Source organism: Povalibacter sp., from assembly GCF_036735925.1.
Lineage (GTDB): Bacteria > Pseudomonadota > Gammaproteobacteria > Steroidobacterales > Steroidobacteraceae > Steroidobacter.
The window spans coordinates 14,478-70,569 of record NZ_DAINNK010000009.1 but is presented as its reverse complement, the minus strand read 5'-3'; the positions used below and the strand labels follow the sequence as shown (position 1 = coordinate 70,569).

Below are 56,092 nucleotides of genomic sequence, written 5' to 3'. Positions count from 1 at the left end.
CGGCGCGCCGCTTCGGAAATGTTGAACTCGGTGTCGACGAGCGTCTGGTGGATGCGTTCCCACTCCAGGGTCTTGATGGAGGTGGGACGCGCGGTGAGCGCGACATCGGTGTTGCCGCTCGTCATGCCGAAGGCTTTCTCGATGTCGTCGGTGTTGGAAGGCTTGGCGAGATAGTGACAGGCGCCGAGCTTGATCGCCTCCACCGCGGTGGCGATGCTGGCGAAACCGGTCAGCACGACGATGCGCATGTGTTCATCGTGCGCGTGCAGCGTCTGCACGCAGGACAGGCCCGATACGCCATTCAGTTTCAGGTCGACGACGGCGTATTGCGGCGATTCCGACTTCAACAGTTCGGCGAGTTCTTCATGGCTGCTGGCCGTGAGCACGCGATAGTCGCGCCGCTCGAACGAACGCCTGAGCGTGCGCGCGAGCGATTCGTCGTCCTCGACGATCAGCAGCAGTTTCTGTGCGGGCGCTGCGTCGCTCATGCCCGGCCCCGATCGAACGCCAGCGCCGCGAGCGGCAGCTCGATGGTTACCGCAGCGCCGCCCGCTTCGCGATTGCGCGCCGCGACGCTGCCGCCCAGTTTTCGGATGACGTTGACCACGAGAAACAGCCCCAGTCCCGCGCCCTGGCGCGACTTGGTCGAATGATAGGGCTTGCCGACGCTGGCCAGCATCTCTGCCGTGAATCCAGGGCCCGCGTCCGTGACCTCCACGCGCAGCAGATCGCCGCGCCGCTCGGCGCTCAGGCCGATCCACTGCGGCGACACTTCGTTGGCATTCTCCAGCAGGTTGGTGACGACCTGTCGCAGCGCGGGATCGGAGACGACGTTGACGTCCGCGCCGAGATCGCCCGGCTGGTAGTGCAGCGTCTCGTCCTGATGCCGCTCGGTCCACTCCTGCACGATGTCGCGCAGGAACCGGTGCAGCGTCGTGACTTCGGGCGCCTCGCCGCGCGCCTCGCCGGCCGACCGCAGGATGCCGTGGAGAATGGTCTTGCAGCGCTGCACCGCGGCCTGCATCTCCTCCAGCTCTTCCACCATGTCGGGGCGACGCGCGATCTCCGGCATGCGCCGCCAGTCACCGAGAATCACCGACACCGACGCGAGCGGCGTTCCCAGTTCGTGCGCCGCGCCTGAAGCCAGCAAACCCATCCGCACGATGTGATCTTCCTCCGCCGCCTGCTGTTTCAGCTCCGCCAGCCTGGCATCGCGTTCGCGCAGATTGAGATTCATGCGCGTGACGAAGGCGACCAGCAACGCGGCGTCGAGTGCAAAGCACAGGAACATGCCGTACTGGTACAGCTCGTCGTAGCGCGGCGGGATGACGAGCGGCCGGTTGAACCAGGTCAGCATGATGAAACAGATGAAGGTCGCACCGACCAGGATCCAGCTCGACTCCGCATCCAGCAGCACGGCCGCCAGCACGATCTGCACGAGATACAGCGCGATGAACGGATTGCTCGCGCCGCCGCTGAGATACAACTGGGCGCTGAGCGCGATGACGTCCAGCAGCAATGCCGCGAACACCGCGCCGTTGTTGACGGGCTGGTTGCCCCGCAGCCAGCCGATGCTCACCAGGTTGAGCACCACCAGCGCGACGAGCACGAGGAACATCGGCCCCAGCGGCAAGGCGATCCGCAGGCCGAAGTGCACCACGAGGATGGTCAGCACCTGCCCGACGACCGCGATCCAGCGAAGCTGGATCAGCAGCGCGAGGTTCTTGCGAATCGCGGTGTCGTCGTAGCTCGGCGCGATGGCCGGAGATGTTATGTCCATTCCGATTGTCTGGGATGGGTTTGTTGATGATCTGTCGTCAGACGGAGAAGAGATTGGCCGCAAAAAGGCGCAAAAATCACAAGGTCGGAATCGGATTCATGTTTCTGACTTTGAGATCTTTGCGCCTTTTTGCGGCCATTCCTCTTTCATCCAGACCGAGGATTACGCAAACGCCATTCGTGACGAAACACCAGCGCGGCGCCGCCGGCCACCATGAGTGCGAGGGCGAACCACGTCAAGGCGTATTGCATGTGGGTGTTGCGGAAGGAAACGACGGTGAGGCCGCCCACGGGAGCGCCGGGTGCGGAGGAATCGCCGGCTGCTGCGTCGATGAAATATGGCGCGACGTTGGTCAGGTCACGCGCGGCGGCGATGGCGGCCACGTCGCGGGCATACCAGCGGTCGGCCGCGGGATCGTTCTCGCGCAGGAATCCCCTGCCCGTCTCGCTCAGGCGCAAGAGGCCGGTGACTGTCGTCTCGCCTGCGGTCTGCGACGCCGTGCGCGTCTCTGCCGCTCGATACTGCGGCAGGACGAAGCCGCGATTGATCAGCACGGTGTAGCCACCGGTCGTCTGCAGCGGCGTCACTACCCAGAAGCCCGCGCCACGGACGGTGACTGCCTGCACGAGGGTTTCGCGTTCGTGCAGATAGTGGCCCTGCACGCGCACATTGCGATATTCGCTGCTGGCCGCGGTCACGTGCGGCCATTCGTCAGGGCCGGGGGCGGGCACGGGATCGGCATGGATGCGCTCGTCGACCCGGTGGATCAGGTCCTTCTTCCAGGCGAGTCGGTGCAGTTGCCAGACGCCGAGACTCGCGAGGCCCGCGATTGCAGCAATCGCAGCCACGGACACCAGGACGAGCTTGAACGGCGACGCGGGCGCGGAATCCGTCAGAACGGCTCGTTCGGCGACACGCTGGTTTCGTGTCCCGGCATCATGTTGCTGTTGAGGTGGTACATCACCCATAGCGATCCGGCGAGCGTGATGACGACGAGGATCAGCGTAAAGATGAGCGAGACGAGCGTCCAGCCCTCCTCCGACTTCCGGCTCATGTGCAGGAAATAGATCATGTGCACGATCATCTGCACGGCGGCGAACGCCATGATGATGAAGGCGGTGGCCTGCTTGCTCTCCAGCACGCCGCCCATCACCAGCCAGAACGGAATGGCCGTGAGGATCACGGACAGGACGAAGCCCGTGAGATAGCCGCGCAGCGTGGCGTGCGGTGGCGCGGCGGCGTGGTCGTGAGCGCTCATCGCAGCATGCCCATGAGATAGACGAACGTGAAGACGCCGATCCAGATGACGTCGAGGAAGTGCCAGAACAGGCTCAGGCAGGCGAGCCGGCGTTCGTTGGCCCGGGTGAGCCCGTGCCTGCCGAGCTGGATCATCAGCGTGACCAGCCAGATGATGCCGAAGGTGACGTGCAGCCCGTGCGTGCCGACCAGCGTGAAGAACGCCGACAGGAACGCGCTGCGCTGCGGCGTCGCGCCTTCGTGAATCATGTGCGCGAACTCGTAGAGCTCGATGCCGAGGAAGGCCAGGCCAAACAGGCCCGTCACTGCCAGCCACAATTGCGTCGCGCCGATCTGCTTGCGATACGAGGCGAGCATCGCGAAGCCATAGGTGATCGACGACAGCAGCAGCATGGCGGTGTTGACCGCCACCAGCGACAGGTCGAACAGATCCTTCGGCCCCGGCCCCGCCGCGTAGTTGCCGCCCACCACGCCGTAGGTGGCGAACAGCACGGCGAAGATGAGGCAGTCGCTCATCAGGTAGATCCAGAAGCCGAGCAGCGTGCTGCCGCCGGCCTCGTGATCGTGTTCGTGCGCGTCGTGGAAGACGTCGCGCGCCGCGGCCTGTGCGTCGGTCAATGCGTGCGACATGCGATCAGCTCCGCGCCGCCAGCAGTTGCGTGCGCTCGTTCTCGGCACGCACGACTTCATCCAGCGACAGGTGGAATTCCCGGTCGTAGTTGAAGGTGTGCCAGAGGGCGTAGCCGACGATGCCAACGAAGCTGGCGATGGCGAGCCACCACAGGTACCAGACCATCGCGAAACCGAAGATCGTGCACAGCACGGCGAGCACGAAGCCCGCGCCGGTGTTGCGCGGCATGAGGATGGCGCGGAAGCCGGATTGCGGACGCTGGTAGCCGCGCTGCTTCATGTCCCACCAGGCATCACCGTCGTGGATGATGGGCGTGAAGGCGAAGTTGTAGGCCGGCGGCGGCGAGGACGTCGACCATTCCAGTGTGCGGCCATCCCACGGATCGCCGCTGGTGTCGCGCAGCTCGTGACGCCGGCGGATGCTGACGTAGATCTGCACCAGGAACGCGAGAATGCCGAACAGGATCAGCACCGCGCCGAACGCGGCGATCACGAACCAGATCTGCAGCGACGGATCTTCGAAATAGCGCAGGCGGCGCGTCACGCCCATGAGGCCGAGCACGTACAGCGGCATGAAGGCGATGTAGAAGCCGACGACCCAGCACCAGAACGACACCTTGCCCCAGAAGGGATCGAGCCTGAAACCGAACGCCTTCGGGAACCAGTAGACGATGCCGGCGAACAGGCCGAACACCACGCCGCCGATGATGACGTTGTGGAAGTGCGCCACCAGGAACAGGCTGTTGTGCAGCACGAAGTCGGCCGGCGGCACCGCGAGCAGCACGCCCGTCATGCCGCCGATCACGAACGTCAGCATGAACGCGACCGTCCACATCATCGGCAGCTCGAAGCGGATGCGGCCGCGATACATGGTGAACAGCCAGTTGAAGATCTTCGCGCCCGTCGGGATCGAAATGATCATGGTGGTGATACCGAAGAACGAGTTGACGCTGGCGCCCGAGCCCATGGTGAAGAAGTGATGCAGCCAGACGATGTACGACAGGATGGTGATGACCACCGTCGCGTACACCATCGAGCTGTAGCCGAACAGCTTCTTGCCCGAGAACGTGGAGGTGACTTCGGAGAAGATGCCGAAGATGGGCAGGATCAGGATGTAGACCTCCGGATGGCCCCAGATCCAGATGAGATTCACGTACATCATCGGGCTGCCGCCGAAGTCGCTGGTGAAGAAGTTGGTGCCGACGTAACGGTCCAGCGACAGCAGCACCAGCACGGCCGTGAGCACCGGGAAGGCGGCGACGATCAGCACGTTGGTGCACAGCGCCGTCCAGGTGAACACCGGCATTTTCATCAGCGTCATGCCCGGCGCGCGCATCTTGATGATGGTGGCGAGCAGGTTCACGCCGGACAGCAACGTGCCGACGCCCGCTATCTGCAAAGCCCATATGTAATAGTCGACGCCGACGTCCGGACTGTACTGGATGCCCGAGAGCGGCGGATACGCGAGCCAGCCGGTGCGCGCGAACTCGCCGACGAACAGCGAGATCATCACCAGCACCGCGCCCGCGGTGGTCATCCAGAAACTGAAGTTGTTGAGGAACGGGAAGGCGACGTCGCGCGCGCCGATCTGCAGCGGCACGATGTAGTTCATCAGCCCCGTCACCAGCGGCATGGCGACGAAGAAGATCATGATGACGCCGTGCGCGGTGAAGATCTGGTCGTAGTGATGCGCGTTGAGATAGCCCTCGGAGCCGCCGAAGGCCATCGCCTGCTGCAGCCGCATCATGATGGCGTCGGCGAAGCCGCGCAGCAGCATCACGATCCCGAGGATCATGTACATGATGCCGATGCGCTTGTGGTCGATGCTGGTGATCCATTCGGCCCACAAATAGCCCCACAGCTTCTGGCGCGTCACGACGGCGAGCAGCGCCATGCCGCCGATGGCCACGGCGGCAAAAGTCGCGACCAGGATGGGTTCGTGCAGCGGCAGCGAATCGAGGGACAGCCGGCCGAAGATCGGATCGACGAGTGAAGAAGGGTCGAGAGCCATGAACTATCTCGGCACCGTGAGATCGGCGTGCAGATCCGACTGTAGGTCAGGCTTCAGCCTGACTCCGTACAGGCCGGCTGAAGCCGGCCCCACAGCCGGAGTCAGACCCGCGCCACGAAGCGGCGAGCGATCAACGCGGGCGAACGGCGCGGTTTCATCTTCACCGCGCGACACCGGCGCCGTACACATGCCGATCACGTAATCGTGCGCCGCGCCGAACACGGCACGCGGCCGGCTTTCAGTGCTGCGCGCCACGTTGTAGACACCGCCGAGACCGAGCCCGCCCTTCGCGTCGATGGCCATCATGTCGTGCATGCACATCTTCCCCGGCTGCACGCACATGCCGAGAACGGCGTCGAAGAGTTGCGCATCGACCGCGGCGAAATGACGGACGGGTTCCTTTTCCGACGGCTTCTCCAGTTCGAGATACGTCTCGCGGGTCAGCGATGCCTGCGCGGTGCGCGCCGACTCGACCCAGTTCGCGAACTCGCCATCGTCGAGACCGCGCAGCCTGAAGCGCATGCCGGAAAAACCCGCGCCGCTGTAGTTGGCGGAGAAGCCTTCCGACTCGCCGTGCCTGTTGAGCACGGCGTGCAGCTTCGTCTCCATGCCGGGCATCGCGTAGATCATGCCGGCGAGTTCAGGGATGTAGAGCGAGTTCATCACCGACGAAGCCGTGATGCTCAGCGACAGCGGCCGGTCGACCGGCACGGCCAGTTCATTGACGGTGGCGATGCCCTGCTCGGGGTAAATGAACAGCCACTTCCAGTCGAGCGCCACGACCTGCACTTCGAGCGGCTGCGCCTGCTCGGGCACGGCCTTGCCGGCATGGATGCGATCGAGCGGCCGGTACGGATCGAGCAGGTGCGTGCCGAGCCAGGTGATCGCGCCGAGACAGATGATGATGAGCAGCGGCGCCGACCAGATCACGAGTTCGAGGCGCATGGAGTGATGCCAGTCGGGCTCGTAGCGCGCTTCGCGATTGCTCGCGCGATAACGCCACGCGAAAAAGAGGGTGAGCGCCATCACCGGCACGATGATGAGCAGCATCAGCACGGTCGACACCACCAGCAGGTCGCGCTGCTGGGCGGCGATGTCGCCCGAGGGGTTCAGGACCACCATGTCGCAGGCCGCAAGCACTGCGCACAGCGGCAATAGCGCGAGGATGCGCAGCCGGTTCATCATCGATCCACGTTCGATCAAAGGAATGCAACGGCACGATAGACGGGTTGGATGCATCGCAACATTGGGCGATTTGTCCAATGGGCGAACCGCGGGATGGACGCTATACAGTGAGCGGGCTTGTAGCCCCAATGACACCGACCCAAGCCGCGATCTCATTCTTTCTGTAGGTCAGGCTTTAGCCTGACAGTTCTCAGGCCGGCTAAAGCCGGCCCCACAGGAAGAAGCAGCAGCAGGAGTAAGAGAAACGATGTCCGTCGCCCCCTCCGGCGCCCCGACCTCTTCGCTGGAGCGCGATGCCCGGCGCACGAACGAAGCGCATGGCGGCGAGGTGCGGCCCGGCGACATCGCCATCGGCGTCATCATCGGCCGCACGTCGGAATTCTTCGACTTCTTCGTCTACGCCATCACCTCGGTGGTGGTGTTTCCGAAACTGATCTTTCCCTTCGTCGATCCGCTGACCGGCACGCTCTATTCGTTCGCCATCTTCGCGCTGGCCTTCGTCGCACGCCCGGTTGGCACGATGATCTTCACCGCGATCGACCGCACGCTCGGGCGCGGCATGAAACTGACGATCGCGCTGTTCCTGCTCGGCAGTTCGACGGTGGCGATGGGCTTCCTGCCAGGCTACGACAGCATCGGCATCGCTTCCGCGTACCTGCTCGCGGCGTGCCGTATCGGACAGGGCCTGGCGCTCGGCGGCTCCTGGGACGGACTGCCCACGCTGCTGGCGCTGAACGCGCCGCCGAACCGGCGCGGCTACTACGCGATGATCCCGCAGCTCGGCGCGCCGCTGGGACTGATGGTGTCGAGCGCGCTGTTCGCCTACATCATCGCCAAGCTCTCGGCGGCGGACTTCCTCGACTGGGGCTGGCGCTATCCGTTCTTCGTCGCGTTCGCGATCAACGTCGTGGCGCTGTTCGCGCGGCTACGCATCGTGGTGACGCCCGAATACACGCGACTGTTCGAGACCCGCGAACTGCAGCCGACGCCGATCGCCGAAACACTGCGCAAGGTCGGCCCGCACATCGTGATCGGCGCATTCGCACCGCTGGCGAGCTTCGCGCTGTTCCACATGGTCACGGTGTTCCCGCTGTCGTGGGTGTTCCTGTTCACGAACGAAGGACCGGAACGCTTCCTGGTGATCCAGACCGTGGCCTCGGCCTTCGGCGTGATCGCGATCATCGCGTCCGGCCCCATCGCGGATCGCATCGGCCGGCGCACGCTGCTGGCCGGCACGGCCGCGGCCATCGCCGCCTTCAGCGGCTTCGCGCCGCAACTGCTCGCCGCCGGCGAACTCGGCGAGGCAGTGTTCATGTTCTCCGGCTTCGCACTGCTGGGTATTTCATTCGGACAGGCATCGGGTGCGGTGGCGTCGAGTTTCCCGCTCAACTATCGCTATACGGGTTCGTCGCTGACGTCGAGTCTCGCCTGGATGTTCGGCGCCGGCTTCGCGCCGTGGGTGGCGCTGACGCTGTCGAGCCGTTTCGGACTGGGGTTTGCCGGTGCGTATCTGTTGTCCGGCGCGGCGTGCACGCTGATTGCGCTGTATCTGAATCGAAACAGCAGTCGGGCGATCGCGCAGTGATTTCACTCCTGCTGCAGGGGCGGACTGAAGCCGTGCAATCTGTTTCTTCTGTAGGTCAGGCTTCAGCCTGACTCTGAAAAAGGCCGGCTAAAGCCGGCCCCACAGGCAGAGCAAATCCTTGAGTCAATGTCCCCCGTGAAGATTCTTCTCTCCTGAAATCCACTGCGTCGGCGACGCGCCGAACTCGTTCTTGAACCAGCGGGTGAACGAGGTCTGCGTCGAGTAACCCAGCAGCTCCGCCACGTGGCCAAGCGAGTGCTGGCCGCTTTCGACGTAGCGCACCGCCAGTTCCCGGCGCACGGTGTTGATGAGATCCGAGAACGTCACGCCCTGCTCTTCCAGGTGGCGTTGCAGCGTGCGCACGTTCATCGCGAGACTCTGCGCGACCTGCTCGACGGTCGCGCGGCCCATCGGCAGCAGCAGATAGATCGCTTCGTGCACCTCCGCCTCGATCGATCGATCGCGCGCTTTCGGCAGGGTCTGCAGCAACTGTTCCGCGTAGCGCGCCAGCGCCGGATTCGCGGCGGAACAGGGATAGTCCAGGTCTGCGGCATTGCAGACGAAACCGTTGTACTCGCTGTCGAATTCCAGCCTGCATCTGAACAGGCGGCGATGCAGCTGCAGATCCTCCGGCGCCTCGTGCAGGAACAGCACCCGCTCCGGCTTCCAGTGACTCCCCAGCAGCGCACTGCCCGCGCGCGCCAGCACGCCCAGCGCAAGTTCGGTAGCCTGTCGCGAATAGCCGGGCAGATCGGTGACAATTTCCTGGCGAATGATGACGTGCTTGCCGACATTGCTCATGTGCAGGCTGAGCGCCTCGTTGAGCAGGTGCCGGTAGTCGATCAGCGCCAGCAGCACCTCGCGCAGCGTCGGCTGGTGGGTGACGAGCAGTCCGACCGCGCCGAAATCGGCGATCTGGCGCGTCTCCGCCATGCGCAACCCGAACGTCGGGCAGGCGGCGATGCGCGCCGACTCCTCCAGCAACGTCACCGCGGCGCTGACGGGAATCCTGTTGTCGGGATTGGCGAGAAGCGTGCGATTGAGTCCCGCCTCGCCAAGCAGCGTGACCGGATTCAGACCGACCTGCTGGGCCACGTCGAAATAGTTCGTGAGAGCCGCGGCGCGGACCATGCGGGTCATTGGATGTCGTATCGCAGCTTCGGCAAAGGGCGTAAGCCGCAGCGACTCTAGCCGCCGTGTCACGAAATGAAAAGGTCCTGTCATCCCGTGAACAGCACCGTCCTGCAGTCGCCCTCTAGGCTCGGTCTACGGATCTGACGCCGTGGACGATGCAACACGGACGAACGGGTTCGACTTGGCTCGTACACGCGGCATCCACGCCATTCGGGGGTTTTCGATGAAGACATCGTATTCGCTGCTGACGCTCGCCATCGCGACCGCACTGGGCTCGCAGCAGGCACACGCTCAAGCCGCACCGGCCGACACCAGCACTGTCGCGCTCGAAGAAATCCAGGTCATCGCACGCAAGACGTCGGAACCGATCCAGGACGTGCCCATGGCAATCTCCGCCGTCACTGCAGAACAGGTGCAGGCCGCGGGCATCCGCGACGTCGCCGACCTGACCGTGCTGGTGCCCTCGCTGGTCGTGACGACGAACTCGAATCCGTTCAACACCAGCTACCGTATCCGCCGCATCGGCAACGAAGGCAACATTCCGGACTTCGAACCGGATACCGGCCTGTTCATCGACGGCGCGTATCGCTCGCGTTCCGGCCTCGGCCTGGGCGACCTCGCCGACATCGAGCAGATCGAAGTCCTGCGCGGCCCGCAGTCGACGCTCTACGGCCGCAACGTCACGGCCGGCGCCATCAGCGTCCGCACCGCGATGCCGAGCCAGACTTTCGGCGTCATGGGTGAAGTGACCGGCGGCAACGACAACTTCCGGGGCGTGCGCAGCTACGTCACCGGCGGCATCACCGATACGCTTTCCGCGCGCCTCAGCGTGACCGGATCGCAGCGCGACGCGATTGCCAAAAATCTCATCGGCGCCGACAGCGACGATCTGAACCAGTTCGCGGTGCGCGGCCAGTTGCTGTTCGAGCCGGGCGATGCGTGGCAGATCCGCCTGATCGGTTCGCACGTCGAGCGCGACATGAAGCCCGCGCTGGCCGACATGTACTACGGTCCGGCCGTCACGGCGCTGGTCAATGCCACGGCGGCGAATCCCGCCGCACTCGGCGCCGCTGACGGTCCGGGACTGGCGGACGGCGTCATCAACCCGAGCGCGCAGCCGATCCTCGACAACGATCCGCTGAATCGTCGCGTGCAGGCGCTCGCGCCGCTGCAGTTCGAACAGAAGTCCGACGAGGCCATCGCCTCGATCGAGTACGCCGCCGATGCGTTCACGCTGACCTCGCTGACGAGCTACGACGTCTACGACATCACGCAAAGCTGGAACGACGCCGGCCAGACCGGGCTGGATCTGGTGAACTATCGCGACTTCCAGAGCGGTGAAACCTTCAGCCAGGAACTGCGCATCAATTCGCGTTCGGGCGGTCGCCTCACCTGGCTCGCCGGCGTGTACTACTACGACAATCACTTCCAGCGCGGCGATGAGGATCAGCACGAATTCACGCTGGGCCAGGCCATCGACGAACTGGGCGTCGCCGCAGGCATCGCCTCGCCGACGCTGCCGGACGTACCGGTGTTCGGCCTGCCCGGCGACACGGGCGATTTTTACGAGATCTCCGACAGCCGGAGCTACGGCGCCTTCGCGCAGAGCTCGCTGGACGTGACGGATCGTCTCGCATTCACGCTCGGCCTGCGCTATTCGCTCGAAGAAAAGGACGTGTCGCTCACCAACACGCCCTTCACTTCCGCGCCGGGCCCGCTCGCAGGATTGTCGCTGCCCGTGCGTCTGCTGACGCCGGCGGCGGCTTCGTTCGCGCTCAACGACGAATGGAATGCGGTGACGGGGACGTTCAACACCGTGTATCGCTTCACTCCGGACGCGATGGCCTACGCCACGGTCGCCACCGGCTTCAAGGGCGGCGGCTACAACGGCGGCTTCGGCAACACGCCGCTGTCGCGGCGTCCGTTCGATTCGGAAGACGTCATCAGCTATGAAATCGGCGCCAAGACCGAGTGGGCCGGTCGCGTGCGCCTGAACGCGGCGGCCTTCCTCGCCGACTACGACGACTTCCAGTCGGCCTCGTTCATCGGCCTGCAGTTCCTGGTCAACAACGCGGAGAAGGTCCGCGTGCAGGGATTGGAAGCGGACATGACCGCCCGCCTGACCGATGGCCTGACGCTCGACCTGTCGGCGACCTACGCCGAAGCGACCTACGAGCAATACACGCAGGGTTCGTGTTACTCGGGCCGCGCGCCGGATGATGCCGTCACCGGCGGTTGCGATCTTTCCGGCGAGACGCTGCCCTTCGCACCGAAGCTGACGGCGACGGCCGGCCTGACCTGGGAACACGACATCGGTCCGGGCAGCGTGTTCTCGCGTCTGGACGGCAGCTGGGTCGGTGAGCAGAACGTGACTTCGGAACTGGATCCGAATCACGGCATGCAGGACGGCTACGCGATCGCGAATCTACGACTCGGCTGGCGCCAGGGCTCGTGGGAAATCTCGACGTGGGTGCGCAACCTCACGGACGAGACCTACATCACCCAGACGGCGCAGTCGAATCTGTTCGCGTCGCTGCAGGACGGCACGTATCAGAACTATCTCGGCGCGGAACGCTCGTACGGCATCACCGTGCAGGCCAGGTACTGATCCTGCTACAGCGACCGCGGAGAGACTCATGGCGAGAGCAGTTCGTTTCTACGACGTCGGCGGCCCCGAAGTGCTTCGCCTCGAAGAGGTCGAAGTCGGCGAGCCGGGCCCGGGACAGGTACGCATCCGTCACGTGGCCGTCGGACTCAACTTTGCCGATACCTACTTTCGCAGCGGCGTCTATCCCGTACCGCGCCCGAGCGGCATCGGCGTCGAAGCCTCGGGCATCGTCACGGCGATCGGTCCCGGCGTCGGCAACGTCGCGGTCGGCGATCGCGTCACCTACACCGGCTTCATCAACACGCTGGGCGCCTACAGCACGGAGCGGCTGATTCCCGCCGCGCCGCTCATCCGGCTGCCCGAAACGATCGCCTTCGAAACCGCCGCGGCCATGACCATGCGCGGCCTCACCGCCGCGTATCTGCTGCGACGCATTCGCGATCACAAGCCGGGCGACACCGTCCTGCTGCACGCGGCAGCCGGCGGCGTCGGTCTGATCGTGGCGCAATGGGCGAAGCTGCTGGGACTCACCGTCATCGGCACCGTGTCGACCGATGCCAAGGCCGATCTGGCGCGCGCGTACGGCTGCGATCACACCGTGAACTACGCCCGCGAAGACGTGGCGAAGCGGGTGCGCGAACTCACCGACGGCGTCGGCGTCGACGTGGTCTTCGACAGCGTCGGCAAGGACACCTTCATGGCCTCGCTCGACTCTCTCAAACGCCGCGGCCTGCTCGTCAATGTCGGCACCGCCTCGGGAACGATTCCGCCGTTCGATCCGCAACTGCTCGCGATCAAGGGCTCGCTGTTCCTGACGCGACCGGCGCTCGCGGACTACATCGCCGATCCCGCCGAGAAGGCGGCGCTCGCGCAGGAACTGTTCGATCACGTCGGCAGCGGACGCATCCGGATCGAGATCAACCAGCACTATGCGCTGGAGGATGCGGTCGCGGCGCATCGCGATCTGCAGTCGCGCAGGACCACCGGCTCGTCGATCTTCGTCATCTAATCCTCGTCATAGGCGATTCCCATGGAGCTTCCGCGCGGGGATGCCATCCCGGAGAGCGACAGCGACGCGATGCCGGTGTCGCGCAGGTACGCATGGGTCGTCTTCGGCGTGACGTTCTGCCTGCTGCTGTCGGACTACATGTCGCGGCAGGTACTGAACGCGGTGTTTCCGCATCTCAAGACGGAATGGGCCTTGTCCGATGCGCAGCTCGGCACGCTGAGCGGCATCGTCTCGCTGGCGGTCGGCGTGCTGGCGTTCCCGCTGTCGCTGCTGGCCGATCGCTGGGGCCGCATTCGCAGCCTGGTGCTGATGGCGATGCTGTGGAGTCTCGCCACGCTGGGCTGCGCGCTCGCGCGTGACTTCCAGCACCTGTTCGTCGCGCGATTCCTGGTCGGCGTCGGCGAAGCGGCTTACGGCAGCGTCGGCCTGGCCGTCGTGCTCAGCGTCTTTCCGGCGCGCCTGCGGGCGACCATCACTGGCATGTTCCTGGCGGGCGGCATGATCGGCTCGGTGCTGGGTATTTCCGGCGGCGGATTGATCGCGCAGCACTTCGGCTGGCGCGCTGCGTTCGCCGGCATGGCGACGTTCGGCATGCTGCTGACGCTTTGCTATCCGTTCATCGTGAGCGAAAGGCGCATTGCACCGGTTGCTCCCCAACAAGCCAGCCGCAATGCGCGGCCGAAGCTGCGTGAACTGATCGGCAGCCGTTCCGTCATCTGCGCCTACGCCGGCAGCGGCGTGCAGGTCTTCGTCAGCGGCGCCCTGCTCGCGTGGCTGCCCAGCTATCTCAACCGCACGTATGGCATGACGATCGCGCAGGCGGCGCTCGTTGCCGCGATCTTCGTGTTGAGCAGCGCCGCGGGCATGGCGCTGTGCGGCAACCTTTGCGACCGCGTCGGTCGCGACTCGCCGGCCGCGAAACTGTCGCTCGCCATTGCTTACTGCCTGAGCTGTTTCGTGCTGCTGGCCATCGCCTTCCACCTGCCTCCCGGCGTACCGCAACTGATCTTGATCGGGCTCGGCATGTTCGTCGGCGCGGGTACCGTGGGCCCTGCCGGCGCCATGGTTGCCAACCTCACGCCAGCGCCGATCCACGGCACGGCATTCGCCACGCTGTCGCTGGCCAACAATCTGCTGGGCCTCGCGCCCGGGCCGATCGTCGTCGGTGTGCTCGCCGATGCTTACGGTCTGACCGCCGCGCTGCAGTTCGTACCATTCGTCTGCTTGGTGTCGGCGTTCATCTTTGCCTGCGCGCGACGCCGCTACCGCGACGACCTGCAGCAGATCGAGATGCGCGTGCGCGTGGCCTGAATCCGATGACGTCCGCGACGCTGGCGACATTCCAGAACCGCAGCCGCGAGCTGCTGCCGGGACTGACGGTGACCGCCATCGTCGCCGCCGCGGCGACCTTCCTCGCAGAGCACTACTCGGCGCCGCTCATGCTGTTCGCATTGCTGCTCGGCATCGCGATGAATTTCCTGCCGGGCGAGACACGCTGCGCGTCAGGAATCGAATTTTCGGCGCGCGCCGTCCTGCGTGTCGGTGTGGCGCTGCTCGGCATTCGCGTGACGTTTGCACAGATCGCGCAGCTCGGCTGGCAGCCGCCGGTCATCGTGGTGATCTCGCTGATCGTCACGATCCTGGTGTCGACGCTGCTGGCGCGCTGGCTGCGCTTCAATACGCTGTTCGGATTCCTGACCGGCGGCGCTACTGCCATCTGCGGCGCGTCCGCGGCGCTGGCGCTGGCGGCAGCGCTGCCGGCACATCCGGGCAAGGAGAAGGCGACCACCTTCACCGTGATCGGCGTATCGGCGCTGTCGACCCTGGCGATGATCGTCTATCCGCTGCTTGCGCACTGGCTGCACCTGTCGCCGACAGCGGCCGGCGTGTTCATCGGCGGCACCATTCACGACGTCGCGCAGGTCGTCGGCGCCGGTTACAGCATGTCGCAACAGACCGGCGACGTCGCCACCGTCGTCAAGCTGATGCGCGTGGCGATGCTGCTTCCGGTGATCCTTTGCGCCGCGATGATCACGCGCGCACAGATCGGCACGCGCGGCGACCGGCCGCCCCTGCTGCCCTGGTTTGCGGTTGCCTTCGTGATGCTCGCCGCGGTCAACAGCACCGGCTGGATCGGTGCGACGGTCCGCGATGCCTGCAGCGACGTGTCGCGCTGGTGCCTGGCGATTGCCATGAGCGCCATCGGCATGAAAACCCAGCTCAAGGAACTGGCCACCGTCGGGTTGAAGCCGGTGATTCTGATGGTGATCGAGACGGTGGTGCTGGCGGGACTGGTGCTCGGGCTGTCCTGCTGGCTGGGCTGATCGGCCCATCGGCGGCACCGAACGGCGGACGGCACACGGATTTCCTTATCGGCCCGCGGCGTACTGCGTGAATCCGAGCTGGCCCGGCCTGCGATTCGGCGCGAAACCGTTGGCGGCCAGTGTTTCGTCGGCGTCGTTGTAGAACGTGCCGATCCGATAGATCTCGCGCGCCTGCTGCGCATTGGCGACATCGCGACCGACCTCGCGCGAAATGCGCACGAGCTGTTCGATCTGTTCGACGGAGCCCATCTTGCGATCGCGGCGCTGCGTCCAGAGGTTGTCCTCGATCCCGCAGCGCACGTGCAGGCCCATGGCGATCGCCATCATGTTGAGCGGCAGCACGTTCAGCATCGACGTTTCGAGCGTGAGCACGGAACCGTCGGGGCAGGCGCGCACGAAGTTGGCGAGGTTGTAGAGGTTCGGCGCATCGAAGCCGCCGCCGATGGCCACCCACGTCAGGATCAGCGGCACGTTCGCCGCGCCGCGACGCATCATGCGTTCCACCGTCTCGAGCTGCGCAATGTTGGCGAGCTGGAAATGCGTCTGGATGCCCTTCGCGGACAGCCTGCGGATGTGCTCCTCGACCCATTCAGGGCCGGCGGGAATCGTCATCTCGCGATACGCACGGTACAGCGCGGGATCGGCGATCGACGTTCCTGCGAGATCGGCCGGCACCATCTGCTCGACGATGTTCATCTGATTGGTGTTGATCGCGATCGTCACCTGATCCGGCGCCGGCTGCAGTTCCGCCAGCATGTGGCGCGTGTCGTCCGACAGCCACTTGGCCGCTTCGCCGTCGCTTTCCGGCGCGAAGGAAATCGAGCCACCGACCTGCAGGATCAGTTCGGGAACGCGCGCGCGAATGCCGGCGAGCAGTTCGTTGAACTTCGACAGACGCTTCGAACCCTTGCCGTCCAGTTCGCGCACGTGCAGGTGCAGCACTGTCGCGCCGGCGTTGTAGCAGTCGACGGCTTTCTGGATCTGCTGTTCCATCGTCACCGGAATGTCTTCCGGAAAGTCGGCCGGCATCCATTCCGGTCCGTACGGCGCGACCGTGATGACGAGCTTCTGCTGGTTTTCGGGAAAGAGGGAGCCGTCGAGGAAATTCATGCGGAGGTTTCCTTCTGAACCGATTTCAATAGGGCTTGTCGCCGACGATGCCGGCGCGTTCCATCCGGCGATGGCAGGGCGCGTAGTCCATGACCGCGTAGTGCTGCGTGCTGCGGTTGTCCCAGATCGCGACGCTGTTCGGCTGCCAGCGCCAGCGCACCTGGTATTCGGGGACATAGGCCTGACTGATCAGGTAGCGCAGCAGATCGGCCGCGCCTGGATTGGCGTCCTGCCCGTAACGGACGTTGGCCGGCGTGTGATAGTTGGTGAAGTGCGTGGTGAACGCGTTGACGAACAGAATCTTCTCACCCGTCTCCGGATGCGTACGCACGACCGGATGCTCGGCATCGGGATACTGCGCCTTGAGCGCCAGACGCTTCTCGATCGGCATGGCCGCACCGAACGAAGCCTCGATGCTGTGACGCGCACGCAGGTTGGCGATGCGCGCCTTGATCTCGTCCGGAAGGCGTTCGTAGGCAAGCGCCATGTTGGCCCACATCGTGTCGCCGCCGACCGGCGGACACTCCACGCATCGCAGTACGCAGCCCATCGGCGGTTCTTCGCGCCAGGTCGCATCGGTGTGCCAGGCGTTCTCGTAACGATCGACCGGCATCTCCGGGCTCTTGTAGATCAGCACGAGACCGGGATAGTCGGGATGACTCGGCGCGACCGGATGATCCTCGAGCCTGCCGAAGCGCGCAGCGAAGTCGACGTGCTCGCCTCGTGAAATGCGCTGATCGCGCAGGAACAGCACCCGATGACGCAGCAGCGCGGCCTTGATCTCGCCGAACAGATCGGCGTCGTAGGCCGCTTCGGCGAGATTGACGCCGACCAGTTCGGCGCCGAGAGCGCAGGTGAGTGGCTCGATACGCATGGCAGTTCTCTTCCCGACGGCGAAAGGCCTGGCGGCGCAACGGGCGCCTGGCCATCGATTTCGACGTTAGTGGATGCCGTCCAGGACGCGCCTGCCAAAAAGCGACATGCGCTGCGCATTTGGTGACATGGGTGTGCGCGGTCGAGCTATCCCGGATGTGGGATGAGGTCGAATCGAGCGTCCCTTCCTCCGCGCAGCGGAAGGGGTCTGTAGGTCAGGCTTCAGCCTGACTCTGAAAAAAAGCCGGCGTCACCGCAAGAGAAGCCCCCACCCTAACCCTCCCCCGCTGCGCGGAGGAGGGGATCGGAAGAGGCCGCCTGCCGGTTCCACGGCATGTGTCGCAGCAGCGTCGCCAGACCGCAGAAGCCAGTCGCGCCCGCGAAGACCAGACCCGCACCGACGAACGCCGATAGCGCGTAGAACCACGACGACACGGTCGCGCCGAGCGCAACACCGAGCACGACGGCGCTGCCCGCCGCGAGTTGCACCTGACGCATCAGCTCGAGCGGCTGGCTGCGATCGGCGATCACCGGCAGGCCCGCTTTCTTCCAGGCATCGAGCCCGCCTTCGAGCAGATAGGCCTCGCACGGGACCGACTGCGACAGACGGTCCGCGTTGACGGCAGTACGCGCCCCGGAGCGGCAGTGAAAAATGACCTGCGATGCATCGCCGATGTCGCAACCAGCGTGCGGCAGCGAAGACACAGGCTTCGACCGCGCCTGTGAGATGCGCTCGCGCGCATGTTCGTCGGGTTCGCGGATGTCCACGAGCACGGCGCCGGCGTCGATCAGCTTTTTCGCTTCCGCGGCAGTGATGGAACGAAGTGACATGACGGCCTCCTAGGAACAGTAGATGTCCTTGAGCAGCGCGACGATCTTTTCCAGGTTGGGATCGGCGATGCGATAGAAAACGGACTGCGCCTCGCGACGGCTTTCCACCATCCCTTCCTCGCGCATGCGGGCGAGATGCTGCGAGGTCGCGGACGGGCTCAACTCCACCGCCTCCGCCAGTTCGCCGGCGCTTGCCTCGCCGCTGCCGATCAGCGTGCACAGGATCAGCAGGCGCCGGTCGTTGCCGAGCGAGCGCAGCAGGGCGGCGGCCTGGTCGGCGCTGGCCTTCATCTTCGTCAGATCGCGCTTGGTCAGGGGCATGACAGTCCTTATTTCAGTTGACGCTAAATTTAGCAATTACTAAAATAAAGTCAAGCAGAGAACCTGAACGAGGACAAAGCCATGAATACCGCCGTCATCCAGGCCTTCTTCGACGAGCCGACCCATACCGTCACCTACCTGGTGGCCGATCCGGCGACCGGCGACGCCGTCATCATCGATCCGGTGCTGGACTACGATCACCGCTCCGGCCGTGCCGGCGTCGAGTCCGCCGACAGGGTGCTCGCCGCCGCGAAATCGGCGGGCCTGCGAGTCACGTGGATCCTGGAAACCCACGCGCACGCCGACCATCTGTCCGCCGCGCCGTATCTCAAACAGCAGACCGGCGCGACCACGGGCATCGGCGAACACATCCGCGACGTGCAGCGCATCTTCCGGCCCGTGTTCAACCTGACCGACGTCTCGGGCGACGGCAGCGAGTTCGATCGCCTGTTCCGCGATGGCGAGCGGTTCTCCCTGGGATCGCTGGAAGTCGAAGTGCTGCACACGCCGGGACACACGCCGGCCTGCGTCTCCTACCGGATCGGCGATGCGGTGTTCGTCGGCGACACGCTCTTCATGCCCGACTACGGCACGGCGCGGGCGGATTTTCCGGGCGGCGATGCGGGGACGCTGTACCGCTCGATCCAGAAGCTGCTGGCGCTGCCGCCGCAGACGCGGCTGTTCATGTGCCACGACTACAAGCCGGCCGGACGCGATCACTACTCGTGGGAGACGACGGTGGGAGAAGAACGCGCGCGCAACGTCCACGTCGGCAGCAACATCTCCGAACAGGAATTCGTGGCGATGCGTCGCGCCCGCGACGCCTCGCTCGCCGCGCCGACGCTGTTGCTGCCATCGATCCAGGTCAACGTGCGCGCCGGCCGGCTGCCGGCCGCCGAATCCAACGGCGTGCGTTACCTCAAGATCCCAATGCGGCTGACCGGAGCGGCCGAACCGCCGGCAAAGTGAGCGACTGTTTGCTTACAATCCGGCCCCGATGTCGCTCCGCGCTCTACAACCGTGATCGCCTCCTGGCTGCCTACGCCGACTCACTACCTGCTGGTGAGCGCGATTGCGGTGCTCGTCTACATCCTGACCACCCGCGGCCAGCACCAGCGGCGCGCACCGACCTCGGCGATTGCCTGGGTGCTCGGACTCGCGCTCGTGCCTTATCTGATGCTGCCGCTCTACCTGCTGTTCGGGCAGCGCAAGCTGCGTCCCGTCGCCACGCCGCGCACCGGTGATGTGGAGGCAGGACATCACTGGGCGGCCGAACTGATCGAGTGCTTCGGACTCGCGCCGCCGTCACTGGCCGAAGTACGCCTGCATCGCGATGGACTGGAAGCCCGCGCGGCGCTGTGGGAAATCATCGATGCGGCGCAGTCGCGTCTCGATGTCTGCACCTTCCTGATCGGCAACGATCCGATCGGCGCCGAAGCGATCGAACGCCTGACGAAGCGCGCACGCGCCGGCGTACGCGTGCGTCTGCTGCTCGACGGATTCGGGGCCGTGTTCGTCCCGCGCCGGTTCATGCGCAGGCTGCGCGAGGCGGGGGTCGAAGTGGCGGTGTTCCGGCCGTTCCTGAGCCTGCGGCGCCTCGGCCCGAGAAACCTGCGCAATCATCGCAAGTTCGTGATCGCCGACGACCGCTGGCTGTGGAGCGGCGGCCGCAATCTCGCCGCCGAATACTTCATCGACTGGAAGGGCGTGCCGGCCTGGCTCGACCTGTCGTTCGACCTGCGAGGTGCAATCGCCGCGGAAGCTGCGCGGCAGTTCGATCTCGACTGGACGGTCACCACGCGCGGCCAGGCGAATGGCACGCACGCCCCGCAATCCACGAGCGTGTCGCAGGGTTCACTCGTGCAATTCCTGCCGAGCGGTCCCGATCAGGCGGAAGACACCGCGCAGTCGCTGCTGGTCGATGCCTGCTATCGCGCGCGCCGGCGCATCCTCGCCGTAACGCCCTACTTCGTTCCCGACGACAGCCTGCGTGTCGCGCTGCGGCTGGCCGCGCGTCGCGGCGTACGTGTCACCATCGTGCTGCCCGATGAATCGAACCACCGCCTCGCCGATTTCGTCCGCTCGCGCGCCATGCGCGATCTCGCCGTGGCCGGCGTCGAATTCCGCCTGCTGCCCGTGATGATTCACGCGAAGGCGCTGGTCGTCGATGAGACGCTGGCGATGAGCGGCTCGATCAACCTCGATCTGCGCAGCCTGCTGCTGAATCACGAAGCGTCGGTCGTGTTCTACGGCGCGCACGACATCGCCTGGTTCGCGCAGTGGATCGAGCAACAGGTGACGCAGGGAGCAGCGTACGAAGCGAAGCCGCCCGGCCTGATGAGGGATATCGCAGAAGGACTGCTGCTGACGGTGGCGTTTCAGCTCTGACGCCGCATTGAGCCGCCAGCGATCAGGGTGAAGGCCGATTGTGCGTCCCCTCCTCCGCGCAGCGGGGGCCTGTAGGTCAGGCTTTAGCCTGACTTCCGGAAGAGGCCGGCTGTGACCGAAGGAAATCCCGCGGGAAAGCCGGCCCCACAGTAGGAGAACAGACCCGACACATGCATCAGCGCAGGCGTTGCCATTGCCGCAGTCGCTGGCCATGATGCACCCACTGCACCTGAGCCGGGGGATGTATGCGCTTGCTTTGGACGATGACGACTGCTGCGTTCGCGATGCTGTGTGGCCTGTCGGCGAGCGCCGCGACCTGGACCGAGGGCCAGCACTATTTCCGGGTGCAGCCGGCGCAACTCACGCTCGCGGGCCCCGGCAAGGTGGAAGTCGCCGAAGCCTTTTCGTACGGCTGCCCGGCCTGCAACCAGTTCCTGCCCATCATGGAGGAGATCGAGAAACAGCTGCCGTCGCAGGCGCAGGTCGTCCTCGTGCATGCCTCCTTCAACACGGCCGAACAGTGGCCGATGTTCCAGCGCGCGTTCTATACGGCACAGCAACTCGGGCTGGTCGCAAAGACGCATGAGTCCATGTTCACGGCCATCTGGGGCGGCGGTCCGCTGGCCGTGGTCGACGGTTCGGGTCGCATCAAAAAGCCTGCCCCGACCATCGAAGACGCTGCCCGGTGGTATGCACAGAAAACCGGCGTCGATGCGCAGAAATTCGTCGAGACCTCGAAGTCGTTCGCGGTGGACAGCAACATCCGGCGCGCGGAAGCCTGGATGAAAGCCTGTCGCGTCGATTCGACGCCGACCCTCGTCATCAACGGCAAATACCGGCTGACGGTCCGTTCGGCGGGCGGCGTGCAACAGACGATCGAGCTGATCGACTGGCTGGTAGCGCGGGAGCTGGCGGCCACGACGGCGGCGCGTTGATTCTTTTCTTCCTGTGGGGCCGGCTTTAGCCGGCCTCTTCGGAGTCAGGCTGAAGCCTGACCTACAGAAATCCCGCTTGCCCCGGACCGCGCACCGGTGGTATCAATCCCGCCCCTTTCCATGCAACCCCGAGGGAGGCATCGATGAACATCGCATCGCATATGCGCCTTCCCACGCCGGCGAGTTTCCACTGAGCCCCGGCTGGGGCTGACTCGTACCGGCTTCCTTCGCTGGAAGCATTCCCGAGGTTTGCATTGGAGCGGCACGCATCACGTGCCGGACTGTCATGACGATATCCCGCGCAGAGGGCGCTCAAGTCCTCCGCAAAGTTCTTTCCTTCACGTTCGGTCTGTGGGGCCGGCGCCGTGCGCTGGTCGCCGGCATCGCGCTGTCCATGTCGCTCGCGACCCTGACTGAAGTCTTCGTGCCCGTGTATGCGGGACGATTGATCGATGCCGTCACCAGCGGCGCGACCGACGCTGCGCTGTCCGCGTTCCTGACGATGGTCGTGCTCGGGCTGATGCTGGTCCTGCTGCGTCACCTGGCATGGTGGGGCGTCGTGCCGCTGACGCTGGGCCTGATGACTTCGGTGGCGCGCGACACGTTCCATCGCGTGCAGCGCCTGTCGACCGACTGGCATGCCAACAGCTTCGCCGGTTCGATCGTGCGCAAGATCACGCGCGGCATGTGGGCGCTCGATACGCTCGACGACGTATTGCTGCTGTATCTGCTGCCGTCGGCTGTGGTGCTGATCGGCACGGTCGTGCTGCTCGGCGCGCACTGGCCGTTGATGGGCGTCGTCATGGCGATCGGCTCGGCGGCGTACGTGACGTTCAGCATCGTGGTGGCGACGCGGATCATCGCGCCGGCGTCGCGCCTGTCGAATGCGCAGGACACGAAGATCGGCGGCGTGCTGGCCGATGCGCTCAGTTCCAACGCCGTGGTCAAGGCATTCGGTGCGGAGCAGCGCGAGGATGCGCGGCTGGCGCGCGTCGTCGACAAATGGCGGCGACGTACTTCGCGGACCTGGATGCGCCATACCTGGAGCGGCAGCACGCAGCTCGCGCTGCTGTGGGCGATCCGCACATCCATCACGGGCGTGGCGCTGTGGCTGTGGTCGCAGGGCAAGGCCACGCCGGGCGAGATCACGTACGTCCTCACCACCTACTTCGTCGTGCACGGCTACCTGCGCGAGATCGGACAGCATGTCCATCAGCTGCAGCGTTCCGTGAACGAGATGGAAGAGATGGTGCGCCTGTATGACGAACCGCTGGGCGTCGCCGATGCGCCGGGCGCTGCGCCGCTGCGCATCACGAACGGTGAAGTGCGCTTCGAGCACGTCACCTTCAGCTATGCGGGACATCATCAGCCGCTGTATCGCGACCTGAACGTGCGCATCGCCGGCGGGCAGCGCATCGGGCTGGTGGGACATTCGGGCTCCGGCAAGACGACGTTCGTCAAGCTGATCCAGCGGCTCTACGACGTGAAGTCGGGCCACGTGCTGATCGACGGACAGGACGTTGCCCACGCGACTCAGGAATCGCTGCGCTCGCAGATCGCGATCGTGCCGCAGGAGCCGATCCTGTTTCATCGCAGCCTGGCGGAGAACATCGCGTATGCGAAGCCCGACGCCACGCAGGCACAGATCGAACGTGCGGCGCGGCTCGCCAACGCGCACGACTTCATCGCGCGACTGCCGCGCGGTTATCAGACGCTGGTCGGCGAGCGCGGCATCAAGCTGTCGGGCGGCGAACGCCAGCGCGTCGCACTGGCGCGCGCCTTCCTCGCCGACGCGCCGATCCTGATCCTGGACGAAGCGACGTCGAGCCTGGATTCGGAATCGGAGGCGTTGATCCAGGAAGCGATGGAACGACTGATGAGGGGACGCACGTCGATCATCATCGCGCACCGGCTGTCCACCGTGCGCGCGGTGGACCGGATCCTGGTGTTCGAGCAGGGCCGCATCATCGAGGACGGCAATCACGAGACGCTGCTGCGCCAGTCGCACGGTCACTATCGCCGGTTGTTCGAGCGACAGTCGGGCGCGTTCGTGGCGCCGGCGGAGATGATCGACTAGCGCAATTCCTCCCTGTGGGGCCGGCTTCAGCCGGCCTCTTCTGTAGGTCAGGCTTTAGCCTGACTTCTCAAGAAGGCCGGCTGAAGCCGGCCCCACAGGAAGAGCGGTGTCCGCTCGCACCGCGCTGGTGTAGCCTCGATGCATGACTGCCGCTGCGGCCGAGCCGGTTTCCATCGCGGTGGGCGAATCGCTCACCGTCAGCGGGCTGTACCTGCGACCGACACAGGCAACAGCGTGCTACGTGCTCAGCCACGGCGCTGGCGCCGGGATGACTCATGCCTCCATGGCAACGCTCGCGAACGGACTCGCCGATCTCGGCGTCGCGACATTGCGTTACCAGTTTCCCTACATGGAGCGCGGTTCGAAGCGACCCGATCCGCCGCCGCTGTGCCACGCGACCGTGCGCGCCGCCGTATCGATGGCCGCGCAGGTTGCGGGCGATCTGCCGCTGATCGCGGGCGGCCGGTCGTTCGGCGGCCGCATGACATCGCAGGCCCAGGCATTGGCGCCGCTGCCCGGTGTCCGCGGTCTTGCCTTCCTCGCCTTCCCGCTGCATCCCGCCGGCAAACCTTCGATCGAACGCGCAGCCCATCTGGCTGACGTGCGCATCCCGATGCTCTTCCTGCAGGGAACGCGCGACGAACTCGCGACGCTCGATCTGCTGCAACCGGTAGTCACCGGCCTCGGCACGCGCGCCACGCTGAAACTCCTGGCGGATGCGGATCATTCCTTTCACGTACCGGCACGCAGCGGCCGCAAGGACGCCGACGTACGCGACGAAGCGCTGCGCACGCTGGTCGCGTGGACGCAGCATCTGCAGCAATGAGCGACACCCGCAAACTCCGGATCGTCGCGACCGTCGTGGCCTCGTTCACGCTCCTGATCGCCGCCGTGCTGACGCTGCTCGTCAAACACGTCATCACGTTTCAGATGGCGCTGCTGATGCTCATCGCCCTGTTCGGCCTCTACTTCGGCTTCGGTGTCCTCATCGCCGTGTGGCGGTTCATCGGGAAGCTCGAGTAAGAATGTTTCACACGGAGATCACGGAGAAGAGAATTTCCACGGGGAAGGAAGGGGAACACGGGGGACACGGGGAAGAAGAACTTTTCCGTTCCGAACCCCGTGCTCCCCGTGTTCCCCTTCCTCCCCCGTGGAAATTCTTCTTCCGACCTCCGTGGACTCCGTGATCTCCGTGTGAAACATTCTTCCTCTTCATGAAACGTCCGCTGGAAAAATACGCCGCGAAGCGCAAGTTCACGCGCACGCCGGAGCCGGGGCCGAAGCTCGTGGAGCGCAGCGGGCCGCTGCTGTTCATCGTGCAGAAGCACGCGGCGCGACGCCTGCACTACGACTTCCGGCTCGAACTCGATGGCGTGCTCAAATCCTGGGCCGTGCCGAAGGGTCCGTCGCTGCAGGTCGGCGAGAAGCGGCTGGCGGTCGAAGTGGAAGATCATCCGTTCGATTACGCCTCGTTCGAGGGCGTGATCCCGGAGAAGCAGTACGGCGCGGGCAATGTCATCGTCTGGGACTGCGGCGTCTATTCGCCGGACGAGGGTGGCAGGTATTCGTTCGGCGATCGCGAGGAAGCGGAAGAACGGCTGCGACGCGAACTCGCGAACGGCAAGCTGAGTTTCTTTCTGCGCGGCGAGAAGCTGAAGGGATCGTTCGCGCTGGTCCGCACCTCCACGGACAAGCAGTGGCTGCTCATCAAGCACAAGGATCGCTTCGCCGGCGTCGACACGCTGCTGGCGCAGAACACCTCGGTGCTTTCCGGCGTCACGCTGGATGAAATCGCCGACGTCGATCGGCAGCGTCTCTCAGCGAGATTGCTTGCACCCGCGGGGCCCGCCGAAGCGCTGCCGCAGCAACTCGAACCGATGCTGGCGGAATCGGGCGACGATCCGCAGACGCAGGCCGACTGGATGTACGAACCCAAGCTCGATGGCTATCGCGTGCTGGCCTACATCGACGAGGGCAATGTCTTTCTGCAGTCGCGCCGCGGCATCGATCTCACGCCGCTGTTTCCGGAAGTCGTCGAAGAACTGCAGCAGCAGCACGTCGATACCATGCTGCTGGACGGCGAGATCGTCGCGCTCGACGACGACGGCAAGCCCTCCTTCAACGCGCTGCAGAATCGTGCACAGCGCAAGGGCGCGAAGGAACTCGGCGCTGCGCGGCGCGACAATCCCGTCATTTTCCTGTGCTTCGACCTGCTGCACTTCGCCGGCATGAATCTGCGCGGCGCGACCTACCTGGAACGTCGCCGTTATCTGACGCAATGCCTGCTGCCGTCGGCACACGTGCAGCTCGTGCATGCATCGCATGATGCCGAGCAACTGTTCTCAGCGTCGCTGGCCAGCGGCTTCGAAGGCATCGTCGCGAAGCGGTGCGACAGCGTGTATCAACCGGGCAAGCGTTCCGCCGCCTGGGTGAAGTACAAGTCGAGACGCACCGGCGAGTTCGTCGTGGGCGGCTATACCCAGGGACGTCGCGGCCGCGGCAAGCTGGGGGCGCTGGTGCTCGGTTACTACAAGGGCCGGCAACTGCGCTACGTGGCTCACTCCGGCTCCGGCCTGACGGACGCGTCCATCAAGCAGATTCTCGCGTACGCGAGCACGCTCGAAACGAAGACCTCGCCGTTCGCGGAGAAGCCGCCGCTCAATGCACCGGCCACGTGGTTGAAGCCCGAGCTGGTGGCAGAAATCCAGTTCGATGCATGGACGCCGGACGGGCACCTGCGCAGCCCGATCTTCCTGCGCCTGCGCAATGACATCGAACCGAAGGCAGTCCGCACCGGGCCGGACAGGAAGGCCGGCGGCGCCAAGCCGAAGAAGACACCGACGAACGACATCGAGTCGGTGCTCGAACAGCTGGACAACAAGGCGCAGCAGCTCGAGCTCGTCGTCGGCGATGCGAAGATCCGCCTGACCAATCTCGATCGCGAATACTGGCCGGCCGACAAGGCCGCGAAATTTCCTGCCATCACCAAGCGCGAGCATCTGCGCTATCTCGCGCGCGTGGCGCCCTTCATGATTCCGCACCTGCGCGACCGGCCGCTCACCCTGATCCGCATGCCCGAAGGCATCGGCGGCGAGCGTTTCTTCCAGAAGCATTGGGAGCAGGAACGGCCGGCGTTCGTGGAGACCGTCTCGGTGTTTTCCGAGCATCGCGAAGGCAAGCATGAATACGTGATGGGCAACAATCTGCCGACGCTGCTGTGGCTCGGCCAGGTCGGCACGCTCGAATTCCACGTCTGGCATTCGCGCGCGAAAGTCGCCGCGGATTCGAAGAGCAAGAGCACCGACTACGACAGTTCCATCGAGTCGATGGAAGCCTCGGTGCTGAACTATCCCGACTACCTGGTCTTCGACATCGATCCGTACATCTATTCCGGCAAGGAAGCGAAGGGCGCCGAGCCGGAGCTCAACAAGAAAGGCTTTGCCGTCGGCAAACGCGTGGCCTTCTGGATCAACGACCTGCTCAAGGAAATGTCGCTCACGGCGCGGGTGAAGACGTCCGGCAAGACGGGCCTGCACGTGTTCGTGCCGATCGAGCGCAGCCTGACCTTCGACGAGGCCCGCCACCTCTGCGAGCTGGTCGGCCGTCACGTCATGCAGGCCCATCCGAAGGAAGTGACCCTGGAATGGGCCGTGGTGAAACGGACCGGCAAGATCTTCATCGACTACAACATGAATGTCCGGGGCAAGACCCTGAACGTGGCCTATTCCCCCCGCGGGGTGCCGGGGGCCCCGGTCTCCATGCCCCTGACCTGGGAGGAGCTGGAAGCCGCCGAACCCGGGCACTTCACCATGCGAAACGTGCTCGAGCGCTTGGAAAAGACCGGCGACCGGTGGCATGATGTTCTTTCGATAAAACAGAATCTTGCGAAAGTCTTCGGAAGTAACGGTCGAAAATAACTCGGTAAGCAGGTCGGAATAGTGGCTGCCGGAACGTCCTTGAGGCGCGAGGCATTCCCACTCGGCAGACGGCAAACAAGAGGCAGCCATGGCCGCACGTTCTATCGGTTCCCTGACGATTTCCTTCGGACTCGTCGCCATTCCGGTGAAGCTTTACTCGGCCACGCAGTCGAGCAATGCCATCTCCTTCAATCTGCTGCATGCGACGTGTGGCTCGCGCCTCAAGCAGCAGTACATCTGCCAGAAGGAAGGCGTGATCGTCGATCGCGGCGAGATGGTGAAGGGTTACGAATTCGCCAAGGACCAGTACGTCCGCTTCACGCCGGAAGAGATCAAGCAGCTCGAGGAAGTCGGCACGCACTCCGTCGACATCTCCGAGTTCGTGCCCATCGAAGCGATCGATCCCGTCTACTTCGACAAGACCTACTACCTCGCACCGGACAAGGGCGCAGCCAAGCCCTATGCCCTGCTGGTCGAAGCACTCAAGGAATCGAAGCGCTGTGCCGTCGCGCACTGGGCTTCGCGCGGAAAATCCCACATCGTGGCGCTGCGGCCGGTGGGCGATGTGCTGACGATGCAGCAGCTGTACTTCGCGTCCGATGTCCGGCCCGCTACCGAGATGGACGTCGCCAAGATCGATGTGAAACCGCAGGAGCTGAAACTCGCCCGCCAGCTCATCGACCAGCAATCGGCAACCTCGTTCGACCCGACCGCCTACACCGATGACGTGCGCGTACGCATCGAAGCTGCCATCCAGAAGAAAGTCGAAGGCCAGGAAATTTCCGTGTCCGAAGCGCAGCCCGAAACCGGCGGCAAGGTCATCGATCTCATGGATGCCCTGCGCGCCAGCCTGGAAAAGAGCGACACCGCGAAAGCCAGCGTCTCGAAGCTCGGCCCGCGCAAGGCGGCCAAGCGCGTCGAACAGCCGGCGAAGGTGGCCCGGAAAGCGGGCAAGAGGTAGCTAGAGCTTCTTACTGTGGGGCCGGCTTCAGCCGGCCATTTTCGGAGTCAGGCTGAAGCCTGACCTACAGAAAGAAACAGATCGCCTGGATCCGATGCAGACCTACAGCGCCGCCGACATCGAACGAATCCTGCGCCTCTCGCGCAGTACGTTGCGCGGGCTGATCAAGAACGGCTTCGTCAAGCCGGAACGGGGACCGAAGCGCGAACTGCGCTTCTCCTTTCAGGATCTCATCGTGCTGCGGGCCGCGCGGTCGCTGCTCGAAGCGAAAGTCCCCGTACGTCGTATCAATCGCTCGCTGCAGGATCTGCGGCGCCACCTGCCCGAAGAAGCACCGCTCTCCGGTCTCAGCATCAGCGCGATCGGCGACGAAGTGGTGGTGCGCGACGGCAGGAATCATTTCCATGCCGACAGCGGCCAGTATGTGCTGGGCTTCGACGTCAGCGTCGAGAACGGCGTCGTGCGCGTCGTCGAGCGCAAGGAGGAAGCCGCCGATTCCGAAGCGCAGGATGTCGATGACTGGTTCGATCGGGCACTCGAACTCGAAACGAGCAATCCGCAGGAAGCGCGCGCCGCCTATGAGCGCGTGGTCGCAGCCGAACCCGATCACTGCGCCGCGTGGATCAACCTCGGTCGGCTGCTCCACGAGCAGCATCAGACCGGCGAAGCCGAGATCATTTATCGGCGCGCGATGGAACAGTGCGGACCGGATCCTGTTCTCATGTTCAACCTCGGCGTGCTGATGGAAGACCTGGACCGGCCCGCCGCCGCGGTCGAGGCCTATCAGGCGGCAATCACCGAAGACCCGACGCTGGCCGACGGCCATTTCAACCTCGCCCGCCTGTACGAAGCGATGGGCAAGGCACAGCACGCCATCCGTCACCTCGGCCAGTACCGTCGTCTCGTCTCTGCAGAGTAGGAGGAAGAAGAATTTCCACGGGGGACACGGGGAACACGGGGCTCGGAACAGAAAGAAATCTTCTTGTCCCCGTGTTCCCCGTGTCCCCCGTGGAAACTTTCTTCTCTTTGTCTTGAACTCCGTGTTCTCCGTGAACTCCGTGTGAAACTTCTCCCTCCGAGGACGTCATGGCGCTCTGGGTCGGCACCTCCGGTTACAACTACGACGAATGGAAGGGCGGCTTCTATCCGCAGAAGATCGCCGGCGACCAGATGCTGCCGTACTACGCGCAGCGGCTGACGACGGTCGAGATCAACTACACCTACTACCGGATGCCGAATGCGAAGACGCTGCAGGGGTGGAACGACGCCACACCGGCCCGCTTCAAACTGACGCTGAAGGCGCCGAAGCGGATCACGCACGAAGCGAAGCTGCACGATTGCGCGGACTCGGTGAAATATTTCGTCGAGACGGCCGCCAGGCTCGGACCGAAGCTCGGCGCCCTGCTCTTCCAGCTGCCGCCGAGCCTGCGCCAGAACCTGCCGTTGCTCGATGCCTTCCTGGAAACCCTGCCGGAAGGCACGTGCGGCGCCTTCGAGTTCCGTCACGGCTCATGGCTGAACGAAGAAGTCTATGCGCGGCTGCGGGCGCGCAACCTCGCCCTGTGCGTCGCCGACAGCGTGACGATGACCACGCCGCTCGTCCTGACGGCCGACTATGCATATTTCCGCCTGCGCGACGAAGGCTATTCTCCGGACGATATCGCGGGCTGGGCGGCGCGTATTCGCGACGCCACGGCCGGATGCAAAGAGGTCTACGTCTACTTCAAGCACGAAGAGGCCGGCCTCGGACCGCAGTTCGCGAAAGCATTTCTGGATGCACTCGACGGTGAATGACCTGCGACCGGCTTCTTTCTGTAGGTCAGGCTTCAGCCTGACTCCTTAAAAGGCCGGCTAAAGCCGGCCCCACAGGCAGAGCAGATCCTTGAGTCAGTGCCATTCGGCTACAGCCGGCCCCACAGGATCAATCGCCGTACGCATCCACTCCCAGCTCCCTCAGAATCGCCACACGCAACTCCTGCGCCTCCGGACTCGCCAGCTTGCGCGGATGCGGGAACGGCACATCGAAGCTCGCCTGGATCCGGGTCGGCCGCGGCGACAGGACCATGATGCGATCGGCGAGGTGGATCGCCTCCTCCACATCATGGGTGATGAGCATCACCGTGTGACGCTCCTGAGCGAGGATGCGCAGCAACTCGTTGCGCATGCGCAGGCTCATGAGCGCATCCAGCGCCGAGAAGGGCTCGTCCATGTAGAGCACTTCCGGCCGGACGGCCAGTGCGCGCGCGATCTCGGCACGCTTCAGCATGCCGCCCGACAATTCATGCGGGTAACTCTTCTCGAAGCCCGTCAGCCCGACGATCGCCGCGTAGTGATCCGCGATCTCCACCTTCTTCGCCGGCGAGTGACCGTTGAGACCGAACATCAGGTTCTCCTGCACGGTGAGCCACGGGAACACCGAGCCGTGCTGCGAGATCAGGATGCCCTTCGCGTTGGGTTTGTTGCGCGGCTTGCCGTCGATGATCACCGCGCCCTGATCCGGCTGGATGAAGCCGGCGATGATGTTCATCAGCGTCGACTTGCCGCAGCCCGATGGTCCGACGATGGCGACGAACTCGCCGTCGCGCACGGAAAAGCTCACGTCATCGACGACGTTGAGCGCACTGCCGTCCTTGACGAAACTCTTGCGCAGATCGCGCACTTCGATCTTGATGGGATGCACTGGCCGCTCTCTCTCGTTCCTGCCATTCACGATCCGCCATTCGCTATCCGCTTCAATGGACATAGCGCCACCGCACCAGCTTCAACCCTTCGAGCATCCGCATGCTCCCGTCGAGCATCAGCCCGATGAGACCGATGATGATCATGCCGGCGATCACGAGGTCGTAACGGTTACCGGCGTTACGCGAATCCATGATCATGTAGCCGAGTCCCGAGCGCAGCGCGATCATCTCGGCCGCCACCACGACGAGCCACGCCACGCCAAGGCCGATGCGCATGCCGACGATGATCTGCGGCAGCACGGCCGGTATGACGACCTGCGTGAACAGCGTGTAGCGCGACACGCCGAAATTCTCCGCGGCCCTGAGATAGCGCTTCTCGATCGTGTGCACGCCGACGACGGTCTGCACGATCATCGGAAAGACCGACGAGATGAAGATGAGATAGATGGGCGATGCGTTGCCGACGCCAAACCAGAGAATGGCAATCGGGATCCAGGCGATCGGCGAGATCGGGCGCAGGATCTGGAACAGCGGATTCAGCGTGTCATACGCCCCGCGCACCCACCCCATCCAGAGTCCGAGCGGAATGGCCACGATGACAGCCAGAAAAAAGCCGGCGCCGACGCGCATGAGCGACGCACCGATGTGCATCCACAATGTTCCGTCCTCGATCAGCTCGGCCGTGCCCGTCACCACCTTCCAGGGCGACGGGAAGATCATGCTCTTCGTGACGACGACGCTGATCCACCACGCGCCGATAAGCAGCGCGACGATGGCGAGTGCCGGTAGTGATTGCTTTACCCGTTCCATACCTGTTCTTGTTCTCTCACGCTTTCAACTTCGACCATTGCTCGCGCACACGCCAGGCGATGCGTCTCCACGGCGTCGACGGTTCCGGATAGACGATGACCGTCATCTGCCCGCTCGCGTGCGCCGTGCATGCGAACTGGTACTCCGAAGCCACTTCGAACGGCAGCCGGAAACTCTGTCCCGGCATCATCAGTGCCGGGCCAAACGTCTGCGGCACATCGTCGAGATTCCTGAGCAGCAGCACGTCGTTCACACCGAGCGTCAACCGGATCTCGTTCGGCAGGATGTCCACCAGATCGCCGGCCATGCGCCGCGCCCACGTTCCCTGCGGAATCTCGAACACTTCCTCGCGCGACGCAGGTTTGTCGATCGGAGCGAACCCCGCCCAGCCCAGAATCGCCAGTAGCCCGACTGCGAACGCTCCGCCGATCGCTGCACCGGCACGAGACTTCATTCGCTCAGCAGGACCCGGAGGTCGTGCACGTAATCATCCGGCGTGTGCCCGTAGGGCATGAGCGCACGCAGCGCGCCCTTGCGGTCGATCAGGTACACGTAGGACGAATGCGCGACCATGTAGTTGTTGCCGAACACCTTCTTCTCTGCCTGGATGCCGTAGTCCTTGCGCACGGCTGCCATCTGATCGACCGTACCGGTGCCGCCCACGAACGTCGGATCGAAGGTGCCGAGGTACTGCTTCATGCGCGCGGCGGTATCGCGTTCCGGATCGACGGTCAGGTAGATGACCTGTGCGTCAGAAGCCGCCGCGCCGAGTTTCTTGCGCGCCGCCGCCAGCACCGACAGCGTCGTGGGACAGACATCGGGACAGGACGTGAAGCCGAATCCCAGCAGGACGACCCGGCCGCGATAGTCGCTGAGCTTCAGCGGCGCACCGCCCGAGCCTTGCAGCGAGAAGTCCGGTGCCACCCGCGGCGGATCGAACACGCCTGCCTTGAGCGCCGGGGCCGCCGCCCCCGCGGAAGCCGAGAGCGTCGCCAGCCCGATCGCGCACAACAGTCCCAGGACCGCCCGCCTGCCCTTGGGGTGCTGGAAATTTCTTCGTGTCGTAGTGGGCCGGCTCGTCATGATGCGTCTACATTTCCCCAGCGTGCTTATAGAGCGCGCCGTCCGCCAGCGGCAATCGGCAGCCCATTGATTCTCGCTATCGGCAGACCGGCGTGGAGTTATGGACGAAGCGCCCGATCAGAGATGGATCGTCGCGGCCTGCGCCACGCGCGCGAAACTCTCGTCCATGTATTTTTCGTAGGCGATGGGATGCTTGATCGTTCCTGCCTCGATCGACAGCTGCATCAGCTCCTCAAACTCCGAGCGGATCATTCGCAGGTCGCCGTACGTCACGCGATCGGTGGGATTCTCCATGACGAAGCGGATGATGTTCGGGTCCTGATTGAAGTAATCGCGGCCCGCGGCGATTTCGACCGCCTTGTTGCGATGATCCTGTTTCTGATCGAGCCATACCCCGGCGCCGAGGATCTGATTGACCAGGTCCTGGACCATCGGCCGGTTCTCCGCGATCAGTTCCTCGCGCACCGTGAGCACGCAGCAGATGTACTTCGGCCATTCATCGCGCGTCATGCGCAGCGGTCGTGCATAACCCGCGCTTTGCGCAGCCGCGCCGAACGGCTCGCCCGTGCAATAGGCATCGACTGCATTCGCATACAACGCCGCCGGCATGTCGGGCGGCGGCATCTCGACGATCTGCAGCTGGTCGACCGTCATGTTCTCTTCGGCCAGCATCTTGCGCAGGAAGAGGAGATCCACGGCAAACCGGCTCGGAATGGCGATGCGCTTGCCGGTGAGCTGCTTGAAGCTCTGAATCGTGGAGTCCGTGCGTACCATGATCACCGCGCCCGAGCGATGGCCGAGCGACACGATCTTCACGGGAATGCCCTTGTCGGCGAGATCCATGACCAGCGGCGCGAGCATGTAGGCCGCCTGGATGCGGCCCGCCATCAGCGATTCCTTGATCTCCGGCCAGCCGCTGTACTTGCTGTAGACGAAGTCATAGCGCGGCGCGTCCGGCGCTGACTTGGCATTGCTGGCCGCCTTGGCGACGCAGGCCACGGGCAACGTGAGGTTGCAGGTGACGGGCAGGCCGCCGACGACGAGTGAATTCGGGTTGCGTTCGGCGCAGGACATGAGGCCCGCCGGCAACGACGCCGCCATGAGGCCCTGGATGAATTGCCGTCGATGCAGGAATGCGGTGGTCACTGCTTCTCCCGAGCGTGATGCCCGTTGAAGCGGACAGACCTTTGCCGGTCGCTTACCGGCCTGGCGTGCTCGATGGCGGCATTCTAGCGGAGGAATGGTGCCCGGCCACTCCGCCGACGATCATGCATTGCAACAGATCCCTGTCGGGATCCGGCTCAGCCGCGTTTCGCGTCCAGTGCTTTGAGCGCACTCTTCGGGGCCACGAGACGCCAGGCGCGCTCCAGCTGATCGGCGAAGTCGCCGCTCGTGATGCCCTTGAGGAGCACCTTGGTCCATCCCTGCTCGGCCCACTGGTCGACGGTGAACGTGTACGGGTCCATCGACAGCAGCTGATGCTGGTCGTCGGAGGACAGCTTGAGGATGGCGATCGATTCCACGGGCCACAGGACGGCGAACGTGTGCTCGCCCACGCGAAAGCCGCGATGACCCCAGTGATCGTGCTCGTTGGTTTCCGGCAGGGCCATCGCCATCCGGATTACTTCGTCGGTCCTGACCAAGATCCACCCCTTCTGTTCAATGCGCGAAAGTCTATAGCAGGCCGGGACCCCGGAATCGTGACGCCTGCCGCATTCGTGCAGCCGGATCGGCCGGGCGCAGGCACTGACCCCGCGGATTTCCCTGTCAGACCGGTCTGGCCGGCTGAAGCCGGCCCCACAGAAAAGCGCGCCTGGAGCCGCTCTCGTCAGCCGCTGCAACTAGAATCGCATCGTGAAACCGCGATCCTTCAACCAGCCACAGCAGCCGCGCGAACCTGCCGGCAAGCGGGAAATCCTCGTCCCCGCATCGGTGCGGATCGCACGGGAGAAGATCGCCGCCCGGCTCGAAGCGGCACGCGCGAAGGCCGTGGCGCGCGCGAAGTTGCGGGCTGCGCGCGAGGAACGGGAGATCGCCCGGGCCGCGCTGAAGATCGCCCGGATGCTCGATCGCAAGGCCGCAGAGAAGGAACGTGAAGCGGCCCGGCTGGATCGGCAGGCACAACGCGTGGCCTTCCAGCTCGCGCGACGCGACCGTCTCGAGGAACAGCGGCTATCGCGTCGCGCCCGCGTCACCGAACTGAAGGCGAAGCGCAGGCAACGCAAGCGAGCGGCGCCCAGGAGTCCGAAATGAGAAGCCGCTATCGCCGATAGCAGCAGACAGGCGCCACGGGCAGTTCATAGCGATCGTGGAGCCGCACCCAATCGGTGAGATCGAAAGCGGGGCCTGTCTCGTTGCGTCCCTTCGGCGTCAGATCGAGATAGCTGTAGGCGCCGACCAGCAGTTCGGTGCCGCGACCGTAGGCAGAGTAAGTGCGATAGATGACGCCGTCGCTGTCGCGCAGGAATACGCTGATGCCGGGCATCTCCTCGCTCGCCAGATACTGATCCTCGAAGTTGTAGAACACCGGTCCGTCAGTCAGCTCCTGCGGCTGGAACGACACGCTGAAATCCCGGTTGAAATCGCTGCCGTAGGACGAGACCCAGTGAAACTTCCAGCCCATGCGGCGCCGAAAGGCATCCAGCTTCGGCCACGGCGCGCGTGCAACGGCCGCGAAGGCGACATCGTGATGCTGCAGATGGACGAAGGCGGCATCGACATGATCCGCCTGGAACGAACAGCCGACGCAGCCTTCTTCCCACTCCGGCGCAAACATGAAGTGCTGCACCACGAGCTGGCTGCAGTTGCCGAACAGATCCACCAGCGTCTGCCTGCCTTGCGCGCCGAAGAACGAATATGCCTTGATCACTGCCATCCACGGCAATTCCCGCCGCTGTCGCCGCAGATCGTCGAGCTGCCGCCGCAGATCGTTCTCCCGCAACAGATGCCGCCTGCGCGCGGCAAGCCACTCGGCTTCGCTGACGACGGGGTGATTCATGGCTCGGTCCTCACGATGACGCACATCCCGAGGACGGATGGCGTCGCGCGAAGTCGACACGGCCGGAGATTTCACACGGAGTGACGATCAAGGAAACTCTCTGTGGGGCCGGCTTCAGCCGGCCTCTTCAAGTGCAAAGGCCGGCTGAAGCCGGCCCCACAGAAAGAGGGATCTCAGCTTCGATGCGGATGCACACGACGCAGGGCACGCTGCTCTTCGGGTTCGCCGCTGTCGATGAGCTGGTCGAGGTGCTTGCGGATGTGGCTGGCTTCGGCGGCCGTGTTGGCGAGGGACAGGGCGCGGTCGAAGGCGAGGCGTGCGTCGTCGCGGCGATCGAGCTGCAGCAACAGGGCGCCGCGGGCACCGTGGAAATGAAAATAACCGGCAAGTGCCTCGGCCAGCGGCTCGATCATGGCGAGCGCGGCAGCCGGACCGCTGACTTTCGAGACCGCCACGGCGCGATTGAGCGTGACCACCGGCGAAGGCTGCACTGTTTCAAGCACGGCATAGAGCTGGTCGATCTCGCTCCAGTCGGTGTCGTCGAACTTGTCCGCCTGGGTGTGCACGGCCGCGATCGCGGCCTGCAGCTGATAGGGACCGACCCTGCGCATGCGCAGCGCCGCCTCGACCAGCGCGAGGCCTTCGCGAATCATGTCGCGATTCCACAGGCGCCGATCCTGGGCTTCGAGCAGCACGATCTCGCCCGCCGTGTCGAGCCGCGCCGGCGCGCGGGCGTGCTGCAACAGCAGCAGCGCAGCCAGGCCCATGATCTCGCTCTCGCCCGGAAACAGCTGCAGCAACAGGCGCGCGAGACGGATCGCCTCTTCGCACAATGGCGCGCGCAGATGTACATCGCCGCCGCTGGCCGCATAGCCTTCGTTGAAAAGCAGATAGACCATCGCCGCCACGGTCGCGAGTCGCTCCGACCGCTGCTCGGCGCCGGGCGTTTCGAACGGCACGTCGGCCACGCCGACGCGGCGCTTGGCGCGCGTGATGCGCTGTTCCATCGCCGACTCGGTGACCAGGAAGGCGCGTGCGATCTCGCGTACGGACAAACCGCAGACGATGCGCAGCGCCAGCGGAATCTGCTGGGTCGGCGGCAGCTCCGGATGGCAGCAGATGAACAGCAGCCGCAGCACATCGTCGCGATACCGGGAATTGTCGAGCTTCTCGGCGAGCGGCGTTTCGGTGTCGTCCGTGTCGGAGATCACGTCGTCCGGCGGCAGTTCCTGCAGGCGGCTGTTGCGACGGACTTCATCGAGCGCGACGTTGCGCGCGACCAGGATGAGCCAGGCCACCGGATCGTTCGGCGCGCCGTTCACCGGCCAGCGCTTCAGCGCCCGCAGGCAGGCTTCCTGGAAGGCTTCCTCGGCCGTATCGAGATCGCGGAAATACCGCAGCAGCGCCGCAATCGCCTGCGGGCGTGCATTGGTGAGCGCGGTGTCGATCCAGCCGGGATCGCTCATGCCGAAGGGCCGGGGAAGAAATTGCGCACCGGACGGATCTCCATGCAGCCCGGCGCCTCGACAAATTGACGCGCGATCTCCGCGGCTTCCTCGGCGCTGTCGCAGTCGACGATGTAGAAGCCGAGCAGTTGCTCCTTCGTTTCGGCGAACGGACCGTCGAAGGTCGCCTTGATGTTGCCCGAGCGGACAGTCGTCGCCGTCGTCGTGGGCTGCAGCCGCGCGACGGGACCCATCTTGCCGCGCGCCGCGAGATCCTGGATCACCTTCTGGTGCCGGGCCATCACTTCGTCGTCCTGTTCCTGGGTCCAGCGGCCGACCTCGGCCTCCTGGTTGTAGCAGAAGATCGCGTACTGCATGGAAAACCCTCGCTGGCTGATCGGGGCTGGAGTATGCCGCATGTTCCGAACAGCCCGGGCGGGCGCGCCATTACTGTGGACGTTCGCGCTGTGTACGCGATTCTTCTGCAACGGGCAGAGCAGGCGGCGCTGGACGCTGTTGCTCGCGCCTGCGTAATTTCCGCGCGACGAATACCGTCAGACCGCCGGCAGACGTCGTACCGGCAACCGCCCACGCGGCGGCGGCGAGACAGGCTGGGCACATGTCGGGTCCTCCGAGGATGTTTCCTCTAGGACGGAGGAGTCGTGGGCGAGCCGACATTTCGTCCGGCGGTGGGAGCCTCTTACTGTGGGGCCGGCTTCAGCCGGCCTCTTTTCAGAAGTCAGGCTAAAGCCTGACCTACAGAACCCCCATCCTGTCCTTCCCCCCGCTACGCGGAGGAAGGGACGCTCATGCGAACCTCATGTGATTCGTTGAAGCGTTATCCTGCCCGTCATGAACACCGCTCCCGACTTCGCCATCCTCGGCGCCGGCGCCATCGGTTCCATCCTCGGTGCACACCTCGCGCGCGCCGGTCACTCGGTCGTCATGCTGGTGCGCGAGCGTCGCGCGCAGCAACTTCGCTCCAGCGGCCTGCGGATCCGCGGACTGGCCGAATTCGACATCGATGTGCCCGTGCTGACCGATGCTTCGCAGCTCAGGCAGATCGGCACCCTGATCGTCGCCATGAAAACCATGGGCACGGCCGAAGCATTGCAGCCGCTGCGCGCAGCACAGATCGATGCCACCTTCTCGATCCAGAACGGCGTCTTCAAGAACGATCACCTGATCGCCGCGTTCGGACGCGAACACGTGCTCGGCTCGCTCGCCGACACCAGCGGCGAACTGCTGCCGTCGGGCGAAGTGCTGTTCACTCGCAACATCAATTTGCTGGTCGGCGAACTGGACGGCCACCTGAGCGAGCGGGCTCAATCGATCGCCTCGACCATCGACCGCGCGGGCGTCCGCTCCACCGCCGTGGACGACATGCTCGGCCGCGAATGGTCGAAGTTCGTCGCCTGGACCGGCTTCATGACGCTGGCCGTCGCGACCCGCGCCGTGACCTGGAAATACCTGGTGGATCCCGACATCGCCATCCTGCTGGCGCGCACGGTTCGCGAAATGGGCGTCCTCGCCCGCGCCGAAGGCATCGCGCTCAACGACCAGGCGATGCTGCCCGTGGCATCGATGTGCCGCGGCAGCGAACAGGAAGCGATAGAGGTCGTACTGCGCGCCGGCGAATCGTTCCGCACGAAGGCGCCCGACCATCGCATGTCCGCGCTGCAGGATTTCAGTTCGGGCCGGCCGCTTGAGATCGAAGATACGGTGGGAGAAGCGTTGCGCGTCGCCGCGCGTCATGGACTTGCGATGCCGGTGCAGGAATCGCTTTACCGGCTGGTCCGCGGACTCGAACGGCTCGGAGCCTAAGAATATTTCACACGGAGTTCACGGAGAACACGGAGGCAGAAGAGACAGAGAATGGCCGCAAAAGGCGCAAAAAGCGCAAGGTGGGAAAAGAGCATTCTTGTTTTGCGCCTTTTGCGCTTTTTGCGGCTATTTTTCTTCGATCTCCGTGTGCTCCGTGAACTCCGTGTGAAACCTTCTCAGCTCTTCTGCAGAGAACGCCGGCGCTGCCGGGCGAATTCGACCAGCGACGCCGACAACACCGCGCCGAGAATGGCGAGCGTGGTATGCGGTGCGAACACGAGCGCGATACCCGTCAGCGCGAACAACGCGAGTGCGAGGCAGAAGCCGGCGATCTTTGGCGCCAGATGACGCAGCGCGCCAAGCGCGTCGTCGAGTTCGTCGATCCAGAGCAGTAGAAATTCCATGCGGATGCCTCGGTGGTCGGCAACGACTGTACGCGGCCGGTTGCGGGGTCGGTGTGAGCGGACTCACAGCCGCCCGCTACGACCAACGGGCAGGCGAGTGACCGTCGTCACAAAGTCGACCTTGAACCTGGATTACCCTGTCCCGTAGGCTGAGGGTTGAACGCCGGCCTGCGGCAAGCAGTTTCGAATGCAAAAAATCGTCGTATTGAATCCGAAAGGTGGTTCCGGCAAAACCACGATCGCGACCAATCTGGCGAGCTATTTTGCTGTTTCCGGCCTACGGCCGACCCTGATGGATCTCGACGCGCAGGGATCGAGCACGCGCTGGCTGAGCAAGCGCGCCAAGGGACTGCAGGCCATCCACGGCATCGCGGGCTACGAACGCAATTCGCGCGTCACGCGCAGTTTCGCGACGCGGTTGCCGCTCGACACCGAACGGCTCGTCGTCGACACGCCCGCGGCGCTCGAGCCGCAGAACCTTCCGGACATCACGCGCAACGCCACCGCGATCCTGGTGCCGGTGCTACCGTCGGACATCGACATCCACGCCGCCGCGAAATGCATTTCCGATCTGCTGCTGATCGCCAAGGTGAAGCGCGAGGAACAGCGCATCGCCGTCATCGCCAATCGCGTCAAGAAAAATACGCTGATGTACAAATCGCTGATGCGGTTTCTGGAGACGCTGCAGATTCCGGTCGTGACCACGCTGCGCGATTCGCAGAACTACATCCGCGCCGCCGAATCCGGCACGGGCCTGTTCGAAATGAAACCGTACCTGGTGCGCGAGGATCTGGATCAGTGGCTGCCGCTGCTGGGCTGGCTGGCGCAGCGTACGCCGCTGACGTTGCAGGCGGGCGTACCGGCGATGACGTCGGTATTGCGGGCCAGTGCGATCGCACCGACGCCCGATGCCGTGCCCGGCGCGACGACGCCGGCGGCGGCTTCCCTTCCGGAATGATCTTCTCCCTGTAGGTCAGGCTTCAGCCTGACTCCTCAGAAGGCCGGCTAAAGCCGGCCCCACAGCAAGAGAGAAAGAACAAGAGTCCCAATCTCTACTTCTTGTCCTTGTCCCAGCCGTGGCGAACCTTGTCGCTCCAGCTCTTGTAGTTGCTCCAGCTGTTCAGCGAACGCGTGATGGCGGCATGACGCGAGTTGCTCGGCTGCGAGCGCTGCAGCCAGGCGCGCTGCGTGTCGCGGCCTGGATTGCCGACACGAACCGCCGCACTGCCCGCCTCGCCGACCCAGGCCCGATGCCTTCCGGTCGCTGACAGCTCATCGCTGTTGTGCTCTGACATATCGTGCCTCCTGTTGGGAAGGCACGTTAATGAGTCCACTGCAGCGCACGTGAGGAACTGGATCACAGCGACCCTGCGCATGGCGCGAGACTGCGACAGTTCTCTCAGAGAACGCGCGGATCGCACGCACCATTTAACCGGCGATTATTCGTTATTGAGCGAAGAGAGAAGAAGCATTTCCACGGGGGACACGGGGAGCACGGGGACAAGAAGAGATTTTTCTGTTCCGCCCCGTGTCCCCCGTGTCCCCCTTCCTCCCCGTGGAAATTCTTCTTCTCTCTTCAGGAAGGCTCGGCAAGCAACGCCGCAAAGGCGGGTTTGATCTCGTCGAGGATCTCGTGAATCGCCGAGGGCACGAGGCTGCTGTAGACATCGAGCAGCACGATGGCGTTGACGATGGCGTCCTGCCGGCTCGCCGCGCGCAGGCGCTGCGCCATGCCGCGGTTCACGGCGTGCATGCCGTGATACACGCTGTCGAGGTTGTCGAGCGAGAGGTCGGCCGTGCCGCCAGCGCGCGCCTTGAAATGCTGGGCGACGAGATACATCGCGGCGACGCGATAGGCGGTTTCGGATTCGTTGGAAAATGGCAGATGGAAGCGAGCCATCGGCCGGAAGTTGGCCGTGCGCGGGCAGCCGCTGGAGGCCATGATGAGTCCCATCAGCGAGGCCAGCGCCTGCTGTGCCGAGAGCGTGGCGACCACGGCGCGCTCTTCGCTTTCCACCGTGACGCGCACCGTGTCGTACGACACCAGATCGGAGAAGCCATCGATGACGCTCGCCAGGTGCACGGCGGCGGGGCAATGCGTCGTCTTTTCCTTGTCGAGCGGACAGCCCGCACACTGGTGAAACGGCAGCTCCGTCCAGGCGGGCGGATTCGGATCGGTGGACGGCGGCAGCTGCGCCGTGTCGCGATCGAGCTTGAGATCGAAGACGCGTTCGCGGGAATCCGGCAGGGCGAATCGGTACGTCGTTTTCAGATGACTCATGCGACCAGCCGGTAACAGGGCCGGTATTCGCCGGCGATTTTCATGCGTTTCTGCGCGACGAACGCGGCCAGCAGTTCGTCCAGCAACGTCATGACCTCCCTGTCGCCGTGCAGTTCGAACGGGCCGTGCGCCTCGATGGCCTGCACACCCTGCTCCTTCACGTTGCCCGCGACGATGCCGGAAAAGGCGCGACGCAGGTTGGCCGCCAGCACGTGCGGCGGCAGGTCGCGACGCAGTTCGAGCTTCGCCATCGCCTCGTGGGTCGGTTCGAAGGGCCGCTGAAAATCGGGCTGGATGCTGAGCAGCCAGTTGTAGTTGTAGGCGTCGCGATGCGAGCGGCGGAACTCGCGCACCGCGTCGACGCCGCGCGCCACTTCGCGGGCGGCCTGGGCAGGATCGCCGGTGACGATCTTGTAGCGCTTCTGCGCGGCAGGGCCGAGCGTCGCGCCGATGAAGCGGTCGATCTGCGCGAAGTACGCTGCGGACTCGGCCGGCCCGGTGAAGATCACGGGCAGCGGCTGATCGGCATTGGCCGGATCGAGCAGGAGGCCGAGCAGGTAGAGGATCTCCTCCGCCGTGCCGGCGCCGCCCGGGAAGACGATGATGGCGTGCGCGATGCGGACGAAGGCTTCGAGACGCTTCTCGATGTCCGGCATGATCACGAGCTGGTTCACGATCGGATTCGGCGGCTCGGCGGCGATGATGCCGGGCTCGGTGAGACCGATGTAGCGACCGTCGCGGATGCGCTGCTTGGCATGGCCGATGGTGGCGCCCTTCATCGGGCCCTTCATCGCGCCCGGGCCGCAACCCGTGCACACGCTCAGCGCGCGCAGGCCCAGTTCGTAGCCGACCTTCTTGGTGTAGTCGTATTCGTGCGAACCGATGGAATGCCCGCCCCAGCACACGACGAGGTCGGGACGTCCCTTGTAGTCGAGCACGCGCGCGTTGCGCAGGATGTGATAGACCGCGTTGGTGATCGACACCGGATCGTTCAGGTCGAAGCGGTTGTTGCCGAGGATGGCGTCGTGGATGTAGACCAGATCGCGCAGTGCGGCGAACAGGTGTTCCTTGATGCCGCGGATCATCTGGCCGTCGACGAAGGCGCTCGACGGCGCGTTCTTCACTTCGAGCTTGATGCCCCAGGCCTGCCGGCCGAGGCGGATGTCGAAATCCTCGTAGCGGTCGAAAATGTCGCGGATGTCGTCGGTGTGCAGGCCGGACGAAAGCACCGCGAGTGCGCAGCGCCGGAACAGCTGGTAGACGCCGCCGTGCCCCGCACTCAGCAGCTGCGCGACTTCGCGCTGCGACAGATTCTCCAGGCTGCCGGTCGGCGAGACGCGCGCATCGACCAGCGATTCGGCCTCGGCATGCGAGAGCGAAATGGTGGCGCCCTGATCGCCTGCTGCCGTCACGGCTGGATCTCGATGGGCGTGTCCGGCGGCGTCATCAGCCAGATTTCCACCATGTCCGAATTGGAGACGGCGATGCAGCCCTCGGTCCAGTCGACGTTGGCGTAGTAATCGCGCGGCTTGCGCGGCGTGTTCGGCTGGCCGTGAATCATGATGGCGCCGCCGGGACGCTGGCCCTGACGGCGCGCGCGTGCGACGTCCTGATCGTTCGGATAGGACACCTGGATCGACAGGAAATACTCGCTGTTGGGATTGCGGCGTGTCAGCAGGTACTTGCCCTCGGGCGTGCGGAAATCACCTTCGAACTGCTTGTGCCCTTCCGGACGCAGTCCGAGCGCGATCTTGTAGGTACGCAGCACCTTGTCGTTGCGCAGCAGCTGCAGCGTGCGCTTCGACTTGTTGACGACGACGTAGTCCGCCAGCGGCAGACCGGATTCGACGCTGGAGCCCGCGATGGCCGACGACGACAGCGGACCGTCGGCGCGAACGCTGAAAGCGAGCAGTGTCAGCAGACACAGCAGACTCGAAGAAAACACCCGATCGATCGACGGCATTCGGTTCAGCCCGGTTCGCAACATTTCGATGGCTCGCGAGTATAGCTCGCTTATGTTCACCCACCCGCGGCAAGCCGCCGGGCAAGTCGCCATCTTGCGAGGGAATTCACGAAAAGCCGTGACCGGCATCACCGGGCTGCAAGATTGCTCTTGCTGTGGGGCCGGCTTTAGCCGGCCTTCTCTCATTGAGGCGTCAGGCTAAAGCCTGACCTACAGCCTGACCTACAGCCTGACCTGCAGCCAGACCCGCAGCTAATCCTGCGCCTCAAGATGCACCGCAACGCAGCCCTCGCGCGCCGATCCGGTCTCGGGCACGAGCCGGTAGCGTCGTCCGGCGGAGACATCGACATCGAGCGAGAAGCGGCTGGTCGAGCCGGTTTCGCGAACGATGCAGTCCACCAGCAACTGATGGCTGCCGGGATCCACGTCGACGCCGCTCTGGGAAACACTCAGCGCGCGCCCGTCGACCTGGCGCAGCAGCGCCGACACCGGCGCGCCCGCGGTGAAGCGCAGGTCGCCGCTGATGTGGGCGACCTCGTCGCGCGCGAGCTTCGGGCCGTCGTAGGCCTGCTGGGTCATGCAGCCGGCGAGACCGAGCAGTGCCGCCACCATTACTACTGTCCGCACCTTGCCATTCCTCGGAGATCGGATTTCACACGGAGAGCACGGAGGACACGGAGGTCAAGGCAAAGAAGAAGAGGAGTTTCCACGGGGGGAAGAAAGGGAACACGGGGAGCACGGGGTCTCGGAACAGAAATTTTCTTTCCCCGTGTTCCCCGTGTTCCCATTCCTCCCCCGTGGAAATTCTTCCTTCTTGATCTCTGCTCCGTGGTCTCCGTGATCTCCGTGTGAAACATTCTTCTAATCCGACCCGCCCGCAGCACCGCCGTTCACCGGCGCGACCGTCGGGATGACGAGTTTGGTTCCCGGGCGCACCGCGCCGAGGTCAACGTCGGGGTTGTACTGACGCAGCAGCCAGATCGGAATGTTGTAGCGCTGCTGGGCCAGCACCCAGATCGATTCGCCGCTCTTCACGGTGTGACTGACGTCGCCGCTGATGCGGAATTCGGTGAAGAAGGCTTCCTGCAGCTGGCGGTGATACGCGGTGCGGCGCGCCTCGAACTGGTCGGGCGTGACTTTCGAGAAATCCATTTTCAGCTTGCGGCCGATGACGACCGGCGTCGCCGCCGTCATGCGATTGAGCTTGCGCACCTGGCTGCCGCGGACTTCGAGCCACTCGGCGTAGTGGCCGATGGTCTCGGCGGCCTGCACGCGAATGGTGTTGCCGTCATGAACCGAGTAATCGGCGGGATCGGCCGATGAGGCCGCCTGGGCGCCGGGCAGCAAGGTGGGCCCGATTTCTTCCGCTTCCTTCTCCGAGGCAGGTTCGACCGCTTCGGCGACCGCCGCGACTTCGGCCGTCGGCGCGGGCGTGACGGTATCGACCGGCACGCTGGCTTCCACCGGCGGCGCGACACGCGCCGACGCGACCAGCGCGAGCACCTGGCCCTCATAGACGAAGTTGCGATTGCGGATGTCGTTCATGTCCATGAGCGCCTGCTCGGTCAGGCCATGCCGGGAGGCGATGCGCGACAACGTATCGCCGCGCTTCACCACGTACTTTTCGCTGCCGACCACGCCGGTCGGCACTGCCTCGCGCTTCGGCGGCTCCTTCTCCGCCTGAGCGACCGCGGCGGTGGGCGGCGCGGCGCCGGGCTTCACGGGCAGGGTCAGGACCTGACCGATCCGGATCTGGTACGGACGGCGCAGGCCGTTCATCTCCGCGAGCTGGTTCATGCTGACGCCATAGCGGCTCGCGATGACCGAGAGCGTCTCGCCCTTGCCCACCTTGTGATGCGTGTCGGCCACCTGCGCGTCGAAGCTCGCCGCATTCGACAGGCGCGCGACGACGGCATTCATGTCGACGCTCGCCGGGATACGGAAATCGAAACCGCGCGGCACGTGGCGCGAACCGTTCCACACCGACGGCAGCAGCGAAGGATTCAGCTTGCGCAGCAGGTCGCGATCGACCTGCAGCGCCGCGGCGAGTTGCGTCGCGGGCACGTAGTTCGCGAGCGACAGGGTCTGGCTGTTGTCGACCGGATCGAGCTTGATCGGACCGAAGAACCTGGCCGGATCGGCATCGATCTCGAGCGCCGCGAGGAAGGCGACATAGAAATTACGCGAGGCGAAGCCGAACGAGCGGCTGCTGTAGTTGCGTACGATCGTGGTGATGTCGCTCGTGCCCATCTGTTCCTTGGCGCGACGCATGCCCGCCGTGCCGTGGTTGTAGGCGGTCAGGGCCAGCGGCCAGCTGTCGAGCACGATGTAGTTCTGTTCCAGGAATTTTCCTGCGGCTTCGGTCGCGACGTAGGGATCGAGGCGCTCATCCACGACGCTGTCGATGCGCATGAAGCGCCGGCCCGTGGCGCGCATGAACTGCCACATGCCCGCGGCGCCCACCTTCGAATAGGCATACGTGTTGAAGGACGATTCGACGTGCGGCAGCGCCGCCAGCTCCGTCGGCAGACCCATCTTCGCGAAGGTCTTTTCGATGTGGGGTTTGTAGGCACCGGAGCGGATCACGCCTTCGAGGAAGCGGTCGGCCTGCCCGAGCTGGAAACGCACTTCCTCGGAAGCCTGCTCGAAGCGGCTGCGCCGCGTGCCTTTCGGCCACAGGTCATGGACGCGCTGCTCTTCCGCGCTCAGGTCGGTGGCGCCGGCGGCGAGACGGTCGAGAATGCGGCTGTACTTGCGCTTGATGTCGTCGATGCGGTTCGAGCGTTCCTTCGGCGACAGGTCGGCAGGCAGCCGGATCTTTTCGTAGACGACGTCGAGGCGGACCGGATCGTGGATGAGTCCGCCGTCGGTGCCGACCTCGGTGTAGATGCGCCGCCAGAACGCGATGTCGCGTTCGAGTTCGGCGGGACGCGGAAAGCCATCGCTCGCCAGCACGTGAGTCGTGGCGAATGCGAGGACGAGAAGGAGCAGCAGGCGATGGAACATGGGGGAAGACTATCAACCGCAGTTCGTATCGTCGAACGATGCTTCTGCCTGTGGGGCCGGCCTCTGTCTGTAGGTCAGGCTTCAGCCTGACTTCTCAGAGGCCGGCTGAAGCCGGCCCCACAGGCAGAGGCAGAGGCAGAGGCAGAAAAAAATCGGGGCGCTTGCGCGCCCCGATTTCCGGTCCGTCATCCGACCTGCGTCACAGGTTGCGGATCATCGCGTCCGCAAACTCCGAGCACTTCACTTCCTTCGCACCCTCCATCAGGCGGGCGAAGTCGTAAGTGACCGTCTTCTGGCCGATGGTCTTGTCCATGGAGCTGATGATGGCGTCGGCCGCTTCGGTCCAGCCCATGTAGCGCAGCATCATTTCGCCCGACAGGATCACCGAACCCGGGTTCACCTTGTCGAGGTTGGCGTACTTCGGCGCGGTGCCGTGAGTGGCTTCGAACACGGCATGACCCGTGACGTAGTTGATGTTGCCGCCCGGCGCGATGCCGATGCCGCCGACCTGCGCGGCCAGTGCGTCCGACAGGTAGTCGCCGTTGAGGTTCATGGTCGCAATGACATCGAACTCTTCGGGACGCGTCAGCACCTGCTGCAGCGTGATGTCGGCAATCGCATCCTTGATGATGACCTTGCCGGCCTTCTTCGCCGCATCCTGTTCTTCGTTCGCGGCCTTCTCGCCCTTCTCTGCCTTGGTGCGTTCCCACTGATCCCAGGTGTAGACCTGGTCCGCGAACTCCTTCTCGGCCAGCGCGTAGGCCCAGTTACGGAAGGCACCTTCCGTGAACTTCATGATGTTGCCCTTGTGCACGATCGTCACGCTCTTGCGCTTGTTGATCAGCGCGTACTCGACGGTTGCGCGGAACAGGCGCTCGGTGCCTTCCTGCGAGACGGCCTTGATGCCGATGCCCGAGCTGTTCGGGAAGCGGATCTTGGCGTACTGCTTCGGGAACGCGGCCTTGAAGGCTTCGAGGAACTTCTGGTTGTCCGGCGTGCCGGCTTCGAATTCGATGCCGGCGTAAATGTCTTCGGTGTTCTCGCGGAAGATCACCATGTCGACCTTGTCCGGCGACTTCACCGGCGAAGGCACACCCTTGAACCAGCGCACCGGGCGCAGGCAGACGTAGAGATCGAGCATCTGGCGCAGCGCGACGTTCAGCGAACGGATGCCGCCGCCGATCGGCGTGGTCAGCGGACCCTTGATGGAGACGAGGTAGTCGCGGCAGGCCTGCACGGTTTCATCCGGCAGCCAGGTGTTGAAGAGATCGTTGGACTTCTGGCCCGCATAGACCTCCATCCACTGGATCTTGCGCTTGCCGCCGTACGCCTTGGCCACGGCCGCATCGAGCACGCGAACCGACGCGCGCCAGATGTCCGGACCGGTGCCGTCGCCTTCGATGAATGGGACGATCGGCTGATCGGGAACGCTGAGTTTGCCGTTCTGGATGGTGATCTTCTGGCCCTGGGCGGGCACGTTGAGCTTGACCGCTGTCGACATCGACGGAACTCCGATGGATCTTGGGGGAAAGGCTGAATCGCGGGGGATTTGGAGGCGCGGAATGATAGCAGAAGGCTACCGGCGACAGGCTGCAGGCGACTGTCAGAGTCCGCATCTGACTTGTTGCCTGTTGCCTGTTGCCTGTCGCCTGTCGCCCGTAGCCTTGGTTCAGAACCCCACCCTCGCCCGCACCCCGTCCACCGTGTTTTCCAGCTTCATTTCCCAGCGATATCGCTCGCAGATGCGCCGCACCAGATAGAGGCCCATGCCATGGCCGCCGGGATGGGTGGTGAAACGGCGTGCGGGTTGCGAGAGGTCGGCGGACGGCAGGGAACCGGCATTCGAGACGCTGAGTTCGCGGCCGCTCAGGCGGCAGAGCACGTCGTCCGCGGTGCCGTGCTGCAGGGCATTGCGCACGATATTGCCGATCAGCATGGCCACCATGCTCTCGGGCGCGGCGACGCGCACGGCTTCGCGCCGGTCGATGTCGACGCGGATCTTCTTGTCCGGCGTCACGCTGCGCAGGTCTTCGACGACGCGCGTCAGCAGTTGCTGGATTTCGCAGCCGGCGTCGCCATCGCGCGCGATGCGTTCCTCGCGCGACAGGGTCAGCAGTGCGTCGGTGAATTCGGTCATCTCGCGCACCGCGCGCTGGATGCGACCCAGCGCATTCGCCGCGGCGGGACGATCCGCCATCTGTGCCTCGAGCAGTTCGACGGCGCCGCGAATCACCGCGAGCGGCGTGCGCAGCTCGTGACTCGCGGTCGACGTGAACGACTGCTCGCGTTCGACGAAGCCGTCGAGCCGTTCCATGTACGTGTCGATGGAGCGCGCGATGGGCTCGAGTTCGTTGCCGGCGAACTCTGCGCCCATGCGCACGTGCCGCTGTCCCGGGTCGATGGCGGTGAGACGGTCGGCCAGCGCATTGATGGGCTTGACCAGCCGGCCGGAAATGCCGAACGCCGCCCAGCCCGCGACCGCGACGATGCCGACGACGCCGAGGGCGATGATGAGGATGGCGATCAGCTCCTGGCGCGCATGCGTGGTCACGTCGTACGTGATGTACAGACGCCCGAAATCGCCGTCGCGCACCAGCACATCGAGCACACGCCCTTCGGAACGCACGCGATGCATCTCGCCCGGCCGCAACGTTGCGATCCGCCGCGGCAGTTCGGCGAAGTCGCTGGAGCGATAGATGCTCAGGCGCGCCGAACGCAGCGGCTCCGCGCCGCGATCGACGCGCATGCGCTGTTCGTAGTGCGCGAGTTCCTCGGAGAGCAGGTCGTAGGTGACGTTGCGCTTCAGGCGTTCGTCGGCGAGCACGGCCCACGCCGCGAGCACGACGCCCGCGATGGCGACGAGCGCGATCATCGTGCCGGCGATGCGACCGCGCAGGCTGAGCTGCGCGAGCCGCTCGTTCAGCTCACGGACGAAGCGGATCCGGCGAAAGTCGATAGCCCGTGCCATGAATCGTGTGCAGCAGTTTGACGGAGAAGTTCTTGTCGATCGCGGTGCGCAGCGCATGCATGTGGGCGCGCAGGAAATCGCCCTCCGGCGCGCGATCGCCCCACAGTTCGTGCTCGAGTTCGGCGCGGGTGACGACGCGGCCGGCATGCTGCATGAGCACGGCGAGAATGCGCCGGGTCGTGGGATTGAGCTTGATGCGCTCGCCGGCGCGCTCGGCCTCGAGCGTATTGAGATCGAATTTCAGATCGCCCACCGTCAATACCCGCGGCGTGTCCGGCGGACTGGCGCGACGCACCAGCGCCTTGAGCCGCGCGTCGAGTTCGATCAGGGAAAACGGCTTGATCAGGTAGTCGTCGGCGCCGGCCTCGAAGCCTTCGACCTTGTCCTCGAGCAGATCCTTGGCGGTGAGCATGAGGATCGGCACGCGCGTATGGCCGGCCGAACGCAGGTTGCGACACACGGTCAGCCCGTCCATGCCGGGCAGCATCAGATCCAGCACGATGACGTCGTACTGCTCGTTCATGGCGAGTTCGAGCCCGATGCGCCCGTCGGTCGCATGCGCCACCGCATCGCCGCGCGCACCGAAGTATTCGGCAACGTTGGCGGCAATGTCCTTGTGGTCTTCGATCAGCAGGATCTGCATGGTCGGGCCTGGCAGTAGGTCGCAGCCATTCTAGGCCATGCCTTCTTGCTGTAGGTCAGGCTTTAGCCTGACTCCTCAAGAGAAGGCCGGCTGAAGCCGGCCCTACAGGGGAGTCCCCACAGGAAAATCAAAGAACAGGGAACGAAGTCACGAAACAGTCACCTGCCTGTCAACCGGATGCAGCACGGCATCCCCAAGATGTGCGGTAACTGTAGCGAGGTGACCGACATGGCCTCCGCAAGAACCGCAGCATTGTTCCGGCGCGTCGATGCGATCGAATACGGCTGGTGCCTGAAGCTGAATCGCGGCTGCAGCCGGCGGCGCATCCGCGAACTGTTCGCCGCCGTGAGCCGGCTGGGCGACGGGGTGCTCTGGTACACGCTGGTCCTGTCGCTGCCGTTCATCTACGGCCAGTCGGCGCTGCTGCCGGTGCTGCGCATGGCGATCGTCGGATTCACCGGACTCGCGCTCTACAAGTTCCTCAAGTCGCGGCTGGTGCGCGAACGGCCCTACATCTCGCTGGCCGGCATCGTGCCGGGCACGAAGGCGCTGGATCGCTACAGCTTTCCTTCCGGTCACACGCTGCACGCCGTGAGTTTCACGGTCCTGATCACGGCCAGCTATCCGGAACTCGGCCTGCTGTGCATTCCGTTTGCCGCGCTGGTGGCGATGTCGCGCGTCGTCCTCGGATTGCACTATCCGAGCGATGTCGCGGCGGGCGGCGTGATCGGCGCAGTACTCGCGCTGGCGAGCATGGTCCTGATGCCGCTCTGAGAGGGGCCACGAAAGTGGCAGAAGTGACGGAAGTCACGTAGGTCAGAAAACCACCCGCGTCACCCTCGCGACGTTCCTCGTCACCTTCGTGACTTTCGTCACTTTCCCCTACACTCCTCGGCGCAGTCCCTGCGCACCGGAGTGTCGTCATGTGCCGCAACATCAAGACCCTGTTCAACTTCGAACCGCCCGCGACGCCGGATGAAATCCGCGCCGCCTCGCTGCAGTTCGTCAGAAAGCTGAGCGGATTCACCCGCCCCTCGAAACTCAACGAAGCGGCGTTCGATCGGGCGATCGACGAGGTCGCGGCGGCGGCGCAGACGCTGATCTCGTCGCTGGTCACGACAGCGCAGCCGCGCGACCGCGAACTGGAAGCGGAACGTGCGAAGGCCCGTTCGGCGATGCGCTTTCCGCCATTGCGGCAGAACTGACCTCGTCATCACCCGCTCGAATCGCAGGAGAGGATCATGCCCGCGGTTAGCCTCTATTCCACGCTGGCCAAGAAGGCTGCGCGCTTCACCGGCAAGCCGGCCACGTTTCTGCTGGCGATGCTGATCGTCGTCATCTGGGCCGTCACCGGGCCACTGTTCGGGTTCAGCGATACCTGGCAGCTGGTGATCAACACCGGTACGACGATCGTCACGTTCCTGATGGTGTTCCTGATCCAGAACACCCAGAACCGCGACACCGAAGCGATGCAGGTGAAGCTCGACGAACTGATTCGCGCCACGAAGGGCGCGCACAACGCGCTGCTCGACCTGGAGGAACTGGACGAGCAGGCACTGCGCGATTTCAAGCAGCGCTACGAAGCGCTGGCGACCGCCGCGCGCGTGGCGCTGGAGAAAGGCACTCTCGATACCGACACGCCGGAAACCTGATGTCCTCTGCAAACAGACTCTGGAAAATTGCTGCGGTGCTGCTGGTCTGCATCGGACTGGATCAGCTCACCAAGGCGATCGCCAAGGCGACTCTGCCGCGCGAAGACGCGTGGTCCTACCTCGGCGATACCGTGCGCCTGCAACTCGCCCACAACTACGGCGCCTTCCTGAGTCTCGGCGATTCGTTGCCGCCCGGCTGGCGACAGGCATTGCTGTCCGCGGGCGTCGGCATCGTGCTGCTCGGCCTGCTGGTCTATCTGCTGTGGTGGAAGAACGTGAATCCGCGCAACCTCGTGCCGCTGTCGCTGATCCTTGCCGGCGGCGCGGGCAACCTGATCGATCGCGTCGCCTACGGCGGCTACGTGGTCGACTTCCTGAATCTCGGCATTGGCACGCTGCGCACCGGCGTATTCAACGTGGCGGACGTTGCGATCATGGCCGGTGTCGTGTGGTTGCTGCTGACCGACTTCCTGGTCAAGCCGGGAAAACAGGAGACCGCTTGAAGATCGTCACCTGCACGCTCGATGCTCACGGCGCCGCGATCCTCGACATCTTCAACGACGCGATCCTCAACACGACCGCGCTGTACGACTACAAGCCGCGCACGGCGCAGAGCATGACGGAATGGTTCGAGGTCAAACGCGCCGGCGATTTTCCGGTGATCGGCGCGGTGAACGACGACGGCGTGCTGCTCGGATTCGCGAGCTACGGAAAATTCCGGCCCCACGCTGCCTACAAATACTCGGTGGAACACTCGATCTACATCCACCACAAGCATCGCGGCAAGGGACTGGCGCCGCTGCTCATGCAGCAACTCATCGATGCCGCCCGACAGCAGAACTATCACCTGATGGTGGGCGGCATCGACGCCACCAACACCACCAGCATCCGACTGCATGAGAAGCTCGGATTCACGCACGCGGGCACGATCAGCCAGGCCGGCTTCAAGTTCGGACGCTGGCTGGATCTCGCCTTCTATCAGCTGATTCTGGAAACACCGGCGCAGCCGGCGGACGGCTGATCCTCACCAATGAACCCGCAGCCCCAGCGCGCCGTTGACGCCTTCGCCGAGCGTGTTGCGGTCCCAGTATTTCTCGTCGAACAGATTGTTGATGCTGCCGGCGATCACGGTACGCCTCCCGCCCAGCTCCGTCTGATACTGGAAGCCCGCGCTGACGATCGTGCGGTCCGGGATCGGGAACTTCGCGCAGCGGCGAAACACTAATGCCCGGCACCGAATATTCCAGGTCGGTGCGTCGCGGGGACGACCTCGCGGCTGCAGTCACTCCAGGGGACGACCCCGCAACTGCGGTGTCATCATGTCCTCACAGCTTCCCTGGCTCCTGTTATTGCTGGCCGGCCTTTTCGAAATCGCATGGGCCGTCGGGCTCAAGTACACCGAAGGTTTCACTCGCCTGTGGCCGAGCCTCGGTACGGGCGCCGCGCTCCTCATCAGCATCACGCTGCTGGCCGTGTCGTTGAAATCACTGCCGGTGGGCACGGCCTATGCCGTGTGGGTGGGCATCGGCGCCGTCGGCACCGCGATCGTCGGCATCGTCGTGTTCGGCGAATCCGCCAGCACGACGCGGCTGCTGAGCCTGCTGCTGATCGTCATGGGTGTTGCAGGTCTCAAATTGAGCACGTCGCCGCTCTGACGCGGACGGGGGATTCTTGTGGGTCAGGCTGTAGGTCAGGCTTCAGCCTGACTCCTTAAAAGAAGGCCGGCTAAAGCCGGCCCCACAGTAAGAGGCCCACCCTGACCCTCCTCCGCTGTCTCAAGGACACGCAGCCACGCGCGTGAAAGCAAGGTCCTCATAGTCGTAGCTGAAGTCCGCATCCGGATCCACCTTGCTCAGCGTGAGCGACGCGCCGGCGAAATGCAGCCAGGGCTCCACGTCGACGCTCTCCTCATCCCAGTCCACCAGCACGCGTTCGCCGACCTGCATGAGACGCCCGTGCAGTTGCGTCGATCTGGCCGAAGCGAACCGCACCTCCTCGCCTGCGGCACAGACCGTCACCTCGCCGAACCAGGGGTCGCGATAGACGCCAAGCTGCTGCGTCATGTTCCGTGCGAGCGCGAGCCGTCGCGACGAAGTATCCGGCGCACGCTTCTCCGCCGGCTTCCCTGCCCGCTCCGCTTCGATCGCCTGCGCATACCAGGACGCCGGTTTCGCGTTGTCGGGTGCGGTGAAATGTTTTGCCAGCGCGGAATTCAGCACGGCGCGCGCGTCGGCGCCGTCACCGTTGATCATGAACACGAAGCCGCCATTCTTCTCCGGAAACAGATTCACGGCGGAGAACATGCCCGCGAGCGTGCCGGTGTGCGCGACGCGCCAGACGCCGTCGACGTCGGAGAGCCGCCAGCCGTAGCCGTACGCATTGAAGCGGCTGCCGTCCCAGTCGCGCTGACGCTTCGAGATCGGCATCGGCGTATGCGCGCTCCACAGTGCAGTGCGCTGCGCCTGCGACAGCCACGGTTTGCCGTCGCGTGACTTCAGGTCGGGATCGAGCCACAGCTGCATCCAGGCGAGCATGTCGTTCAGGCTGCAGCGAATGCCGCCGGCCGCGGCGGAGGGAATGACGGGAACGATCTTCTCGTCCGCACGAATCACGACATTGCCGTCGTACTGACGCATGTGCGGCTGCGCGACGTTGCCGACCGACTCCCGATCGAACCCGCCGACCCGGCAACGTGTCATGCCGAGCGGCGCGAAGAGTTCGCGCTGCACGAGTGTTTCGTAGCTTGCACCGCCCGCCGCCGCAGCCACCTCGCCGGCGACGACGTACATCAGATTGTCGTAGTCGTAGCGCGAGCGGAAGCTGTGCAGCGGCTTCAGATGCGCGAGCGCCGCGATGATGTCGGCGCGCGTGAACAGCGTCGGCTCGGGCCAGAACATGAGATCGCCTGCGCCTTCGCGCAGCCCGCTGTTGTGGATCAGGAGATCGCGTACCTGGAGGTTCTGCGTCACCCACGGGTCGTACATGCGGAACTGCGGCAGATGCTTCGTGACGGGATCGTTCCAGTCGAGCTTGCCGGCATCGACCAGGCGCGCGAGCACGCCCGTCGTCATCGCCTTGCCGTTGGAAGCGATCTTGAACAGCGTGTCGGCGTCGACCTTCTCGCCTGAACCCGCGACGACTTCGCCGATCGTGCGCGTGTAGACGACCTCGCCGTCTTCGATCACGCCGATGGCGAGGCCGGGCAGGCGATAGCGCTGCACGACGTCGTCGACGAGGGCGTCGAACGATGCCGCAGATTGCGCCGGTGTCTGGGCGCAGGAGACGACACCGAACAGCAGGGAACAGAAAGCGATGCGAACGAAGGAATGGCGCATGCGTGCAACAGCCATCGGGAGACTCGATCGAGACTACCTCGCCCGTGCACGTCCGTGTACGCG

General features: G+C 64.6%; 57 protein-coding genes (1 of these 57 running past the window's edge). 24 read left to right on the top strand and 33 right to left on the bottom strand.

Going from position 1 to position 56,092, the window contains the following annotated elements; translation table 11 throughout:
- The 7 genes from V7D81_RS05005 to cyoA form a co-directional block, all read right to left on the bottom strand.
- A protein-coding gene (locus V7D81_RS05005) for a response regulator transcription factor (RefSeq protein WP_324314954.1) crosses the window boundary here: on the bottom strand, nt 1-488 show its 5' portion. The gene continues 58 nt to the left of window position 1, outside the view; the window shows 488 of its 546 coding nt (coding positions 1-488); it begins with the start codon at nt 486-488; the stop codon falls past the left edge of the window.
- Nucleotides 485-1,780, bottom strand: a complete 1,296-nt coding sequence (locus tag V7D81_RS05000) for an ATP-binding protein (protein ID WP_324314952.1) — start codon at nt 1,778-1,780, stop codon at nt 485-487. Before V7D81_RS05000 ends, V7D81_RS05005 begins: the two co-directional genes overlap by 4 nt.
- A 146-nt stretch (nt 1,781-1,926) precedes the next feature.
- Nucleotides 1,927-2,748: an SURF1 family protein gene (locus V7D81_RS04995; protein WP_442958332.1), complete on the bottom strand. Its 822-nt coding sequence runs from the start codon at nt 2,746-2,748 to the stop codon at nt 1,927-1,929.
- Nucleotides 2,673-3,038, bottom strand: coding sequence for a cytochrome o ubiquinol oxidase subunit IV (gene cyoD, locus V7D81_RS04990; protein WP_324314949.1), 366 nt, complete (start codon nt 3,036-3,038; stop codon nt 2,673-2,675). The genes V7D81_RS04995 and cyoD overlap by 76 nt, the downstream gene beginning before the upstream one ends.
- Complete coding sequence (cyoC, locus tag V7D81_RS04985; protein WP_324314947.1) at nt 3,035-3,667, bottom strand: cytochrome o ubiquinol oxidase subunit III; 633 nt, start codon at nt 3,665-3,667, stop codon at nt 3,035-3,037. The genes cyoD and cyoC overlap by 4 nt, the downstream gene beginning before the upstream one ends.
- 4 nt (nt 3,668-3,671) lie before the next feature.
- Nucleotides 3,672-5,678: a cytochrome o ubiquinol oxidase subunit I gene (gene cyoB, locus V7D81_RS04980; RefSeq protein WP_324314946.1), complete on the bottom strand. Its 2,007-nt coding sequence runs from the start codon at nt 5,676-5,678 to the stop codon at nt 3,672-3,674.
- 3 nt (nt 5,679-5,681) lie between these two features.
- Nucleotides 5,682-6,860, bottom strand: coding sequence for a ubiquinol oxidase subunit II (gene cyoA / locus V7D81_RS04975; protein ID WP_324314944.1), 1,179 nt, complete (start codon nt 6,858-6,860; stop codon nt 5,682-5,684).
- A 250-nt stretch (nt 6,861-7,110) separates the two neighbouring features.
- Here cyoA and V7D81_RS04970 point away from each other — a divergent pair, with 250 nt between their 5' ends.
- Nucleotides 7,111-8,448, top strand: a complete 1,338-nt coding sequence (locus tag V7D81_RS04970; protein WP_324314943.1) for an MFS transporter — start codon at nt 7,111-7,113, stop codon at nt 8,446-8,448.
- A gap of 123 nt (nt 8,449-8,571) precedes the next feature.
- Here the strand turns inward: V7D81_RS04970 and V7D81_RS04965 are convergent, their stop codons facing one another.
- Nucleotides 8,572-9,588, bottom strand: coding sequence for an AraC family transcriptional regulator (locus V7D81_RS04965; protein WP_324314941.1), 1,017 nt, complete (start codon nt 9,586-9,588; stop codon nt 8,572-8,574).
- Between the two features lie 217 nt (nt 9,589-9,805).
- On the opposite strand from V7D81_RS04965, the gene V7D81_RS04960 reads away from it, so the two are divergent.
- From V7D81_RS04960 to V7D81_RS04945, 4 genes are read left to right on the top strand one after another with little or no spacing between them, the layout of a single operon-like run.
- Nucleotides 9,806-12,190 carry a TonB-dependent receptor gene (locus tag V7D81_RS04960; protein WP_324314939.1) on the top strand — a complete coding sequence of 795 codons (2,385 nt, stop codon included), beginning with the start codon at nt 9,806-9,808 and terminating at the stop codon, nt 12,188-12,190.
- A gap of 28 nt (nt 12,191-12,218) precedes the next feature.
- The gene (locus V7D81_RS04955; RefSeq protein WP_324314937.1) at nt 12,219-13,199 is read left to right on the top strand and encodes a quinone oxidoreductase family protein; all 981 of its coding nucleotides are present in this window, start codon (nt 12,219-12,221) and stop codon (nt 13,197-13,199) included.
- 21 nt (nt 13,200-13,220) lie between these two features.
- Nucleotides 13,221-14,510, top strand: a complete 1,290-nt coding sequence (locus tag V7D81_RS04950) for an MFS transporter (protein WP_324314934.1) — start codon at nt 13,221-13,223, stop codon at nt 14,508-14,510.
- A gap of 5 nt (nt 14,511-14,515) precedes the next feature.
- Nucleotides 14,516-15,523, top strand: coding sequence for a YeiH family protein (locus tag V7D81_RS04945; protein ID WP_324314932.1), 1,008 nt, complete (start codon nt 14,516-14,518; stop codon nt 15,521-15,523).
- Between the two features lie 45 nt (nt 15,524-15,568).
- On the opposite strand, the gene V7D81_RS04940 is transcribed toward V7D81_RS04945, so the two are convergent.
- The 4 genes from V7D81_RS04940 to V7D81_RS04925 form a co-directional block, all read right to left on the bottom strand.
- Nucleotides 15,569-16,633, bottom strand: coding sequence for a 3-keto-5-aminohexanoate cleavage protein (locus tag V7D81_RS04940; protein ID WP_324314931.1), 1,065 nt, complete (start codon nt 16,631-16,633; stop codon nt 15,569-15,571).
- Nucleotides 16,634-16,658: 25 nt separating this feature from the next.
- A complete protein-coding gene (locus V7D81_RS04935; protein ID WP_324314930.1) occupies nt 16,659-17,507 on the bottom strand; it encodes a TauD/TfdA dioxygenase family protein in 849 nt (282 codons plus the stop codon).
- A gap of 272 nt (nt 17,508-17,779) precedes the next feature.
- A complete protein-coding gene (locus V7D81_RS04930) occupies nt 17,780-18,337 on the bottom strand; it encodes a rhodanese family protein (RefSeq protein ID WP_324314929.1) in 558 nt (185 codons plus the stop codon).
- A 9-nt stretch (nt 18,338-18,346) separates the two neighbouring features.
- Entirely contained in the window at nt 18,347-18,658 is a 312-nt protein-coding gene (locus tag V7D81_RS04925) for an ArsR/SmtB family transcription factor (protein WP_324314928.1), read from the bottom strand.
- Nucleotides 18,659-18,739: 81 nt separating this feature from the next.
- Between V7D81_RS04925 and V7D81_RS04920 the strand changes: the two genes are divergently transcribed.
- From V7D81_RS04920 to V7D81_RS04875, 10 genes are all read left to right on the top strand, one after another.
- Nucleotides 18,740-19,627, top strand: a complete 888-nt coding sequence (locus V7D81_RS04920; RefSeq protein ID WP_324314926.1) for an MBL fold metallo-hydrolase — start codon at nt 18,740-18,742, stop codon at nt 19,625-19,627.
- A gap of 51 nt (nt 19,628-19,678) precedes the next feature.
- On the top strand, nt 19,679-21,046 hold the full coding sequence (locus V7D81_RS04915) for a phospholipase D-like domain-containing protein (protein WP_324314925.1): 1,368 nt from the start codon (nt 19,679-19,681) through the stop codon (nt 21,044-21,046).
- 245 nt (nt 21,047-21,291) lie between these two features.
- The gene (locus V7D81_RS04910; protein ID WP_324314924.1) at nt 21,292-21,981 is read left to right on the top strand and encodes a thiol:disulfide interchange protein DsbA/DsbL; all 690 of its coding nucleotides are present in this window, start codon (nt 21,292-21,294) and stop codon (nt 21,979-21,981) included.
- A 286-nt stretch (nt 21,982-22,267) separates the two neighbouring features.
- Nucleotides 22,268-24,058 carry an ABC transporter ATP-binding protein gene (locus tag V7D81_RS04905; protein ID WP_324314922.1) on the top strand — a complete coding sequence of 597 codons (1,791 nt, stop codon included), beginning with the start codon at nt 22,268-22,270 and terminating at the stop codon, nt 24,056-24,058.
- Nucleotides 24,059-24,200: 142 nt separating this feature from the next.
- A complete protein-coding gene (locus V7D81_RS04900) occupies nt 24,201-24,884 on the top strand; it encodes an alpha/beta hydrolase family protein (protein ID WP_324314920.1) in 684 nt (227 codons plus the stop codon).
- The gene (locus V7D81_RS04895; protein WP_324314918.1) at nt 24,881-25,081 is read left to right on the top strand and encodes a hypothetical protein; all 201 of its coding nucleotides are present in this window, start codon (nt 24,881-24,883) and stop codon (nt 25,079-25,081) included. The genes V7D81_RS04900 and V7D81_RS04895 overlap by 4 nt, the downstream gene beginning before the upstream one ends.
- A 191-nt stretch (nt 25,082-25,272) precedes the next feature.
- A complete protein-coding gene (gene ligD, locus V7D81_RS04890; RefSeq protein ID WP_324314916.1) occupies nt 25,273-27,975 on the top strand; it encodes a non-homologous end-joining DNA ligase in 2,703 nt (900 codons plus the stop codon).
- 88 nt (nt 27,976-28,063) lie between these two features.
- Nucleotides 28,064-28,936 carry a non-homologous end joining protein Ku gene (gene ku / locus V7D81_RS04885; RefSeq protein WP_324314914.1) on the top strand — a complete coding sequence of 291 codons (873 nt, stop codon included), beginning with the start codon at nt 28,064-28,066 and terminating at the stop codon, nt 28,934-28,936.
- Between the two features lie 94 nt (nt 28,937-29,030).
- Nucleotides 29,031-29,855, top strand: a complete 825-nt coding sequence (locus V7D81_RS04880) for a tetratricopeptide repeat protein (protein WP_324314912.1) — start codon at nt 29,031-29,033, stop codon at nt 29,853-29,855.
- A gap of 167 nt (nt 29,856-30,022) precedes the next feature.
- Nucleotides 30,023-30,730: a DUF72 domain-containing protein gene (locus tag V7D81_RS04875; protein WP_324314910.1), complete on the top strand. Its 708-nt coding sequence runs from the start codon at nt 30,023-30,025 to the stop codon at nt 30,728-30,730.
- A gap of 127 nt (nt 30,731-30,857) precedes the next feature.
- Here the strand turns inward: V7D81_RS04875 and V7D81_RS04870 are convergent, their stop codons facing one another.
- The 6 genes from V7D81_RS04870 to V7D81_RS04845 all read right to left on the bottom strand — a co-directional run bounded on the left by V7D81_RS04870 (nt 30,858) and on the right by V7D81_RS04845 (nt 35,126).
- A complete protein-coding gene (locus V7D81_RS04870) occupies nt 30,858-31,616 on the bottom strand; it encodes an ABC transporter ATP-binding protein (RefSeq protein ID WP_324314909.1) in 759 nt (252 codons plus the stop codon).
- A 52-nt stretch (nt 31,617-31,668) separates the two neighbouring features.
- A complete protein-coding gene (locus V7D81_RS04865) occupies nt 31,669-32,427 on the bottom strand; it encodes an ABC transporter permease (protein WP_324314908.1) in 759 nt (252 codons plus the stop codon).
- Between the two features lie 16 nt (nt 32,428-32,443).
- Nucleotides 32,444-32,881, bottom strand: coding sequence for a cupredoxin domain-containing protein (locus tag V7D81_RS04860; protein ID WP_324314906.1), 438 nt, complete (start codon nt 32,879-32,881; stop codon nt 32,444-32,446).
- Nucleotides 32,878-33,510 (bottom strand): SCO family protein, encoded by a 633-nt coding sequence (locus V7D81_RS04855; protein ID WP_324314904.1) that lies wholly within the window; start codon nt 33,508-33,510, stop codon nt 32,878-32,880. Before V7D81_RS04855 ends, V7D81_RS04860 begins: the two co-directional genes overlap by 4 nt.
- Before the next feature lie 117 nt (nt 33,511-33,627).
- Nucleotides 33,628-34,656: an ABC transporter substrate-binding protein gene (locus tag V7D81_RS04850; protein WP_324314902.1), complete on the bottom strand. Its 1,029-nt coding sequence runs from the start codon at nt 34,654-34,656 to the stop codon at nt 33,628-33,630.
- A 155-nt stretch (nt 34,657-34,811) separates the two neighbouring features.
- Nucleotides 34,812-35,126, bottom strand: coding sequence for an MmcQ/YjbR family DNA-binding protein (locus tag V7D81_RS04845; protein WP_324314900.1), 315 nt, complete (start codon nt 35,124-35,126; stop codon nt 34,812-34,814).
- Between the two features lie 238 nt (nt 35,127-35,364).
- Between V7D81_RS04845 and V7D81_RS04840 the strand changes: the two genes are divergently transcribed.
- On the top strand, nt 35,365-35,763 hold the full coding sequence (locus tag V7D81_RS04840) for a hypothetical protein (protein ID WP_324314899.1): 399 nt from the start codon (nt 35,365-35,367) through the stop codon (nt 35,761-35,763).
- A gap of 7 nt (nt 35,764-35,770) precedes the next feature.
- Here the strand turns inward: V7D81_RS04840 and V7D81_RS04835 are convergent, their stop codons facing one another.
- From V7D81_RS04835 to V7D81_RS04825, 3 genes are all read right to left on the bottom strand, one after another.
- The gene (locus tag V7D81_RS04835) at nt 35,771-36,508 is read right to left on the bottom strand and encodes a DUF899 domain-containing protein (RefSeq protein WP_324314897.1); all 738 of its coding nucleotides are present in this window, start codon (nt 36,506-36,508) and stop codon (nt 35,771-35,773) included.
- A 173-nt stretch (nt 36,509-36,681) separates the two neighbouring features.
- Complete coding sequence (locus tag V7D81_RS04830; RefSeq protein ID WP_324314896.1) at nt 36,682-37,974, bottom strand: RNA polymerase sigma factor; 1,293 nt, start codon at nt 37,972-37,974, stop codon at nt 36,682-36,684.
- The gene (locus V7D81_RS04825) at nt 37,971-38,330 is read right to left on the bottom strand and encodes a YciI family protein (RefSeq protein WP_324314895.1); all 360 of its coding nucleotides are present in this window, start codon (nt 38,328-38,330) and stop codon (nt 37,971-37,973) included. The genes V7D81_RS04830 and V7D81_RS04825 overlap by 4 nt, the downstream gene beginning before the upstream one ends.
- A 475-nt stretch (nt 38,331-38,805) precedes the next feature.
- On the opposite strand from V7D81_RS04825, the gene V7D81_RS04820 reads away from it, so the two are divergent.
- On the top strand, nt 38,806-39,777 hold the full coding sequence (locus V7D81_RS04820; RefSeq protein WP_324314893.1) for a ketopantoate reductase family protein: 972 nt from the start codon (nt 38,806-38,808) through the stop codon (nt 39,775-39,777).
- Between the two features lie 176 nt (nt 39,778-39,953).
- Here the strand turns inward: V7D81_RS04820 and V7D81_RS04815 are convergent, their stop codons facing one another.
- On the bottom strand, nt 39,954-40,181 hold the full coding sequence (locus tag V7D81_RS04815) for a hypothetical protein (protein WP_324314892.1): 228 nt from the start codon (nt 40,179-40,181) through the stop codon (nt 39,954-39,956).
- Between the two features lie 187 nt (nt 40,182-40,368).
- Here V7D81_RS04815 and V7D81_RS04810 point away from each other — a divergent pair, with 187 nt between their 5' ends.
- Nucleotides 40,369-41,139, top strand: a complete 771-nt coding sequence (locus tag V7D81_RS04810) for a ParA family protein (RefSeq protein WP_324314890.1) — start codon at nt 40,369-40,371, stop codon at nt 41,137-41,139.
- Between the two features lie 94 nt (nt 41,140-41,233).
- Here V7D81_RS04810 and V7D81_RS04805 read toward each other — a convergent pair whose 3' ends face one another.
- The 9 genes from V7D81_RS04805 to V7D81_RS04765 form a co-directional block, all read right to left on the bottom strand.
- Nucleotides 41,234-41,476 (bottom strand): hypothetical protein, encoded by a 243-nt coding sequence (locus V7D81_RS04805; protein ID WP_324314888.1) that lies wholly within the window; start codon nt 41,474-41,476, stop codon nt 41,234-41,236.
- A gap of 281 nt (nt 41,477-41,757) precedes the next feature.
- Nucleotides 41,758-42,462 carry a DUF6901 family protein gene (locus tag V7D81_RS04800; protein ID WP_324314886.1) on the bottom strand — a complete coding sequence of 235 codons (705 nt, stop codon included), beginning with the start codon at nt 42,460-42,462 and terminating at the stop codon, nt 41,758-41,760.
- Nucleotides 42,459-43,874, bottom strand: a complete 1,416-nt coding sequence (gene ppnN, locus V7D81_RS04795) for a nucleotide 5'-monophosphate nucleosidase PpnN (protein ID WP_324314884.1) — start codon at nt 43,872-43,874, stop codon at nt 42,459-42,461. The genes V7D81_RS04800 and ppnN overlap by 4 nt, the downstream gene beginning before the upstream one ends.
- On the bottom strand, nt 43,871-44,425 hold the full coding sequence (locus V7D81_RS04790) for a L,D-transpeptidase family protein (RefSeq protein ID WP_324314883.1): 555 nt from the start codon (nt 44,423-44,425) through the stop codon (nt 43,871-43,873). Before V7D81_RS04790 ends, ppnN begins: the two co-directional genes overlap by 4 nt.
- A gap of 252 nt (nt 44,426-44,677) precedes the next feature.
- On the bottom strand, nt 44,678-45,052 hold the full coding sequence (locus tag V7D81_RS04785; RefSeq protein WP_324314882.1) for a hypothetical protein: 375 nt from the start codon (nt 45,050-45,052) through the stop codon (nt 44,678-44,680).
- Nucleotides 45,053-45,286: 234 nt separating this feature from the next.
- Nucleotides 45,287-47,431, bottom strand: coding sequence for a LysM peptidoglycan-binding domain-containing protein (locus tag V7D81_RS04780; protein ID WP_324314881.1), 2,145 nt, complete (start codon nt 47,429-47,431; stop codon nt 45,287-45,289).
- A 199-nt stretch (nt 47,432-47,630) separates the two neighbouring features.
- Nucleotides 47,631-48,932, bottom strand: coding sequence for an NADP-dependent isocitrate dehydrogenase (icd, locus tag V7D81_RS04775; RefSeq protein WP_324314879.1), 1,302 nt, complete (start codon nt 48,930-48,932; stop codon nt 47,631-47,633).
- A gap of 168 nt (nt 48,933-49,100) precedes the next feature.
- Nucleotides 49,101-50,399, bottom strand: a complete 1,299-nt coding sequence (locus tag V7D81_RS04770) for a sensor histidine kinase (RefSeq protein WP_324314877.1) — start codon at nt 50,397-50,399, stop codon at nt 49,101-49,103.
- Entirely contained in the window at nt 50,356-51,042 is a 687-nt protein-coding gene (locus V7D81_RS04765) for a response regulator transcription factor (RefSeq protein WP_324314876.1), read from the bottom strand. Before V7D81_RS04765 ends, V7D81_RS04770 begins: the two co-directional genes overlap by 44 nt.
- 228 nt (nt 51,043-51,270) lie before the next feature.
- Here V7D81_RS04765 and V7D81_RS04760 point away from each other — a divergent pair, with 228 nt between their 5' ends.
- From V7D81_RS04760 to V7D81_RS04740, 5 genes are all read left to right on the top strand, one after another.
- The gene (locus V7D81_RS04760) at nt 51,271-51,816 is read left to right on the top strand and encodes a phosphatase PAP2 family protein (protein WP_324314875.1); all 546 of its coding nucleotides are present in this window, start codon (nt 51,271-51,273) and stop codon (nt 51,814-51,816) included.
- Nucleotides 51,817-51,965: 149 nt separating this feature from the next.
- A complete protein-coding gene (locus V7D81_RS04755; RefSeq protein WP_324314874.1) occupies nt 51,966-52,247 on the top strand; it encodes a DUF2277 domain-containing protein in 282 nt (93 codons plus the stop codon).
- A 36-nt stretch (nt 52,248-52,283) separates the two neighbouring features.
- Nucleotides 52,284-52,694, top strand: a complete 411-nt coding sequence (locus V7D81_RS04750; RefSeq protein ID WP_324314873.1) for a low affinity iron permease family protein — start codon at nt 52,284-52,286, stop codon at nt 52,692-52,694.
- Nucleotides 52,694-53,197, top strand: coding sequence for a signal peptidase II (lspA, locus tag V7D81_RS04745; RefSeq protein WP_324314871.1), 504 nt, complete (start codon nt 52,694-52,696; stop codon nt 53,195-53,197). Before V7D81_RS04750 ends, lspA begins: the two co-directional genes overlap by 1 nt.
- Nucleotides 53,194-53,715: a GNAT family N-acetyltransferase gene (locus V7D81_RS04740; protein ID WP_324314869.1), complete on the top strand. Its 522-nt coding sequence runs from the start codon at nt 53,194-53,196 to the stop codon at nt 53,713-53,715. The genes lspA and V7D81_RS04740 overlap by 4 nt, the downstream gene beginning before the upstream one ends.
- 3 nt (nt 53,716-53,718) lie before the next feature.
- Here V7D81_RS04740 and V7D81_RS04735 read toward each other — a convergent pair whose 3' ends face one another.
- Nucleotides 53,719-53,916, bottom strand: a complete 198-nt coding sequence (locus V7D81_RS04735) for a hypothetical protein (RefSeq protein WP_324314867.1) — start codon at nt 53,914-53,916, stop codon at nt 53,719-53,721.
- Between the two features lie 97 nt (nt 53,917-54,013).
- On the opposite strand from V7D81_RS04735, the gene sugE reads away from it, so the two are divergent.
- Nucleotides 54,014-54,349 carry a quaternary ammonium compound efflux SMR transporter SugE gene (gene sugE, locus V7D81_RS04730; protein WP_324314865.1) on the top strand — a complete coding sequence of 112 codons (336 nt, stop codon included), beginning with the start codon at nt 54,014-54,016 and terminating at the stop codon, nt 54,347-54,349.
- A gap of 120 nt (nt 54,350-54,469) precedes the next feature.
- On the opposite strand, the gene V7D81_RS04725 is transcribed toward sugE, so the two are convergent.
- Complete coding sequence (locus V7D81_RS04725; protein WP_324314863.1) at nt 54,470-56,044, bottom strand: serine hydrolase domain-containing protein; 1,575 nt, start codon at nt 56,042-56,044, stop codon at nt 54,470-54,472.
- Nucleotides 56,045-56,092: the final 48 nt, after the last annotated feature.

Coding starts and splice junctions, on each gene's coding strand:
- V7D81_RS04940 (WP_324314931.1), bottom strand. CDS start 16,633: ATGAATTTCCTCGACGGCTCCCTCTTTCCCGAAAACCAGCAGAAGCTC.
- V7D81_RS04860 (WP_324314906.1), bottom strand. CDS start 32,881: ATGAAGTCTCGTGCCGGTGCAGCGATCGGCGGAGCGTTCGCAGTCGGG.
- V7D81_RS04820 (WP_324314893.1), top strand. CDS start 38,806: ATGAACACCGCTCCCGACTTCGCCATCCTCGGCGCCGGCGCCATCGGT.
- ligD (WP_324314916.1), top strand. CDS start 25,273: ATGAAACGTCCGCTGGAAAAATACGCCGCGAAGCGCAAGTTCACGCGC.
- V7D81_RS04780 (WP_324314881.1), bottom strand. CDS start 47,431: ATGTTCCATCGCCTGCTGCTCCTTCTCGTCCTCGCATTCGCCACGACT.
- V7D81_RS04810 (WP_324314890.1), top strand. CDS start 40,369: ATGCAAAAAATCGTCGTATTGAATCCGAAAGGTGGTTCCGGCAAAACC.
- V7D81_RS04965 (WP_324314941.1), bottom strand. CDS start 9,588: ATGACCCGCATGGTCCGCGCCGCGGCTCTCACGAACTATTTCGACGTG.
- V7D81_RS04765 (WP_324314876.1), bottom strand. CDS start 51,042: ATGCAGATCCTGCTGATCGAAGACCACAAGGACATTGCCGCCAACGTT.
- V7D81_RS04930 (WP_324314929.1), bottom strand. CDS start 18,337: ATGTCACTTCGTTCCATCACTGCCGCGGAAGCGAAAAAGCTGATCGAC.
- V7D81_RS04755 (WP_324314874.1), top strand. CDS start 51,966: ATGTGCCGCAACATCAAGACCCTGTTCAACTTCGAACCGCCCGCGACG.
- V7D81_RS04750 (WP_324314873.1), top strand. CDS start 52,284: ATGCCCGCGGTTAGCCTCTATTCCACGCTGGCCAAGAAGGCTGCGCGC.
- cyoC (WP_324314947.1), bottom strand. CDS start 3,667: ATGTCGCACGCATTGACCGACGCACAGGCCGCGGCGCGCGACGTCTTC.
- V7D81_RS04725 (WP_324314863.1), bottom strand. CDS start 56,044: ATGGCTGTTGCACGCATGCGCCATTCCTTCGTTCGCATCGCTTTCTGT.
- V7D81_RS04835 (WP_324314897.1), bottom strand. CDS start 36,508: ATGAATCACCCCGTCGTCAGCGAAGCCGAGTGGCTTGCCGCGCGCAGG.
- V7D81_RS04845 (WP_324314900.1), bottom strand. CDS start 35,126: ATGGCGATGGCCCTGCCGGAAACCAACGAGCACGATCACTGGGGTCAT.
- V7D81_RS04830 (WP_324314896.1), bottom strand. CDS start 37,974: ATGAGCGATCCCGGCTGGATCGACACCGCGCTCACCAATGCACGCCCG.
- V7D81_RS04900 (WP_324314920.1), top strand. CDS start 24,201: ATGACTGCCGCTGCGGCCGAGCCGGTTTCCATCGCGGTGGGCGAATCG.
- V7D81_RS04905 (WP_324314922.1), top strand. CDS start 22,268: ATGACGATATCCCGCGCAGAGGGCGCTCAAGTCCTCCGCAAAGTTCTT.
- cyoB (WP_324314946.1), bottom strand. CDS start 5,678: ATGGCTCTCGACCCTTCTTCACTCGTCGATCCGATCTTCGGCCGGCTG.
- V7D81_RS04895 (WP_324314918.1), top strand. CDS start 24,881: ATGAGCGACACCCGCAAACTCCGGATCGTCGCGACCGTCGTGGCCTCG.
- V7D81_RS04995 (WP_442958332.1), bottom strand. CDS start 2,748: ATGGGTGATGTACCACCTCAACAGCAACATGATGCCGGGACACGAAAC.
- sugE (WP_324314865.1), top strand. CDS start 54,014: ATGTCCTCACAGCTTCCCTGGCTCCTGTTATTGCTGGCCGGCCTTTTC.
- V7D81_RS05000 (WP_324314952.1), bottom strand. CDS start 1,780: ATGGACATAACATCTCCGGCCATCGCGCCGAGCTACGACGACACCGCG.
- V7D81_RS04760 (WP_324314875.1), top strand. CDS start 51,271: ATGGCCTCCGCAAGAACCGCAGCATTGTTCCGGCGCGTCGATGCGATC.
- V7D81_RS04805 (WP_324314888.1), bottom strand. CDS start 41,476: ATGTCAGAGCACAACAGCGATGAGCTGTCAGCGACCGGAAGGCATCGG.
- V7D81_RS04770 (WP_324314877.1), bottom strand. CDS start 50,399: ATGGCACGGGCTATCGACTTTCGCCGGATCCGCTTCGTCCGTGAGCTG.
- V7D81_RS04825 (WP_324314895.1), bottom strand. CDS start 38,330: ATGCAGTACGCGATCTTCTGCTACAACCAGGAGGCCGAGGTCGGCCGC.
- V7D81_RS04880 (WP_324314912.1), top strand. CDS start 29,031: ATGCAGACCTACAGCGCCGCCGACATCGAACGAATCCTGCGCCTCTCG.
- V7D81_RS04875 (WP_324314910.1), top strand. CDS start 30,023: ATGGCGCTCTGGGTCGGCACCTCCGGTTACAACTACGACGAATGGAAG.
- V7D81_RS04960 (WP_324314939.1), top strand. CDS start 9,806: ATGAAGACATCGTATTCGCTGCTGACGCTCGCCATCGCGACCGCACTG.
- lspA (WP_324314871.1), top strand. CDS start 52,694: ATGTCCTCTGCAAACAGACTCTGGAAAATTGCTGCGGTGCTGCTGGTC.
- cyoD (WP_324314949.1), bottom strand. CDS start 3,038: ATGAGCGCTCACGACCACGCCGCCGCGCCACCGCACGCCACGCTGCGC.
- V7D81_RS04935 (WP_324314930.1), bottom strand. CDS start 17,507: ATGCGTATCGAGCCACTCACCTGCGCTCTCGGCGCCGAACTGGTCGGC.
- V7D81_RS04910 (WP_324314924.1), top strand. CDS start 21,292: ATGCGCTTGCTTTGGACGATGACGACTGCTGCGTTCGCGATGCTGTGT.
- V7D81_RS04950 (WP_324314934.1), top strand. CDS start 13,221: ATGGAGCTTCCGCGCGGGGATGCCATCCCGGAGAGCGACAGCGACGCG.
- V7D81_RS04865 (WP_324314908.1), bottom strand. CDS start 32,427: ATGGAACGGGTAAAGCAATCACTACCGGCACTCGCCATCGTCGCGCTG.
- ku (WP_324314914.1), top strand. CDS start 28,064: ATGGCCGCACGTTCTATCGGTTCCCTGACGATTTCCTTCGGACTCGTC.
- V7D81_RS04945 (WP_324314932.1), top strand. CDS start 14,516: ATGACGTCCGCGACGCTGGCGACATTCCAGAACCGCAGCCGCGAGCTG.
- V7D81_RS04800 (WP_324314886.1), bottom strand. CDS start 42,462: ATGAGTCATCTGAAAACGACGTACCGATTCGCCCTGCCGGATTCCCGC.
- icd (WP_324314879.1), bottom strand. CDS start 48,932: ATGTCGACAGCGGTCAAGCTCAACGTGCCCGCCCAGGGCCAGAAGATC.
- cyoA (WP_324314944.1), bottom strand. CDS start 6,860: ATGAACCGGCTGCGCATCCTCGCGCTATTGCCGCTGTGCGCAGTGCTT.
- V7D81_RS04970 (WP_324314943.1), top strand. CDS start 7,111: ATGTCCGTCGCCCCCTCCGGCGCCCCGACCTCTTCGCTGGAGCGCGAT.
- V7D81_RS04855 (WP_324314904.1), bottom strand. CDS start 33,510: ATGACGAGCCGGCCCACTACGACACGAAGAAATTTCCAGCACCCCAAG.
- V7D81_RS04955 (WP_324314937.1), top strand. CDS start 12,219: ATGGCGAGAGCAGTTCGTTTCTACGACGTCGGCGGCCCCGAAGTGCTT.
- V7D81_RS04925 (WP_324314928.1), bottom strand. CDS start 18,658: ATGCCCCTGACCAAGCGCGATCTGACGAAGATGAAGGCCAGCGCCGAC.
- V7D81_RS04790 (WP_324314883.1), bottom strand. CDS start 44,425: ATGCCGTCGATCGATCGGGTGTTTTCTTCGAGTCTGCTGTGTCTGCTG.
- V7D81_RS04815 (WP_324314892.1), bottom strand. CDS start 40,181: ATGGAATTTCTACTGCTCTGGATCGACGAACTCGACGACGCGCTTGGC.
- V7D81_RS04920 (WP_324314926.1), top strand. CDS start 18,740: ATGAATACCGCCGTCATCCAGGCCTTCTTCGACGAGCCGACCCATACC.